The organism is Streptomyces sp. NPDC039480, from assembly GCF_055597165.1.
This window is the reverse complement of sequence record NZ_JBVITX010000002.1, coordinates 1-55,940: the sequence shown is the minus strand read 5'-3', so window position 1 is coordinate 55,940 and position 55,940 is coordinate 1. Positions and strand designations below refer to the sequence as shown.

54 protein-coding genes and 1 rRNA gene (1 of these 55 running past the window's edge) are annotated in these 55,940 nt (G+C 70.8%); 22 read left to right on the top strand and 33 right to left on the bottom strand.

Features of this window, described 5'->3' with window-relative positions; translation table 11 throughout:
- The 8 genes from ACZ56E_RS06160 to hemL form a co-directional block, all read right to left on the bottom strand.
- Positions 1–587, bottom strand: partial view of an RNA polymerase sigma factor gene (locus tag ACZ56E_RS06160; protein ID WP_471211701.1) — the 5' portion only. Its footprint begins 7 nt before the window's first position; 587 of the gene's 594 nt are visible here — the first part of the coding sequence; it begins with the start codon at positions 585–587; its stop codon lies off the left edge, out of view.
- 84 nt (positions 588–671) lie between these two features.
- Positions 672–1,766 carry a c-type cytochrome biogenesis protein CcsB gene (gene ccsB / locus ACZ56E_RS06155; RefSeq protein ID WP_471211697.1) on the bottom strand — a complete coding sequence of 365 codons (1,095 nt, stop codon included), beginning with the start codon at positions 1,764–1,766 and terminating at the stop codon, positions 672–674.
- Positions 1,763–3,493 (bottom strand): cytochrome c biogenesis protein ResB, encoded by a 1,731-nt coding sequence (gene resB / locus ACZ56E_RS06150; protein ID WP_471211694.1) that lies wholly within the window; start codon positions 3,491–3,493, stop codon positions 1,763–1,765. The genes ccsB and resB overlap by 4 nt, the downstream gene beginning before the upstream one ends.
- Positions 3,494–3,496: 3 nt before the next feature.
- Positions 3,497–4,261, bottom strand: coding sequence for a cytochrome c biogenesis CcdA family protein (locus ACZ56E_RS06145; protein WP_468604242.1), 765 nt, complete (start codon positions 4,259–4,261; stop codon positions 3,497–3,499).
- Entirely contained in the window at positions 4,261–4,896 is a 636-nt protein-coding gene (locus tag ACZ56E_RS06140) for a TlpA family protein disulfide reductase (RefSeq protein WP_468604240.1), read from the bottom strand. The genes ACZ56E_RS06145 and ACZ56E_RS06140 overlap by 1 nt, the downstream gene beginning before the upstream one ends.
- 85 nt (positions 4,897–4,981) lie before the next feature.
- Complete coding sequence (locus tag ACZ56E_RS06135) at positions 4,982–6,202, bottom strand: polysaccharide deacetylase family protein (protein WP_471211689.1); 1,221 nt, start codon at positions 6,200–6,202, stop codon at positions 4,982–4,984.
- A 183-nt stretch (positions 6,203–6,385) separates the two neighbouring features.
- Positions 6,386–7,090: a histidine phosphatase family protein gene (locus ACZ56E_RS06130; protein WP_468604236.1), complete on the bottom strand. Its 705-nt coding sequence runs from the start codon at positions 7,088–7,090 to the stop codon at positions 6,386–6,388.
- Positions 7,087–8,412, bottom strand: a complete 1,326-nt coding sequence (hemL, locus tag ACZ56E_RS06125; protein ID WP_468604234.1) for a glutamate-1-semialdehyde 2,1-aminomutase — start codon at positions 8,410–8,412, stop codon at positions 7,087–7,089. Before hemL ends, ACZ56E_RS06130 begins: the two co-directional genes overlap by 4 nt.
- 335 nt (positions 8,413–8,747) lie before the next feature.
- Between hemL and ACZ56E_RS06120 the strand changes: the two genes are divergently transcribed.
- On the top strand, positions 8,748–9,185 hold the full coding sequence (locus ACZ56E_RS06120) for a hypothetical protein (RefSeq protein ID WP_030565229.1): 438 nt from the start codon (positions 8,748–8,750) through the stop codon (positions 9,183–9,185).
- Positions 9,186–9,200: 15 nt separating this feature from the next.
- Here the strand turns inward: ACZ56E_RS06120 and ACZ56E_RS06115 are convergent, their stop codons facing one another.
- Positions 9,201–9,902 (bottom strand): CE1759 family FMN reductase, encoded by a 702-nt coding sequence (locus tag ACZ56E_RS06115; protein ID WP_471211687.1) that lies wholly within the window; start codon positions 9,900–9,902, stop codon positions 9,201–9,203.
- Positions 9,899–10,999 (bottom strand): LLM class flavin-dependent oxidoreductase, encoded by a 1,101-nt coding sequence (locus ACZ56E_RS06110; protein WP_471211684.1) that lies wholly within the window; start codon positions 10,997–10,999, stop codon positions 9,899–9,901. The genes ACZ56E_RS06115 and ACZ56E_RS06110 overlap by 4 nt, the downstream gene beginning before the upstream one ends.
- A 153-nt stretch (positions 11,000–11,152) precedes the next feature.
- Here ACZ56E_RS06110 and ACZ56E_RS06105 point away from each other — a divergent pair, with 153 nt between their 5' ends.
- Entirely contained in the window at positions 11,153–11,683 is a 531-nt protein-coding gene (locus ACZ56E_RS06105) for a GNAT family N-acetyltransferase (protein WP_471211681.1), read from the top strand.
- An 83-nt stretch (positions 11,684–11,766) separates the two neighbouring features.
- Here the strand turns inward: ACZ56E_RS06105 and ACZ56E_RS06100 are convergent, their stop codons facing one another.
- Entirely contained in the window at positions 11,767–12,255 is a 489-nt protein-coding gene (locus ACZ56E_RS06100; RefSeq protein WP_471211678.1) for a hypothetical protein, read from the bottom strand.
- Between the two features lie 100 nt (positions 12,256–12,355).
- Between ACZ56E_RS06100 and ACZ56E_RS06095 the strand changes: the two genes are divergently transcribed.
- From ACZ56E_RS06095 to ACZ56E_RS06085, 3 genes are all read left to right on the top strand, one after another.
- The gene (locus ACZ56E_RS06095; RefSeq protein ID WP_471211676.1) at positions 12,356–12,691 is read left to right on the top strand and encodes a YnfA family protein; all 336 of its coding nucleotides are present in this window, start codon (positions 12,356–12,358) and stop codon (positions 12,689–12,691) included.
- A 120-nt stretch (positions 12,692–12,811) separates the two neighbouring features.
- A complete protein-coding gene (locus ACZ56E_RS06090) occupies positions 12,812–13,576 on the top strand; it encodes an SDR family NAD(P)-dependent oxidoreductase (protein ID WP_468316947.1) in 765 nt (254 codons plus the stop codon).
- A 2-nt stretch (positions 13,577–13,578) separates the two neighbouring features.
- Complete coding sequence (locus ACZ56E_RS06085; protein WP_468604222.1) at positions 13,579–13,788, top strand: hypothetical protein; 210 nt, start codon at positions 13,579–13,581, stop codon at positions 13,786–13,788.
- A gap of 31 nt (positions 13,789–13,819) precedes the next feature.
- On the opposite strand, the gene ACZ56E_RS06080 is transcribed toward ACZ56E_RS06085, so the two are convergent.
- On the bottom strand, positions 13,820–15,013 hold the full coding sequence (locus ACZ56E_RS06080) for an RtcB family protein (protein ID WP_468604220.1): 1,194 nt from the start codon (positions 15,011–15,013) through the stop codon (positions 13,820–13,822).
- Between the two features lie 200 nt (positions 15,014–15,213).
- On the opposite strand from ACZ56E_RS06080, the gene ACZ56E_RS06075 reads away from it, so the two are divergent.
- The 10 genes from ACZ56E_RS06075 (at position 15,214) to ACZ56E_RS06030 (ending at position 26,969) form a co-directional block, all read left to right on the top strand.
- Complete coding sequence (locus ACZ56E_RS06075) at positions 15,214–16,110, top strand: DUF3558 domain-containing protein (protein ID WP_471211670.1); 897 nt, start codon at positions 15,214–15,216, stop codon at positions 16,108–16,110.
- 144 nt (positions 16,111–16,254) lie between these two features.
- Entirely contained in the window at positions 16,255–17,145 is an 891-nt protein-coding gene (locus ACZ56E_RS06070) for a DUF3558 family protein (protein WP_471211667.1), read from the top strand.
- A 194-nt stretch (positions 17,146–17,339) separates the two neighbouring features.
- Positions 17,340–18,635: a DUF2637 domain-containing protein gene (locus tag ACZ56E_RS06065; protein ID WP_471211664.1), complete on the top strand. Its 1,296-nt coding sequence runs from the start codon at positions 17,340–17,342 to the stop codon at positions 18,633–18,635.
- Between the two features lie 54 nt (positions 18,636–18,689).
- Positions 18,690–19,415 (top strand): TetR/AcrR family transcriptional regulator, encoded by a 726-nt coding sequence (locus tag ACZ56E_RS06060; protein WP_468604212.1) that lies wholly within the window; start codon positions 18,690–18,692, stop codon positions 19,413–19,415.
- 150 nt (positions 19,416–19,565) lie between these two features.
- The gene (locus ACZ56E_RS06055; RefSeq protein WP_471211661.1) at positions 19,566–20,258 is read left to right on the top strand and encodes a thermostable hemolysin; all 693 of its coding nucleotides are present in this window, start codon (positions 19,566–19,568) and stop codon (positions 20,256–20,258) included.
- Complete coding sequence (locus tag ACZ56E_RS06050; RefSeq protein WP_471211659.1) at positions 20,255–21,802, top strand: AMP-binding protein; 1,548 nt, start codon at positions 20,255–20,257, stop codon at positions 21,800–21,802. The genes ACZ56E_RS06055 and ACZ56E_RS06050 overlap by 4 nt, the downstream gene beginning before the upstream one ends.
- Positions 21,803–23,349: 1,547 nt before the next feature.
- Positions 23,350–24,264, top strand: coding sequence for a TauD/TfdA family dioxygenase (locus tag ACZ56E_RS06045; protein ID WP_471211658.1), 915 nt, complete (start codon positions 23,350–23,352; stop codon positions 24,262–24,264).
- A gap of 2 nt (positions 24,265–24,266) precedes the next feature.
- Entirely contained in the window at positions 24,267–24,596 is a 330-nt protein-coding gene (locus ACZ56E_RS06040; RefSeq protein WP_468604204.1) for a darcynin family protein, read from the top strand.
- The gene (locus tag ACZ56E_RS06035) at positions 24,583–25,575 is read left to right on the top strand and encodes a P-loop NTPase family protein (protein ID WP_471211654.1); all 993 of its coding nucleotides are present in this window, start codon (positions 24,583–24,585) and stop codon (positions 25,573–25,575) included. Before ACZ56E_RS06040 ends, ACZ56E_RS06035 begins: the two co-directional genes overlap by 14 nt.
- Positions 25,572–26,969: an MFS transporter gene (locus ACZ56E_RS06030; RefSeq protein ID WP_471211651.1), complete on the top strand. Its 1,398-nt coding sequence runs from the start codon at positions 25,572–25,574 to the stop codon at positions 26,967–26,969. Before ACZ56E_RS06035 ends, ACZ56E_RS06030 begins: the two co-directional genes overlap by 4 nt.
- Positions 26,970–26,988: 19 nt before the next feature.
- Here the strand turns inward: ACZ56E_RS06030 and ACZ56E_RS06025 are convergent, their stop codons facing one another.
- Positions 26,989–27,198 carry a hypothetical protein gene (locus ACZ56E_RS06025; RefSeq protein ID WP_471211649.1) on the bottom strand — a complete coding sequence of 70 codons (210 nt, stop codon included), beginning with the start codon at positions 27,196–27,198 and terminating at the stop codon, positions 26,989–26,991.
- A 133-nt stretch (positions 27,199–27,331) separates the two neighbouring features.
- Positions 27,332–29,113, bottom strand: a complete 1,782-nt coding sequence (gene lysS, locus ACZ56E_RS06020; protein ID WP_471211646.1) for a lysine--tRNA ligase — start codon at positions 29,111–29,113, stop codon at positions 27,332–27,334.
- Between the two features lie 146 nt (positions 29,114–29,259).
- Between lysS and argS the strand changes: the two genes are divergently transcribed.
- Positions 29,260–31,017, top strand: coding sequence for an arginine--tRNA ligase (gene argS / locus ACZ56E_RS06015; RefSeq protein WP_471211643.1), 1,758 nt, complete (start codon positions 29,260–29,262; stop codon positions 31,015–31,017).
- 27 nt (positions 31,018–31,044) lie between these two features.
- Here argS and ACZ56E_RS06010 read toward each other — a convergent pair whose 3' ends face one another.
- The 3 genes from ACZ56E_RS06010 to ACZ56E_RS06000 all read right to left on the bottom strand — a co-directional run bounded on the left by ACZ56E_RS06010 (position 31,045) and on the right by ACZ56E_RS06000 (position 34,722).
- Complete coding sequence (locus ACZ56E_RS06010) at positions 31,045–31,974, bottom strand: hypothetical protein (protein WP_471211642.1); 930 nt, start codon at positions 31,972–31,974, stop codon at positions 31,045–31,047.
- A 116-nt stretch (positions 31,975–32,090) separates the two neighbouring features.
- The gene (locus tag ACZ56E_RS06005) at positions 32,091–33,323 is read right to left on the bottom strand and encodes an aminotransferase-like domain-containing protein (RefSeq protein WP_471211640.1); all 1,233 of its coding nucleotides are present in this window, start codon (positions 33,321–33,323) and stop codon (positions 32,091–32,093) included.
- Between the two features lie 106 nt (positions 33,324–33,429).
- Positions 33,430–34,722 (bottom strand): helix-turn-helix domain-containing protein, encoded by a 1,293-nt coding sequence (locus ACZ56E_RS06000; RefSeq protein WP_471211637.1) that lies wholly within the window; start codon positions 34,720–34,722, stop codon positions 33,430–33,432.
- 181 nt (positions 34,723–34,903) lie between these two features.
- Here ACZ56E_RS06000 and ACZ56E_RS05995 point away from each other — a divergent pair, with 181 nt between their 5' ends.
- The 3 genes from ACZ56E_RS05995 (at position 34,904) to ACZ56E_RS05985 (ending at position 37,182) form a co-directional block, all read left to right on the top strand.
- Positions 34,904–35,551 carry a DUF4232 domain-containing protein gene (locus tag ACZ56E_RS05995; RefSeq protein ID WP_471211635.1) on the top strand — a complete coding sequence of 216 codons (648 nt, stop codon included), beginning with the start codon at positions 34,904–34,906 and terminating at the stop codon, positions 35,549–35,551.
- A gap of 120 nt (positions 35,552–35,671) precedes the next feature.
- Positions 35,672–36,145 carry a carboxymuconolactone decarboxylase family protein gene (locus tag ACZ56E_RS05990; protein WP_471211633.1) on the top strand — a complete coding sequence of 158 codons (474 nt, stop codon included), beginning with the start codon at positions 35,672–35,674 and terminating at the stop codon, positions 36,143–36,145.
- 140 nt (positions 36,146–36,285) lie between these two features.
- Positions 36,286–37,182 (top strand): NAD(P)-dependent oxidoreductase, encoded by an 897-nt coding sequence (locus ACZ56E_RS05985; protein WP_471211630.1) that lies wholly within the window; start codon positions 36,286–36,288, stop codon positions 37,180–37,182.
- A gap of 24 nt (positions 37,183–37,206) precedes the next feature.
- Here the strand turns inward: ACZ56E_RS05985 and ACZ56E_RS05980 are convergent, their stop codons facing one another.
- The 7 genes from ACZ56E_RS05980 to ACZ56E_RS05950 all read right to left on the bottom strand — a co-directional run bounded on the left by ACZ56E_RS05980 (position 37,207) and on the right by ACZ56E_RS05950 (position 45,111).
- Positions 37,207–38,187: a zinc-binding dehydrogenase gene (locus ACZ56E_RS05980; RefSeq protein ID WP_471211627.1), complete on the bottom strand. Its 981-nt coding sequence runs from the start codon at positions 38,185–38,187 to the stop codon at positions 37,207–37,209.
- A 91-nt stretch (positions 38,188–38,278) separates the two neighbouring features.
- Positions 38,279–39,268, bottom strand: coding sequence for a porphobilinogen synthase (gene hemB / locus ACZ56E_RS05975; RefSeq protein WP_471211625.1), 990 nt, complete (start codon positions 39,266–39,268; stop codon positions 38,279–38,281).
- Positions 39,269–39,421: 153 nt separating this feature from the next.
- Positions 39,422–41,077: a bifunctional uroporphyrinogen-III C-methyltransferase/uroporphyrinogen-III synthase gene (locus tag ACZ56E_RS05970; protein ID WP_471211623.1), complete on the bottom strand. Its 1,656-nt coding sequence runs from the start codon at positions 41,075–41,077 to the stop codon at positions 39,422–39,424.
- On the bottom strand, positions 41,074–42,033 hold the full coding sequence (hemC, locus tag ACZ56E_RS05965) for a hydroxymethylbilane synthase (RefSeq protein WP_471211620.1): 960 nt from the start codon (positions 42,031–42,033) through the stop codon (positions 41,074–41,076). The genes ACZ56E_RS05970 and hemC overlap by 4 nt, the downstream gene beginning before the upstream one ends.
- Complete coding sequence (locus ACZ56E_RS05960; RefSeq protein WP_471211618.1) at positions 42,030–43,739, bottom strand: glutamyl-tRNA reductase; 1,710 nt, start codon at positions 43,737–43,739, stop codon at positions 42,030–42,032. The genes hemC and ACZ56E_RS05960 overlap by 4 nt, the downstream gene beginning before the upstream one ends.
- A complete protein-coding gene (locus ACZ56E_RS05955) occupies positions 43,736–44,491 on the bottom strand; it encodes a redox-sensing transcriptional repressor Rex (protein WP_398312742.1) in 756 nt (251 codons plus the stop codon). Before ACZ56E_RS05955 ends, ACZ56E_RS05960 begins: the two co-directional genes overlap by 4 nt.
- 314 nt (positions 44,492–44,805) lie before the next feature.
- The gene (locus ACZ56E_RS05950) at positions 44,806–45,111 is read right to left on the bottom strand and encodes a glutaredoxin family protein (protein ID WP_468604171.1); all 306 of its coding nucleotides are present in this window, start codon (positions 45,109–45,111) and stop codon (positions 44,806–44,808) included.
- A 137-nt stretch (positions 45,112–45,248) separates the two neighbouring features.
- Here ACZ56E_RS05950 and ACZ56E_RS05945 point away from each other — a divergent pair, with 137 nt between their 5' ends.
- The 3 genes from ACZ56E_RS05945 (at position 45,249) to ACZ56E_RS05935 (ending at position 48,809) form a co-directional block, all read left to right on the top strand.
- Positions 45,249–46,202 carry an HAD family hydrolase gene (locus ACZ56E_RS05945; RefSeq protein ID WP_471211615.1) on the top strand — a complete coding sequence of 318 codons (954 nt, stop codon included), beginning with the start codon at positions 45,249–45,251 and terminating at the stop codon, positions 46,200–46,202.
- Between the two features lie 300 nt (positions 46,203–46,502).
- Positions 46,503–47,294, top strand: coding sequence for an ECF subfamily RNA polymerase sigma factor, BldN family (locus tag ACZ56E_RS05940; RefSeq protein WP_468333548.1), 792 nt, complete (start codon positions 46,503–46,505; stop codon positions 47,292–47,294).
- A 249-nt stretch (positions 47,295–47,543) separates the two neighbouring features.
- On the top strand, positions 47,544–48,809 hold the full coding sequence (locus ACZ56E_RS05935; protein ID WP_471211614.1) for a DUF5667 domain-containing protein: 1,266 nt from the start codon (positions 47,544–47,546) through the stop codon (positions 48,807–48,809).
- A 62-nt stretch (positions 48,810–48,871) separates the two neighbouring features.
- Here ACZ56E_RS05935 and ACZ56E_RS05930 read toward each other — a convergent pair whose 3' ends face one another.
- The 9 genes from ACZ56E_RS05930 to rrf all read right to left on the bottom strand — a co-directional run.
- Entirely contained in the window at positions 48,872–49,939 is a 1,068-nt protein-coding gene (locus ACZ56E_RS05930) for a lysophospholipid acyltransferase family protein (protein ID WP_471211612.1), read from the bottom strand.
- 14 nt (positions 49,940–49,953) lie between these two features.
- Positions 49,954–51,015 (bottom strand): NAD-dependent epimerase/dehydratase family protein, encoded by a 1,062-nt coding sequence (locus tag ACZ56E_RS05925; RefSeq protein WP_471211609.1) that lies wholly within the window; start codon positions 51,013–51,015, stop codon positions 49,954–49,956.
- A gap of 185 nt (positions 51,016–51,200) precedes the next feature.
- Positions 51,201–51,299, bottom strand: a complete 99-nt coding sequence (locus ACZ56E_RS05920) for a 30S ribosomal protein bS22 (RefSeq protein WP_003948845.1) — start codon at positions 51,297–51,299, stop codon at positions 51,201–51,203.
- 146 nt (positions 51,300–51,445) lie between these two features.
- On the bottom strand, positions 51,446–51,655 hold the full coding sequence (locus tag ACZ56E_RS05915) for a helix-turn-helix domain-containing protein (protein WP_362996452.1): 210 nt from the start codon (positions 51,653–51,655) through the stop codon (positions 51,446–51,448).
- 132 nt (positions 51,656–51,787) lie between these two features.
- Positions 51,788–52,603 (bottom strand): phosphatase, encoded by an 816-nt coding sequence (locus tag ACZ56E_RS05910; protein ID WP_468604162.1) that lies wholly within the window; start codon positions 52,601–52,603, stop codon positions 51,788–51,790.
- Positions 52,604–52,731: 128 nt separating this feature from the next.
- Positions 52,732–53,907 (bottom strand): acetoin utilization protein AcuC, encoded by a 1,176-nt coding sequence (locus tag ACZ56E_RS05905; protein ID WP_471211606.1) that lies wholly within the window; start codon positions 53,905–53,907, stop codon positions 52,732–52,734.
- Complete coding sequence (locus tag ACZ56E_RS05900; RefSeq protein ID WP_471211603.1) at positions 53,858–55,069, bottom strand: MFS transporter; 1,212 nt, start codon at positions 55,067–55,069, stop codon at positions 53,858–53,860. Before ACZ56E_RS05900 ends, ACZ56E_RS05905 begins: the two co-directional genes overlap by 50 nt.
- A 68-nt stretch (positions 55,070–55,137) precedes the next feature.
- Positions 55,138–55,782: an HAD family hydrolase gene (locus ACZ56E_RS05895; RefSeq protein WP_471211601.1), complete on the bottom strand. Its 645-nt coding sequence runs from the start codon at positions 55,780–55,782 to the stop codon at positions 55,138–55,140.
- Positions 55,783–55,846: 64 nt separating this feature from the next.
- A 5S ribosomal RNA gene (gene rrf, locus ACZ56E_RS05890) occupies positions 55,847–55,940 on the bottom strand; the annotation flags it as partial.

The following is a 55,940-nucleotide window of genomic DNA, read 5'->3' as shown; positions in this document are numbered from 1 at the left end:
TTTCCCTCCCTGGAGGCTTTCGCGAGTTTCGTACGGGCCCGGGAGAGCCGGGAGCGCACGGTGCCGACCGGAATGCCGAGGGTCCGTGCGGCGGCGGTGTACTCGAGGCCCGACCAGACGCAGAGCGCGAGCACCTCACGCTCGGCGCGGCGCAGCTTCGCCAGCGCCGTACGGACCAGGGCGAGCTGGTTCTCGTCGTCGATGCGCCCGGCGAGCTCGTCCGCGAAGTCGGGGGCCGTCCCGCCCCTCGGCAGCCGGGCGACGGCGGCCGCGTGCCTGCGGGCCGCCCGGCGCACGTTGCGGGTGACGTTGGTGGCGACGCCGAGCAGCCAGGGCCGCAGGGAGCCGCCGTCCTCGTCGATCCTGCCGCGCAGCCGCCAGGCGTCCAGGAAGGTCAGGGACACGATGTCCTCGGCCTGGGCCCAGTCGCCTGTGAGGCGGTAGGCGTGGTTGTAGACGGAGCGCGCGTACGCGTCGAAGAGTTCGCCGAACGCGTCGGCGTCGCCGTCCCTGATCCGGACGCGCAGCGCCCGCCGGCGCTCCCGGTGTGCCCGCTGTTCCGCTGGTTCCCCCTGCGTCGTCTCCACGCCCTTTGACTGTCCGTACGACAGAGGCCGGTTCCTGTGACCTGGGTCACGGGAACCGGCCTCACAAGGCGGCGGTACGTCGGGTCAGACCCCGGCGTACGAGTGCTTGCCGGTGACGAAGATGTTCACTCCGTAGTAGTTGAACAGCCAGCAGCCGAAGGCGATCAGGGCCAGGTAGGCGGCCTTGCGGCCCTTCCAGCCCGCGGTGGCGCGGGCGTGCAGGTAGCCGGCGTAGGCGACCCAGGTGATGAAGGACCAGACCTCCTTGGGGTCCCAGCCCCAGTAGCGGCCCCAGGCGTCGCCCGCCCAGATCGCGCCCGCGATGATCGTGAACGTCCACAGCGGGAAGATCGCGGCGTTCAGGCGGTACGAGAACTTGTCGAGGGAGGCCGCCGAGGGGAGGCGTTCCAGGACGGAGGTGGCGAACTTGCCGGGCTGCCCGCCGTTCTGGAGCTTCGACTCGTAGCTGTCCCGGAAGAGGTAGAGCAGGGTGCCGACGCCGCCGACGTAGAAGACCGCGCCGCAGAAGATCGCCGTGGAGACGTGGATCCACAGCCAGTACGAGTGCAGGGCGGGGACCAGCTGGTCGCTGTCGGTGTACAGGACGGTGACGGCGAGGCCGAGGTCGAGCAGGACCGTGGTGACCAGCGGGAGGCCGAGCCAGGCGATGTTCTTCTTCAGCGCGAGCAGCACCAGGTACACGCCGACGGCGACGGTGGAGAAGGTGATGCTGAACTCGTACATGTTGCCCCACGGCGCGCGCTCCACCGACAGGGCGCGGGTGAGGACGCCGCCGAACTCCAGGAGGAAGGCGAGCACGGTGAGGGAGACCGCGATGCGGCCGTAGAGGTCGCCCTTCTCGTCCCCGGCGGACGCGCCGGGCCCGTCCGGCACGTCACGCGTGCCGGCCACGGACCGGGTGACGACCTTCGGCCGCTCCAGGGTGGCGGTGCCGCCCTTGGCCTGGACGGTGACCGCGGGCGCCGCGGCCGTGGCGCCCTTGCTCGGGGTGAGTGCCGCGGCGGTGCGGGCGACCTTGCTGCGGCTGCCGAAGAGCCACTCCGCCATGTGCGCGAAGAAGGCCAGGAGGTAGACGGCCATCGCGGAGTAGATCAGCACGTTGCTGATGTGGGCGAGGTTTTCGTTGGGCTCGGCGGCCAGGGTGGTGGCGAGATTCACTTCTCGGCCCCTTCGGCAGGTACGACATCGGCGTTGGGCTCGGGCGCCGTCGGCGCCTGGTCGTGCAGGTGGGCGGCGAGCTGGGAGAGCTCCTCGGGGACCTTCGCGGACTCGCTGCGGCCGAGGCCCGCCATCTCCACGACGGTGACGCCGTCGGCGCCCCGGACCGCCCGCACCCACACGCGGCGGCGCTGGATGAACAGCGACCCCGCGAGACCGGCGACGGCGGCGATCGCGCCGCCCAGCGCCCATCCGGTGCCGGGCTGCTGCGAGATCTGGAAGGTCGCCCACTCCTTGAGGTTCTTCTCGAAGGTGATCGACCCGGCGCCGTCCGGGAGCTTCATGGTCTCGCCGGGGCGCAGCCGCTGCTTGAACAGCTGCCCGTCGGCGTCCTTGAACTTCTTCATCTTGCGGGTGTCCAGCTGGTACACGTTCTGCGGGACACCGGCGTCGACGCCCAGGCTGCCGTGGTACGCGGACAGCGCGAGCACCGGGTACTCCGCGGCGGGGAACTGCGAGAACATCTGGCCCTTGCCGACGCCCGCGAAGGTCGGCACGAAGAAGGCGTTGAACCCGAGCTGGTCCGGCCTGCCGTTCTTGTCGCGGTAGTTGTCCATGACCTTGATGGCGCCGGTCGCGGTGCCGTTCTGGTCGATGGGCAGGAGCGGCACGGACGCCTGGTAGACGACCTTGCCCTTGCCGTCGCGGACGGTGACCGCGGGGGCGAAGCCGTGGCCGATGAGGTAGACCTTCGAGCCGTCGACCTCCAACGGCTTGTTGACCTCGATGGACTTCTTCTTCTCGGGGCCGTCGGCGCCCTCGGTGTAGGTGACGTCCGCACGGTAGGTGCGGGCCGTGCCGCGGTTGGGGCCCGACTTCTCGTACGTACCGACGAACTTGTCGAGCTTGAAGCTGAACGGCTCCAGGTTCCCGGAGTCGAAGAGGCTGCCGGACTTGAAGTCGTCGTACTGGCTGAGGGTGTTGGCGAAGCCGTCACCCTCCATGATCAGCTTGCCGCCCTCGGACTTGAAGAGCTGCCCGGCGGCGAACGCGATCAGCATCACGATCAGCGCGATGTGGAACATCAGGTTGCCGGCCTCGCGCAGATAGCCCTTCTCCGCGGCGACCGAGGCGCCCGCGCCGGAGCCCGCGGTGTGCGCGCGGAAGCGGCGCTGCCTGAGCATCGTCAGCGCGGCCTCGTGCACCTGCTCGGGGTCGGCCTCGGTGCGCCACGTCGTGTACGCGGGCAGCCGCGTCAGCTTCTTCGGCGCGCCCGGCGGGCGGCCGCGGAGCTGGCCGACGAACTGCCAGGTGCGGGGCACGATGCAGCCGATGAGGGAGACGAAGAGCAGGATGTAGATCGCGGAGAACCACACCGAGCTGTAGACGTCGAAGAGCTGCAGCTTGTCGTAGATCGGGGCGAGCGTGGTGTGCCGCTCCGTGAAGTCCTGGACCTTGAGCTCGTCCACGTTGTTCTGCGGGATCAGCGACCCCGGGATCGCGCCGAGGGAGAGCAGCAGGAGCAGGATCAGCGCGACCCGCATCGACGTCAGCTGCCGCCAGAACCAGCGCAGCCAGCCGGTGACACCGAGCCTGGGGAGGTTGGGCGCCGACTCGTCCCGCTCCCGGTCCCGCGGGGCGGTGGACATGCTTGCGCCCGCGGCACCGAATTCACCCTGCTCGTCAGGGGTTCCGGTCCTGCCCTCGGGCGCTTCTGTCTTACTCATGGATCAGATCCCCACCGAGTAGCTGCTGGTCCAGACCTGCATGTCCTGCACGATGCTGTCCCACACACCGGTGACGAGGAGCAGGCCGGTCGCGATCATCATGATGCCGCCGACGCGCATCACCCACGTGTAATGCCGCTTCACCCAGCCGAAGGCGCCGAGCGCCTTGCGGAAGGCGACGGCCGCGAGGATGAACGGGATGCCGAGCCCCAGGGAGTACGCGACACCGAGGATCGCCCCACGCTGCGGATTGCCGCCATCGGCAGAGAGGAACATGACCGAGGCGAGGGTCGGGCCGATGCACGGCGTCCAGCCCACGGCGAAGAGAGCGCCCACCACCGGCGCGCCGGCCAGCCCGACGGCGGGCCGCTTGTGGAAGCGGAACTCGCGCTGGGTCAGCCAGGGCATGAGCCCCATGAAGAAGAGGCCGAGCACGATCATCACCACGCCGAGCGTCGTGTTGATGGTGCTCTGGTGCTCCTTGAGCGTGCGGCCGAGAGCGCCGAAGAAGACCGTGGCGGAGACGAAGACGACGGTGAACCCGGCCACGAAGAGACCGGCCCCGGCGGCCATCCGGCCCCGGCGCGCCTCGCCGAGGTCCTGGCCGCCCACCCCGGTGACGTACGACAGATAACCGGGCACCAGCGGCAGGACGCACGGCGAGAAGAAGGAGATGAGCCCGCCGAGCAGCGCGACCGGGATCGCGAGGAGCAGGGCCCCGCTCATGACGGTCTGGTTCGTACCGGTGACGGCCGCGAGCGTCGACATCACTTCTCCGCGAGCACGGGGTCGATCATCTTCCGCAGCTTCTCCTCGCTCAGCGGCTGCTGCGCGCGGGCCGCGATCTTCCCGTCCCGGTCGACGACGAGCGTGGAGGGAATGGCGTTCGGGTTGAGCGAACCCTGGGGGAAGCGCAGCATCAGCTTCCCCATCGGGTCGTACAGGCTCGGATAGGGAACCTTGTGCTGCTTCTCGAACGAGATCGCCGGGCTGCGCTCGGGGTCACGCGTGTTGATCCCGACGAACTCGACGCCCTTGGACTTGGTCTCCTTGGCGAGCTTCACGAAGTTCGGCGCCTCGGCCCGGCACGGCGCGCACCAGGAACCCCAGACGTTTATGACGACGACCTTGCCCTTGTAGGCCTTGGTGATGTCGAGCTTCTTGCCGTCGAGGGTCTCGCCGTCGAGCGACGGGTTCGGCTTGCGGTCGCCCTTCTTGACGGTGGCGATGCCATCGGACCCGGCGACGAAGTTGGTGTTTCCGGAACCGCCCGACACACCGCCTGAGCTGCAAGCGGTCAGAGCCAGCGCCGCGACCGCGGCGCCTGCGGTGAGCAGGGCGGCACGGCTGCGGCGGTGACTGCTGCTATCGACGCGGTGTGGGGCACGGCAGGCAACACTCATGTGAAAAGTTTCGCATGTCCATTTCGGGGATCTTCCGCACCCCCTCCACCGAACGAATCGCCCACTTCAGGCGCCTTGCGGGCGCCTAGCGGAAGCTCTTCCAGCCCCCGGCGGGCTGCTGGCCGACCTCCAGGCCCTGGAGCTTGGCCAGCACCTTCGGGTCCTGCACGTCGAGCCAGTCCACGAACTGGCGGAACGACACGAGCCGCACGTCCTTCTTGCCCGCGATGTGCTTCAGCGCCTCCTCCACGGCATCCATGTAGATGCCGCCGTTCCACTCCTCGAAGTGGTTGCCGATGAAGAACGGCGCGCGGTTGGACTCATAGGCCCGCTTGAAGCCGGCTATGTAGGACTCCGTGGCCTGCTTGCGCCAGCCCGGGTAGTTGTGCGCGGGCGCCTTCGTCGAGTTCTTCGACTGGTTGGCGAGGATGTTGTAGTCCATCGACAGGACCTCGAAGGAGTGCCCGGGGAAGGGCATGGCCTGCAGCGGCAGGTCCCAGACGCCCATCTTCTTCTGCGGCCACTTCTGGCGGCCGCCGGGCGAGGACGCGTCGTAGCGCCAGCCGAGCTTCTTCGCCGTCGGCAGCAGATTGTCCTGACCGAGCAGACAGGGCGTGCGGCCGCCGACGAGTTCCTTCTCGTAGTCGAAGGGCAGCGACGGCAGATCGGTCCAGCCGGTGTTCGTACGCCACTTCTTCACAAAGGACTTGGCCTGGTCGATCTCGTCCTGCCATTGCGCGGACGTCCAGTTGGCGACGGAACCCGTGCCCGCGCAGAAGTGCCCATTGAAGTGCGTGCCGATTTCATGGCCCTCGAGCCAGGCCTGCCTGACGTACTTCAGGGTGTCCTTGATGTGACCGTCGGTGAGATAACCGATGTCGGAGGCGCCGAGCGCGTTGTTCGGCGGCCGGTACATGCGCTTCTTCGATTCCGGAAGCAGATAAAGCCCGGAGAGGAAGAACGTCATGTGCGCGTCGTGGTCCTCGGCGAGCTTGAGAAAGCGCGGGAACAGACCGTTCCCCACTTCGCCCGCGCCGTCCCACGAGAAGATCACGAACTGCGGGGGCGTCTCGCCCGGCTCCAGCGGTACGGGCTTGCCCGGCTGGCGGGGCTGCTTACCGGTGTAGGCGGTCGACCCGTCACCGATCGGCTTGGCCGGGTGCTTCTCGGCACCGGCGCCCTCTCCGGCCTTTCCCGCGGACTTCGACGAATCGCCGCCGCCCCCGGAGCCGCACGCCGCGAGCCCGAAAGCGGCGGCCGTACCCGCTCCGAGACCGAGCATTCCCCTGCGGCTGATGTCGCGCATTCCTACCCCATTCGTCGCGCCCTTGGATCCGTTCCTGCCGTATCTGCCATGCAAGAGGGACGACCCGTTAGAGGGCGCGACGAACAGTGGGGTTCCGGACAAGCCGCATTTATTTGCGGTGATTTGCCGGACGGGACATACAGTTGCCGCGCGATTACACGCGGTTGCTCAAAGGCCGGTTTATCAGGCCCCGAATGCCTTGCTGTTGCCCTTATTACTGCCCTTCACGGGCTTGGCACCGGCGCGCAGATGTGCGGGCACGAGATCCCGGGCCGGTTCGCTGTAACCCACCGAGATGATCCTGTCGCCGCGGTAGGTGAACGTCGTCAGCGACGCGAGCGTGCACTGCCGCTTGCGCGGGTCGTGCCACAGCCGCCGCTTCTCCACGAAGCTGCGCACGATCCAGATCGGCAGCTGGTGGCTGACGCACACCGCCTCGTGCCCGCGGGCCGCGTCCTTCGCCGCGTCCAGGGCGCCCATCATCCGTACGACCTGCTCGACGTACGGCTCGCCCCAGGAGGGCTTGAAGGGGTTGACGAGGTGCTTCCAGTTCTCCGGGTTCTTCAGCGCGCCGTCGCCCACCCCGAAGGTCTTGCCCTCGAAGACGTTCCCCGCCTCGATGAGACGGGCGTCGGTGGCCAGGTCCAGGCCGTGCGCCTTGGCGATCGGCGTCGCCGTCTCCTGGGCACGGTCCAGCGGCGACGCGACGACATGCGTCACGTCACGGTGGGAGAGGTGCTCGGCGACGCGGTCGGCCATCTGCCGGCCGAGCTCGGACAGGTGGTAGTCGGGCAGCCGCCCGTACAGGATCCCGTCCGGGTTGTGCACCTCGCCGTGGCGCATCACGTGGACGACGGTCAGCTCGTCGCCCGCAGAGGTGCCGGTCATGCGGTGGCCTCCGTCGCTTCCGCGGCCGCGCGCGCGGCACCCGGCAGGGCGGCGGCGATCCGCTCGACCGCCCGCTCGTCGTGGGCGGTCGACACGAACCACGACTCGAAGGCCGACGGCGGCAGATAGACGCCCTGCGACAGCATCGAGTGGAAGAACGCGGTGAAGCGGAAGGACTCCTGCGCCTTCGCGTCCTCGTAGTTCCGCACCTCACGGTCGGTGAAGAACACGGAGAACATGTTCGACGCGTTCTGCAGCCGGTGCGCGACGCCCTCCTTGGCGAGCGCCTCGGTCACCAGACCGCGCAGCTGCTCGGAGACGGCGTCCACCTTGGCGTACGCAGCGTCGTCGAGGAGCCGCAGCTGTGCGAGGCCCGCGGCCGTCGCGACCGGGTTACCGGACAGCGTGCCCGCCTGGTAGACCGGGCCCGCCGGGGCGAGGTGCGCCATGACGTCGGCGCGGCCGCCGAAGGCCGCCGCGGGGAAGCCGCCGCCCATGACCTTGCCGAAGGTCATCAGGTCGGGCTTCACCCCGTCCACGCCGAACCAGCCGGCCTTCGACGTACGGAAGCCGGTCATCACCTCGTCCGAGATGTACAGCGCGCCGTTCTTGGCGCAGGCGGCCTTGAGGCCCTCGTTGAAACCGGGGCGCGGGGGCACCACGCCCATGTTGCCGGGCGACGCCTCGGTGATGACGCACGCGATCTCACCGGGGTGCTTGTGGAACGCCTCCTGCACCGCCTCGAGGTCGTTGTACGGCACGACGATGGTGTCGCCCGCCTGGGCGCCGGTGACGCCCGGCGTGTCGGGGAGACCGAGGGTCGCCACACCCGAACCCGCCGAGGCGAGGAGCGCGTCCACATGTCCGTGGTAGCACCCGGCGAACTTGAGGACCTTGGCGCGGCCGGTGAAGCCGCGGGCGAGCCGGATGGCGGACATGGTCGCCTCGGTGCCGCTGGAGACGAGCCGCACCTGCTCGACGGGCTCGACGCGGGCCACGATCTCCTCGGCGAGCGCGACCTCGCCCTCACCGGGCGTACCGAAGGAGGTGCCGTGCGACACGGCCTCCTGGACGGCGGCGATCACCTCGGGGTGGGAGTGCCCGAGGATCATCGGACCCCACGAGCACACGAGGTCGACGTACTCGCGGCCGTCGGCGTCAGTCAGGTACGGACCGGTACCGGACACCATGAAACGGGGCGTACCACCCACAGCGCGGAACGCGCGCACGGGAGAGTTCACACCGCCGGGCGTCACGGCCGCCGCACGGTCGAAAAGAGTCTGCGAAACTGGGGCGCTATACGGGAAGCTCACACGAGCCATGGTGTCAGAGCGTCCGGACATCCTGCGGACAGGTGTTTCACTCCACGTTTTAGAGGGTGACCGCGGGGGAGGTCACTGACACGATGATCGGGTTGCGTGGCGGGGGCCGCGAGGCCTAGAAAAGACAGGGCCGTGCCGCCCTGGCAAAGCAGTCGGGTGGAGATATGCATCGCGGTGGCGGACTGGGCGAGGGGACCGACGGCCTGGGCCCCCGGCGTGCCCGGCGGGGCAAGCACCGACGCGAGGCGGAAGCGGAACCGGCGCAGGCGTCCGACCAGACGCTCGGCGCTTCCGGCGAGTCCCGGAGGGACCGGGTGACCAGCAGGAGTGGCGGGGTGGGGGTGACGTACAAGTACTTCGGAGCCCCGGACGGCGCCACCGCCGCCCGTGTGCCGATCTCGATGCGGCCCGAGGAGCTCGGCGGCGACGAGCTCGGCATGGGCGGCATGTTCACGAAGATCAAGCCGGAGACGATGGCCGCGATGGTCCTGACCGGCATCGAGGGCATACCCCTGCACAAGGTCCCCCCGCTCGAACTGGTCGTCCTCCACCCGGACTACGCCGTGGTGAAGCTCCCCATGACCGTCGTCGACCCGCTGCGCGGCGTCGGTGAGGAGTCGGTGGGCGCCGCGGCGTTCATATGGTCCACCGTCCCGGACCGCGGCGGCCCGCGCGACGCCTTCAACGTGTACCAACTCCTCCACGAGTGGCAGGATTTCAGCCACCGCCTGCACGACGCGGGCCATCAGGCGTACTGCCTGGTCTGGCCCTGAGCGCCTGACCTTCCCTCAGCTCGCCCGCAGCGCGGCGAGTTGCTGCTCGAAGGGGACGACCTCGAAGCCGCCCGCCGGGTCCACCGAGGTGATCGCACCGGTCAGCGAGCGGGGCGCGATGGCCGCGGCGGTGTCGGTGTCGGGTGCCGCACCGCTCAGGGGTGCCGCGTCACTTGCCGGGTCCGCCTGCGCCCGGCCGCCCGGCGCCATGAAGCGCGCCAGCTCCGCGCCCGCACGGGTGATCCGCGCCGCGAGGCCCGCCTCGCCCCAGTCCTCCGACGCCGCGTACACGGCGGTCGGCAGGACCAGGGCCCGCAGATAGCTGAAGAGCGGGCGCAGGGCGTGCTCGGTGACCAGCGAGTGCCGTGCGGTGCCGCCGGTCGCGCCGATCAGCACCGGCTTCCCGGTCAGCGCGTCCTTGTCGAGCACGTCGAAGAACGACTTGAACAGTCCGCTGTACGACCCCGAGAACACCGGAGTGACGGCGATCAGCCCCTGCGCGCCGGCCACCGCGTCGAGCGCGGCGGCCAGCCGGGCGGGCGGGAACCCGGTGACGAGATGCTGGGCGATCTCGGTCGCCAGGTCCCGCAGTTCGACCACCTCGACCTCGACCGCGCCGGCCTCGGCGTGGCGTGTCGTGGCGGCCGTCAGCCGGTCGGCGAGCAGCCGGGTGGACGAGGGCCGGCTCAGCCCCGCGGAGACGACGACGAGCTTCATGCAGTGACCTCCCTCTGGGCCTGCTGGGCCTGCTGGTTCTTGCGGGCGGCGTGGGTGGGGGCGTCCGGGACGTCGGCGGGCCGGTTCTTCGCGAACTCCTCGCGCAGCACCGGCACGACCTCCTCGCCGAGGATGTCGAGCTGCTCCAGGACGGTCTTCAGCGGCAGCCCGGCGTGGTCCATCAGGAACAGCTGGCGCTGGTAGTCGCCCACGGTGTCGCGGAAGGACAGCGTCCGCTCGATGACCTGCTGCGGGGAGCCCACGGTGAGCGGGGTCTGCTCGGTGAACTCCTCCAGGGACGGCCCGTGGCCGTAGACCGGCGCGTTGTCGAAGTAGGGCCGGAACTCCCGTACCGCGTCCTGGGAGTTCTTGCGCATGAACACCTGCCCGCCGAGCCCGACGATCGCCTGCTCCGGCGTGCCGTGCCCGTAGTGCGCGTACCGCGACCGGTACAGCTCGACCATCTTCGCGGTGTGTTCGGCGGGCCAGAAGATGTTGTTGTGGAAGAAGCCGTCGCCGTAGTACGCGGCCTGCTCGGCGATCTCGGGGGACCTGATGGAGCCGTGCCAGACGAAGGGCGCGACACCGTCGAGCGGCCGGGGCGTCGAGGTGAAGGACTGCAACGGCGTACGGAACTTGCCCTCCCAGGTCACCACGTCCTCGTCCCAGAGGCGGCGCAGGAGCGCGTAGTTCTCGATGGCGAGGTTGATGCCCTGGCGGATGTCCTTGCCGAACCACGGATAGACCGGGCCGGTGTTGCCGCGGCCCATCATCACGTCCACCCGCCCGTCGGCGAGGTGCTGGAGCATCGCGAAGTCCTCGGCGATCTTCACCGGGTCGTTGGTGGTGATGAGGGTGGTGGAGGTGGAGAGGACGAGCCGCTCGGTGCGGGCGGCGATGTAGCCGAGCATCGTGGTCGGGGACGAGGGCACGAAGGGCGGGTTGTGGTGCTCGCCGGTCGCGAAGACGTCGAGGCCGACCTCCTCGGCCTTGAGGGCGATGGCGACCATGGCCTTGATCCGCTCGGCCTCGGTCGGCGTGCGGCCGGTGGTCGGGTCGGTGGTCACGTCGCCGACGCTGAAGATCCCGAACTGCATGGCTGGCTCACTCTCCGCGGGTCCGCGTTTTGTTTACGATTCAACTATACCCACAGAACGGGGGTGCCGGGCCACCTATTCCCGGGCAGGCCCCTTCGCCGGACCTGGCTCGCCCGACCGCCACTTGTCAGACCCCGCGCCTACGGTGAGGCAATGGACCGATCACCTTCAGCGACAGCGGGCCGGCCGCCGGCAATCCGTCTCGAGCCCTGGTCGGACGAGGGCGGCCTCGCGCTGCTCCTGCGGCTCAACACCCCCGGGATGACGGAACACCTGGGCGGCCCCGAGACCCCCGAGAAGGTGGCGGACCGCCACCGCCGCTATCTCCGGCTCGACGACAAGGGCCGGATGTTCCGCATCACGGTGGACGGGCGGACGGCAGGCTCGATCGGGTTCTGGGAGACCACCTGGCAGGGCGAGCCGGTCTGGGAGACCGGCTGGGGTGTCCTGCCCGAGTTCCAGGGCATGGGTGTCGCCGCGAGGGCGGCGCGCCTGGTGGCCGAGGAGGCGAGGGCGGCGGGCCGCCACGCCCACCTGCACGCGTTCCCCGCGACGGACCACGGCGCGTCGAACGCGGTGTGCCGCAAGGCGGGCTTCACGCTGCGCGGCGAGTCGACGGTGGAGTACCCGAAGGGCAACTGGCACGCCTGCAACGACTGGCGGCTCGCCTTGAGCGGGGGCTGAACCGGCCTCGGCTCACCTTGAGCGGAGGCCGACCCGGCCCACCCCGGCCGGGGCAGCGGTAGTGCCCGAAAAATCCGGCCGGTTCAGAAGTAGTAGGTGTCCCCCGTGTCGAGGGCCAGCACCGCATGCTCGCTGTTCCGCGGGTTCAGGTCCACGGCGTCGCCCTCCGACTCCGTGCCGATCCGCACGCTCACCGCGGCCGGCGCCCCCTCCGTCCGGACCACGATCTCCACCGGCTCCCCCTTGGCCCCCGCGGCCAGCGCGCCCGTGCGGCACACCACCGCGCCCGTCCCCGACCGCTGACATGCCCCGGGCAGCGTTTGGACCTCCGTCACCGGCACCGACCAGCGCACGCGCACGGTGGCGTCGGCGAGGTCCGCGGGCCCGTGGTTCTGCGGCACGAACCGCACGCGCACGACACCTTCGCGCACGGACACGTCACCGTGGAAGGCGAGGTCGGCCTCGCGGTCGCCGGGCAGGGCGGCAGCCGCGCCCCCGCCGAGAACCACACCCACGGCGGCCGCCACGAGCGCCGCACCGCCGCACCACACACCCGCACGAGGAACCCGCACAGCAACCTCCGCCTCCGCCCCCGTCGGCCGAAACTTCACACTCCGTCCCGATACATGCCACTCCATCGGCCCGGGAACACCGCATGCCACCCTGTTGACCATGCTCATCGCCCGCTCCGCCGCCCTCTTCGTCCTCGCCGCGCTGTTCGAGATCGGCGGCGCGTGGCTGGTGTGGCAGGGCGTGCGGGAGCACAGGGGCTGGGCCTGGATCGGCGCGGGCGTCATCGCTCTCGGCGTCTACGGCTTCGTGGCCACGCTCCAGCCCGACGCCGAGTTCGGCCGCATCCTCGCCGCGTACGGCGGGGTCTTCGTCGCGGGCTCGATCGCCTGGGGCATGGTGGCCGACGGCTACCGGCCCGACCGGTGGGACGTGACCGGGGCGCTGATCTGCCTCTCGGGCATGGCCGTGATCATGTACGCACCGCGAGCACGCTGACGCACCCGAGAGCCCGCGGAACCGCACGCATATCCTGACGAGGACCGACCCCGCCGTACGCCATGCGCCGTATGGCGTGTGTCGTATGCCGTACGCCGAATGCCTGCCCGAGGAGCGCCCATGACCGCCGCAGCCAACCGCATCGCGATCATCACCGGCGCGAGCAGCGGTATCGGTGCCGCCACCGCCCGCGGTCTCGCCGCCGCCGGCTACCGCGTCGTCCTCACCGCGCGCCGCAAGGACCGCATCGAAGCGCTCGCCGCCGAGCTGAAGGACGCCGGGCACGACGCGATGGCGTACGCGCTCGACGTCACCGACCGCGCCGCCGTGGACGAGTTCGCCACCGCCTTCCGCAAGATCGCGGTCCTGGTGAACAACGCGGGCGGCGCGCTGGGCGCCGACCCCGTCGCGAGCAGCGACCCGGCCGACTGGCGCCGGATGTACGAGACGAACGTCATCGGCACGCTCAACGTCACCCAGGCCCTCCTCCCCGCCCTCACCGCGAGCGGCGACGGCACGGTGGTCGTCCTCTCCTCGACCGCCGGGCACGGCACGTACGAGGGAGGCGGCGGCTATGTGGCCGCGAAGCACGCCGAGCACGTCCTCGCCGAGACCCTGCGCCTGGAGATCGTCGGCACGCCGGTCCGCGTCATCGAGGTCGCGCCCGGCATGGTCAAGACGGACGAGTTCGCGCTGACCCGCTTCGGCGGCGACGCCGAGAAGGCCGCGAAGGTCTACGCGGGCGTCGCCGAGCCGCTCACCGCCGACGACGTGGCGGACACGATCACCTGGGCGGTGACCCGCCCGCCGCACGTCAACATCGACCTCCTGGTGGTCCGCCCGCGCGCCCAGGCCTCCAACACGAAGGTCCACAGGGAGTCCTGACGATGCGGCTTCCCGGCGACGACCCCGGCAGACCGGCGTACTCCGCGGACTCCCCCGACCCCCTGGAACGCCTCACCCACGAGCACGAGGCCCGCTCCCTCGCCGAGGAGGCGAAGAACGAGCGCCTGGTCTGGTGGTACCTGGCGTACTTCCTCTTCGGCATCCACATCGTCGCGTTCGTCATGATCTACGCGGTGACCCACGCGAAGTGACGGCGGGCTCAGCCCTTCCCGCGGAACGGGCTCAGCCCTTCACGCAGACGACCTGCTTCAGCTTCGCGACGACCTGGACGAGGTCCCTCTGCTGGTCGATGACCTGCTCGATCGGCTTGTACGCGCCCGGGATCTCGTCCACGACGCCCGAGTCCTTGCGGCACTCGACGCCCCGCGTCTGCTCCTCCAGGTCCTTCGTCGAGAAGCGGCGCTTCGCCGCGCCCCGGCTCATCCGCCGGCCGGCGCCGTGCGAGGCGGAGTTGAAGGACGCCTCATTGCCGAGGCCCTTCACGATGTACGAACCGGTGCCCATCGAGCCGGGGATGATTCCGTAGTCACCGCTGCCGGCGCGGATGGCGCCCTTCCTGGTGACCAGGAGGTCCATGCCGTCGTAGCGCTCTTCGCTGACGTAGTTGTGGTGGCAGGAGATCTCCCGCTCGAACGTCGGCCCGGCCTTCTTGAACTCCTTGCGGATCACGTCCTTGAAGAGCGCCATCATGATCGCGCGGTTGTGCTTCGCGTACTCCTGGGCCCAGAACAGGTCGTTGCGGTACGCAGCCATCTGCGGGGTCTCCGCGATGAAGACGGCGAGGTCGCGGTCGATCAGGCCCTGGTTGTGCGGGAGCTGCTGGGCCACGCCTATGTGGTGGTCGGCGAGCTCCTTGCCGATGTTCCGGGAGCCGGAGTGCAGCATCAGCCAGACCGACCCGGCCTCATCAATGCAAAATTCAACGAAGTGGTTTCCGGAGCCGAGCGTTCCCATCTGCTTGGCCGCCCGCTCCTCGCGGAACCTGACCGCCTCCGCGACCCCGTCGAACCGCCCCCAGAAGTCCTCCCAGCCGGCCGTCGCCATGCCGTGGAAGCGCCCGGGACCGACGGGGTCGTCGTGCATGCCGCGCCCCACCGGAATCGCCTGCTCGATCTTCGAGCGCAGCCGGGACAGGTCGCCCGGCAGGTCGTTGGCGGTGAGCGACGTCTTGACGGCGCTCATCCCGCAGCCGATGTCGACGCCGACCGCCGCCGGGCAGACCGCGCCCTGCATGGCGATCACCGAGCCGACCGTCGCGCCCTTGCCGAAGTGGACGTCCGGCATGACGGCCAGGCCCTTGATCCACGGCAGCGTCGCCACGTTCTGGAGCTGGCGCATCGCCGCGTCCTCGACCGTGGCCGGGTCCGCCCACATCCGGATCGGCACCTTCTCGCCCGGAACCTCTACATGCGACATATCGCCCTCATCCCCCGTAACTATCCTCAATCAACCGTAATCAACTACAAGCCCAGAAGCGCAAATACCGGCGCCAAGGTCAATGAAAGGGGTGACGGACCGGCGTCCACGGCAGCGCGTGCGATACACATTGTGTCCACCGGCCGCCCACCAGCGGCAACCGAATAACCAGGCAGAGCCAGGCGAGAGGAGCCATCACGGTGCAGCGGAAGGCCAAGGCCCGGGTACCCGGCGTCGCCGCACTCATCGCGGTGCTGCTGACCGGCTGCACCGGTGGGTCCGGCGACGCCGGGAGCGACGACTCCAAACCGGGCGACAGCGGCAGCTCGACCGCCGTCGCCCAGCCCGGCAAGTACCGCACGCTCCCCGAGCCCTGCGGCGAGGTGGACACCGACACCCTCGACGCGATGCTGCCCGGCATCGCGGAGATGGAGGACGCCGAGCAGCGCGAGAAGGCGTACGAGGGCACGCCGACGGGGACGTACGACACCGACCGGCGCGTGGGCTGCCGCTGGAAGGTCGAGTCGTCCGGCGCCTCCCACCATCTGCTGATCGACTTCGAGCGCGTCGTCTCGTACGACGGCACGGTCAGCGACGACGCCCGCGCCGCCGAGGTCTACGCGACGAAACTGCGCGAGGCGGGCCTCACCCGGCCGACCGGCTCGACCTCGGACGCCACGGCTCCCACCGCCGAGGACTCCGACGCGGGCGACAAGCCCCAGGGCGGGCAGAACGGCCGCCGCGACGACGACAAGGGCAAGAAAGACGAGAAGGGCAAGAAGGACGACAACGACGAGGAGTCGGAGAGTCCTGACGCCGGGGCCGAGTCGTCCGGGGCCGCCACCCCGCCCCCCGGCCTGGAGCCCCGCACCCTCACCGACCTCGGCGACGAGGCGTTCCTCGACGACGCCCTCACCACCTCCGCCTCCGCCTCCCGTCACCGCACCGTGACTGTGGTGTTCCGCACGTCGAACGTCGTCGTGACCATCGAGTACGACGAGCAGCCCGGCCGGCGCACGGACGTCCCCGACAGCAAGGAAATGCAGGACAAGGCGCAGGAACTGGCCGACACGCTGGCCGGGGAGTTCGACGAGTAGGGAACGGGCGTGGCGGGTGCGGACGGGGCCCCGGCCGCCGTGAAGCGGAGTCGTCCGTCGCCCCATGCGCGTACCGTGGCCCCTCGGACCCGACGACGTCACGAGACGAACTGGACGTCACGAGACGAACAGAGTGAAGGAACCATGCACCGACCTGCACAGCGAAAGCGACAGCTCCGCAGCCGCCTCCTCGTCTGCGCGGCCGCCGTACCGGCGATCCTCGTCGCCGGTTGCTCCTCCGACTCCGGCTCCGACTCCGGATCCGACGGGGCCAAGAAGGACGCGGGCGCGAAGGCCTCGGCCTCGGCCAAGGCCGGCGACAAGGCTCCGACCGTGGAGAAGGCGGCGTACGCCAAGCTGCCCGAGCCCTGCGAGGTCCTGTCGAAGAAGACGCTCGAGGACCTGGTGCCGAAGGCGAAGGACAAGTCAGGCAAGGCGGGCACGTCCAGCGACACGGCGCTGCGCGGCAGCTGCTCCTGGGACAGCCTCGACAACAACGGCGTGGACGGCTCGCAGTTCCGCTGGCTGCGCGTCTCGCTGATGCGTTTCGAGTCGGACCCCTCGCTCGGCAGCGGTGCGAAGCGCGCCCAGGAGAGCTACGCCAAGCAGGTCGCGGACGCCCAGGCGACGAAGGACGCGAAGGGCGTCAAGGCGGAGCCGGTGCAGGGCGTCGGCCAGCAGGCGACCCTCGTGCGGTACGACCTGAAGAAGGACAAGGACACCTTCAAGCAGCAGACGTTCGTGACGCGCGTGGAGAACGCGGTCATCACCGTCGACTTCAACGGCGCGGGCCTCGCGGGCGACAAGTCCCCGGACGCCGGCAAGCTGGGGAAGGACGCGCAGAAGGCGGCCAAGGAGGCCGCCGCGGCGGTCGTCGCCGCCAACGAGGGCGACGGCGGCAAGGGCGGCGGCAAGGCCTCGTCCAGCCCGAGCGAGAAGCCGAAGTCCGACGACAGCAAGTCCGACGACAGCAAGTCGGACGACGCGAAGGCCGACGACGCCACGGCCAAGAAGAAGAGCAGCAGCAAGGCCTGACGAGAGCGCCGGTGAACTCGCTTCGCGAGCAGGCACGTTGAAGGAGCCCGGCCCCGTGGGGCCGGGCTTCTGGCGTACCGGCACACGACCTTCCGCACACGTGTGCCAGGCTGTCGCTCGCAAACAAGCGCAAACAAGCCGACACAGGCCTTGAAACAGGGACTTGAACAGGGAGGGGTTCGCGGGTGGCCGCGATGCAGCTGACACGCACGCACCGGATACTCATCGGGGTGGTCGTCGCCGGAGCGGTCGTCATCGCCGGGATCGGCTTCGCCGGGTCGTACGCGGCGGTGCGCGAGCTCGCCGAGAAGAAGGGCTTCGGCGACTTCTCCGCGGTGTTCCCCATCGGCATCGACGCGGGCATCTGCGTTCTGCTCGCCCTCGACCTCCTGCTGACCTGGCTGCGCATCCCCTTCCCGCTGCTGCGGCAGACGGCGTGGCTGCTCACGGCGGGCACGATCCTCTTCAACGCCGCCTCCAGCTGGGGCGATCCGCTCGGTGTCGCCATGCACGCGGTCATCCCGGTGCTGTTCGTGGTCGCCGTCGAGGCGGCGCGGCACGCGGTGGGCCGGATCGCGGACATCACCGCCGACAAGCACATGGAGGGCGTGCGCCTGACCCGCTGGCTGCTCTCGCCCGTGCCCACCTTCAAGCTGTGGCGCCGGATGAAGCTGTGGGAGCTGCGCTCCTACGAGCAGGTCATCAAGCTGGAACAGGAGCGTCTCGTCTACCAGGCGCGGCTGCAGGCCCGGTTCGGCCGCTCCTGGCGCCGCAAGGCGCCGGTCGAGTCGCTGATGCCGCTGCGTCTCGCGCGCTACGGCGTTCCTCTCGCGGAGACCGCCCCTGCGGGGCTCGCGGCGGCGGGCATCGAGCCGGTGCTGCTGCCGCCCGCCCCCGCGGTCTCGACGGTGAAGGCCGTCGGCGAGTCGCAGCAGCCGCAGCTGGCCGCCGGGCCCGAGCCCAAGTCCGAGCCCGAGCCCGAGCCCGAGCCCGCCCAGGGGCCGGAGCAGGAACCGGAGCCGGAGCCGCAGCACCCGGAGGAGACGCTCCCGGTGGCCAACCACGCGAGCCCCTGGTTCGCGGCGCACAACGCGTCGTACGCGCCCGTGGCTCCGTACGACGAGTGGTACGCCGAGCAGGAGCGGCAGCACGGACAGCAGGACGGCGGTGCCGACGGGGAGCACGGTCCGGAGTTCCCCGTGCCGAACGGGGCGGGCGGCACGCGTCCGCTCGGCGACGGCATCCCGCAGCCGGACCCCGGCACCGCCCCCGCCCCGGGTCCCACTCCCGCTCCCGCCCCTTCCGACGAGGACCTGTACCAGGTGTTCCGTCAGTCGATAGAGGGTGAGGGCATGCCGACTCCCGGCGCGTTCGCGGCGAACGCGGAGGCGGCGTTCGGCCTGCGCCTCCAGTCGCGCGAGCTGAACAACTACATGGACCGCTTCTCGGCCCGCCTGGAGAACGAGTTCGTGGAAGACCACATCGCCTAGGCAAACTTTTGACTAAGGGTCGATTCCCGACCATCGGTCACCCATAATTTCCTCATGCGGACATCCCAGAGGAAGACACGAGAAGTGGCGGAGCGCGACCAGGCGCTCGTGCGCCTGGCGCTGGACATGATCAGCAGGGACGGCTTCCACAACCTGACGCTGGGGAAGCTCGCCCAGGAGGCGGGTTACTCGAAGGGCACGGTCTACAACCACTTCGCGTGCCGCGAGGACCTGCTCATCGAGCTGTCCGCCGAGAGCGCGCGCCGCCAGCTGCGCTATTTCCAGGCCATCGCGGACCTGCCGTGGAGCGGCGTACGGGCGCTGTACGGCATGGCCTTCGCGTATCTGCACCACGCGGTGGTGGCCCCCGTGCTGTTCGAGTGCAGCATCACCGCACGCACGGACGCGGTCTGCCGGACGGCCTCCGAGGACCGGATGACCCGGCGCGACCTGGTCGAATCCCAGATGGCGCAGGTGGTCGGCTTCGCCGTGCAGCGGACGGTGACGGACGGGGCGTACAGCAATCCCGACGTACCGACCGACGTGGCGGTGGACGCCCTGCGCGCCTACATCCTCGGGTACGCGGCGATGCATCTGCTCTCCCGCCGCTTCCTGTGGGCCGAGGCGGAGCAGCTGGACGGCCGGCTCGCCGTCATGGCGTCGATGATGGGCGGCCTCGGCTGGCCGAAGCTGGACAAGGCGGAGCTGGCGGAGATCCACAAGGTCGTCGTCGACATCGTCGGCGACGTCACCCGCGACTACGAGACGGGCGGCCGGTAGCGCCCCCACCCCCTCCCCTCCCCTCCACTCACCAAGCTCTGACCATCTCTTTGCCGACTCATTAAATGAACTGGGCGTCAAAAAACGACCAGTAGTCAATAATTGAGTCGTGCTCAGCCGCCGGGCTGGGCAGATGCGAATGGAGGGGCTATGCGCATCAACATCGCCCGCCGCGGCAGTGAGCTGTGGCAGGCGTGCACCGATCTCGCGAAGGATCGTTACGCGCGCGACTACCAGGCGCGGATCGAGCCGTCGCCGGACTGCTACATCGCTCTGTGCGCGGACACGGAGGGAGCCGCGGACACGGGGAGTACCGCGGACATGGGGAGCGCCGGGGGGCCGGTTCCGCTGGCGTGTGCGGGTCTGACCTACGGGGGCACCAAGGACCTGCTGATCGAGAGTTACCTCGGCGGCCCGGTGACGGACCTGCTCGCCGAGCGGTCGGGAGAGAAGTGCCGGCCCGCCGACCTGATCGAGGTGGGTCCGCTCGCCTCGCGCGAGGCGGGGGCCGGCCGTGAGCTGATCCGGATGGTGCCGGCGCTGGTCTGGTGCAACGGCGCCTCGTACCTGCTGTGCACCGTCACCGCCCCGCTCGCGCGGATGCTGGCCCGTATCGGCATTCAGTTCACCGGTGTGGCCGAGGCCCGCGAGGACTCGCTCCCGCCGGAGCAGCGGGGGAACTGGGGGACGTACTACGACACCGCTCCGGTCGCCGGCTATGTGGACCTGCGCGCCTTCGACGCGGGCCTCGGCCGGCAGGCGGGCGCGGGCTACCACCTCGCCGTCACCTGGGGGCAGGAGAGCGCGCTGGCCGGGGCCGGGCAGGGGGTGGACGCCCGATGAAGGCCGTGCGGGACAGTCTGCTGGCCGCCGAGCACCGCGACCGGGTCCTGGTCGAGCGGCTCGCCGCGGACGGCACGACCGCGGAGACGTACACGTACGACCGGATCGCCCGGTGGGCGGCGGCACTTCACCGCTCCCTGTCCGAGCCGGGCAGCCCGTACGCCACGCCGTCCGGTGCCCGGATCGGGCTCGTCGCGGGCAACGGACCCGAGTGGGTCGCCGCCGACCTGGCGCTCCTGCTGGGCGGTCTGGTGGAGGTGCCGGTGCCGCTGGCGTTCTCCGCCGGGCAGGCCGCGTCGCTGCTGCGTGAGGTCCGCCTGTGTCTGGCCGACGAGGCCGGGGCCCGCAAGCTCCACGAGTGGGGCCTCGCCGAAGCGCTCACGATCATCCCGATCGGCGAACACGCGGGTGGGGCCCACATCGATCCCCGGCTGCTGCCCGCGCCCTCCGACGAGCGCATCATCAAGATCATTCATACGTCGGGGACCACCGGGACGCCCAAGGGCGTGCAGATCAGGGCCAGGGCCCTCGGTGCGCTGCTGGAGTCGCTGCACTCCGTTTCCCCACCCGGCGTGTACGCGCGCTATCTGTCACTCGTACCGTTCAGCCTGCTCATCGAGCAGGTCACCGCGGTGTACCTGCCGCTGCTCAGCGGCGGCCGGATGATCCTGCTGCCGGACACGGCCGCGCTCCTCGGCACCGCCGGGTCCCGCGCCGACGACGTCGTGGGGTGGATGCGGGCGGCGCGCCCGACCGCCGCCGTGCTGCCGCCCGCCGCGGTGAGCGCGCTCGACAAGGCCGTCCGGGAGCCGGGTGCGGACGCCGACACGCTGCTCGGGACGGGGCAGCGGCCGTTCCTGATGGCCGGGGGCGCACCCGTCGACGTAGAGGCGCAACTGCGGCTCGACGCGGCCGGGTTGCGGGTGCACGAGGGGTACGGCCTCTCGGAGAACAGCTCGGTGGTGTCCTGGAACACGCCCGAGCACTGGCGGCCCGGCACGGTGGGCAGACCGCTGCCGCACTGCCGGGTGAAGCTCTCGGCGGAGGGGGAGCTTCTGGTCACGTCGACGTCGCTGTTCGCGGGGTACACCGTGGAGGACCCGACCAGCCGTCCCGTGGACGCGGAGGGGTGGCTGCACACGGGGGACCGGGCGGAGATCGACGAGGACGGGTACATCCGGATCCTCGGCCGGCTGAAGAACGTCATCATCACCAGTCATGGCAGAAACGTTTCTCCGGAGTGGGTCGAGGGGAATCTGCGCAGCTGTTCCGCCGTCGTCGACGCCGTCGTGTTCGGCGAGGGCATGGAACACCTGGTCGCGGTCCTCGTCACACCGGACGACGTGGCGGCGGAGACGGCACGGGAGCAGGCCCGGGCGTACGCGGAGGCACACCTCGCCGAGACCGACCGCCCCGAGACGTTCGTCGTCGTCCAGGACGACCGCGCCTTCCGCACCCAATACTTCACCGTCACCGGCCGCCCCCGGCGACAGCTCCTCTACGAGGACTTCGTGGCGACCGCCTTGCCCTCGCCTGGCGGCTGACGGCGGCACGCGGTTGTCGACGGCGCGCGGCTGATGGCAGCCCGCGCCAGACGGCAGCCTGCGGCTGACCGCACCTCGCGGCTGACGGCAGCGCGCGGTTGTCGACGGCACGCGGCTGAGGGCAGCGCGCGGTTGTCGACAGCACGCGGCTGATGGCAGCCCGCAGTTGTCGACAGCACGCGGCTGGCCGCACCTCGTGGCTGACCGCAGCCCGCAGTGCACCGCAGCGCGCGGCAGTCGGCAGCGTGCGGCAGCCGGCAGACGGCGGCGCGCGGCAGTCGGCAGACGGCGGCGTGCGGCAGTTGGCGGCGTGCAGCTGACCGCAGCCTGCGGCAGACGGCAGCGCGCTGCTAACGGCGACGCTCGGCTGACGGCAGCGCACGCTGATGGCGGCGCGCGGCAGACCGCACCTCGCTGCTAACGGCAGCGCGGTTGACGACGGCCCGTGGCTGACGGCAACGCGCAGCTGACGGCGACACGCGGCTGACCGCACCTCGCTGCTAACGGCAACGTGGTTGGCGACGGCCCGCGGCTGACCACAGCCCGCGGCTGACGGCAACGCGCAGCTGACGGCAACGCGGTTGTCGACGGCACGCGGCTGACCTCAGCCCGTGGCTGACGGCAGCCCGCGGCAGTCGGCGGCGTGCGGCAGTGGCGGCGTGCGGCAGCCCGCGGTAGACGGCAGCGGGCGCTGCTCCGGCAGCGCGCTGCTGACGGCGACGCGCGGCTAACCGCAGCCCGCGGCAGACGGCGGCGCGCGGCTGACCGCACCTCGCGGCACACGGCAGCGCGGTTGACGACGGCACGCGGCTGACCACAGCCCGCGGCGGACGGCAACGCGCAGCTGACGGCAGCGCGGTTGTCGACGGCACGCGGCTGGCCACACCTCACGGCTGGCCGCAGCCCGTGGCTGTCAGCAGCGCGCGGCTGGCCGCACCTCGCGGCAGCCCACAGCTACCGACGGCGCGCGGCTGTCGACGGCACGCGGCTGGCCACACCTCGCGGCTGACCGCAGCCCGTGGCTGCCAGCAGCGCGCGGCAGCCCACAGCTGCCGGCGGCGTGCGGCTGACGGCAGCGCGCAGCTGACGGCAACGGCTGACGGCAACGCGGTTGTCGACGGCCCACGGCTGACCACAGCCCGCGGCAGCCCACAGCTGCCAACGGCCCGCGGCTGTCGACAGCCCACGGCTGACGGCAACGCGCGGCTGACGGCAACGGCTGACGGCAGCGCGCGGCTGACGGCGACGCGCGACAGGCGGCAGCCCACGGCTGGCGGCGACGCGCGGTTGTCGACGGTGCCCGCCTCGACGCAACCCGCCTCTCACCACAGCGCCGGGCACGCCCCAGCGCGCCCGGCTCAACGCAGCGCCCGGCGCAACCCAGCGTCGGTGCAGCACAGCGCCAGCTCAACACAGCGCCAGCTCAACGCAGCGTCGGCGCAGCACAGCGCCAGCTCAACGCAGCGCCGGCGCACCACAGCGCCAGCTCAGCGCAGCGTCGGCGTACCCGAGTACACAGCAACCGATCAACAGGGGGATCGCTTTCCATGGCAACACTCACCCGCAACACCCTTCGTCTGACGTCCATCGGTGACGGGGACGGGATGATGATCAATCCGGTCGACGGGACGGCCGGTTTCGGGGAGCTGTACGAGGCCGGCCTCGACCAGCTTCTCGCCGACGCGGGTCACCTCCTCATCCGCGGTTTCGCCCCGGGTGTCGAGGAGTTCAACGCACTCGTGCGGCGCTACAGCTCCCGTACGACGCTCGACCCGGCCCGCACCTTCCACGGCGACGCCGCGCAGAAGGTCGACTCCGGGCACGACCCGATCGGCCTGCACCTGGAGAACGGGGCGACGCCGTTCGCCCCCGACCTGCTGTGGTTCCACTGCGTCAAGGCGGCCAGGTCCGGCTCGGAGACGACCGTCTGTGACGGGTTCCGGGTCTGGGACGCCCTCTCCGAGCGGTCGCGCGAGCTGTTCGCCGCCCAGCCGGTGAAGTACACGCGCAACGTCCCGAAGGAGATGTGGCAGCGGCTCGCCGCGCACCTCGCGGGCGGCGGTATGCAACCCGGCCAGATGGAGGTGTCCAGCCTGTACGCGCTGGCGAATGACGGCGCGGACGCGACCTTCACCGAGGAAGCGGACGGCAGCCTGACCTACACGTACACCGTGTACGTCGCCCACCCCACCCGCTGGTCGTCCCGCACCGCGTGGGCCAACAGCCTGCTGGGCCCCTCCTTCAACTACGAGGCCCCCGAGATCCGCTTCGCCGACGGCTCCCCGATCCCCGACGCCGTGATCGCTGAGTACGCCGAGGTCACCGAGGCCGTCACCGAGGAGATCGCCTGGGAGGACGGCGACATCGTCCTCATCGACAACTCCCGTGTCATGCACGGCCGCAGGGCCATCACCGACCCCGACCGCACCATCCTCAACGCACAGAGCTACGCCAGGAGCTGACCATGAAGTACGGCATCGTCATCCGCTACGAATTCGACGCGTCGTGGCTGCGGCTGAGCAGGGACGAGCGCAACGCCAACGAGCAGGTCTTCCAGCAGGAGATCGTCGGGCCCTTCGCCGACAAGCTGTCCGTGCGCCACTTCGACGCCGAGGCCTTCTCCACCGACTACTCGGACTTCCTGTTCGTGGAGACCGACGACCTCACCTCCTACTACTACTTCATCGAGAAGCTCCGCGACAGCGACTTCATCGCCCATGGCTGGGTGCGCCTGCGCGACATCTCCATCGGCATCCAGGACGGCTACAAGGAGTACGAGAATGACAACGCCTGACCAGTTCGACGCCATCGCGGACGCCGTCCGTACCGAGCTGGCCTCGGTGACCCGGCTCGCCCACATCAACACGTTCCACCCGGGCGCCTTCGACTGGGCGGAGGCACGCACCCCCGAGGAGCTGGCGTACGTCTCCACCGTCGCGTACGGCGAACCGGGCCACGAGGAGCAGGCCGTCGCCTACCTCACCAAGGAACTCGCCCAGCTCGCCGAGATCGAACGGCACGTGAGCACGGTCATGGCCATGGTCATGGGCGAGCTGCACGACCTGCGGGACGCGGTCAACGTCGGCCACGAGCTGCACCACGCCCTGTCATGCTTCGCGGCCGAGGAGATCCAGCACGCGAACACCTTCTACCGGTACGTGCGCGCGCTGTCCGGCAGCGAACCGCGCGTCGACAAGGCCCTGTTCGACGAGCGCCTCGACGTCTTCCGCACCGACGACCACCCGTACGTGAAGCTGGTCGCCCTGTGCTGCTCGGCGTACGTCGGCGAATCCGTCATCACCGTCTTCGAGCACCGCGCCGACGCCCTCGACCCGGGCCGCGAGCGGTTCTTCACCCGGCTCCTGCACACCCACGGCCTCGACGAGGCCCGGCACGTGAAGATCGACCACGTCGCCATGAAGCTGATCTACCCGGCGCTCACCGCGCCGCAGCAGGCCCGGGTACGCGAACTCCTTGACCAGATCGAGGGGTTGAACCGCAAGCTCGCCGACTCCTTCCAGGCGGCCACCGAGCGTATCCTCGGCGTCGACTTCGTGACGGGCAACCCGGCCGCCGCCGTCCAGTTGGAGATGACCAAGGCGTTCGGCGGCAAGGTCTTCGCCGCCGACGGGACGCTGCACACCGTCGACGAGATCCTCGACGACGAACTCAGCGACATGATCACCGCGTTCTCCGGCACCGCGCGCGTGCACGCGGCGGGCATTCCGCCGCTCGCCGCCCCGGTACCGCCGCTCGTCGGGGCTCCCCAGTGACCTCGTCGACGGTGGGCGCGGACGCGGCCCCGCAGGCCCCGGTGGCGGACCGCGCCGCCGCCACGGGCCGGATCGCGGTGGCGGCGGCCGTGCTCGCCCTGCTCCTCGCGGCCATGGACGCCACCGTGATGGGCACGGTGCTGCCCAGCGTCCTCGCGGACGTCGGCGGCGGCTCCGGCGGCGGATACGCCTGGCTGGTGTCCGGGTTCATGCTCGCCCAGGTCGCGGGCACCCCGCTCGCGGGCTGGGTCTCCGACCGGCTCGACGACCGGGTGCTCGCCATCGGCGCGACCGTCGTCTTCCTCGCCGCGTCCGTCGTCGCCGGGCTCGCCGACTCCTTCGGGGTGCTGGTCGCGGCGCGCGTCCTGCACGGGCTGACCGCCGGGGCGATCGTCGTGTCCAGCTACGTCATCGTCGGCCGGGTCTTCGGGCCCGAGCGGCGTGCCAAGGCGCAGTCGATGCTGAGCATGGTCTGGGGCGTGGCGGCGGTGCTCGGCCCCGTCGTCGGCGCGAGCCTCACCGAGGCGTGGGGCTGGCGCTGGGTGTTCCTCGTCAACGTGCCGCTGTGTGTGCTGGTCGTCGTCGCGATCGCGGTCGCGCTGCCCCGGCGCGCCGGCAGCGAGGACGACTCGGCCGCGCGCAAGGGCTTCCCGGTCGGGGAGTACGCCCTCGTCACCGGCGGCTCCGCGCTGTTCCTCTGCGGTCTGCAGGGGAGCTCGCTCGGCATCGGGAACGTCGGCGGGGCGGCCGCGGTGGCCGTGGGGCTGCTCGCCCTGGCGCTGGTGCGCCGCTTCGGCGGCAGCCTCGTACCGCGGCAGATGTTCGCCCGTACGCCGTCGGCGGGGGCGGCGCTCGCCACCGTCGGCGCGTGCGTCGTCATGTACGCCACGGTGACCGTGCTGCCCGTCCGGCTCGCCGAACGGGGCATGTCCACCGCGGGGGTCGCCGTGGTCGTCGGCCTCTCGGCGCTCGGCTGGGTGGCGGGCAGCGCGGTGACGGGCGGCCTGATCGCCAAGCACGGCTACCGTCCCTCGATGGTCGCGGGCGCGCTCGCGCTCCTCGGCAGCGCCGCCCTCAGCGCCACCGGTGAACTCCCGTGGCTGTCCGGGCTGTTGGCGGGCATCGGCACGGGCGCGGTCACGGCGGCGACGCTCGCCCTGATCCAGGACCAGTCGCCGCCCGCGCAGCTCGGGGTGGCGACCTCGGCGGCCACGATGCTGCGCAACATCGGCTCGGCGGCGGGCGTCAACGGCATCGCAGCCCTGTCCGCGGCGGTCGCCACCTCGTCGTCGCACGACGGCGACCGGGCGTTCTGGGTCCTCGCCGCCGTGGCCGCGGTCACCGTCCTGCTGCCGGCCCTGTCCGCGCCCCGGCGGCGCGCGACCGTGGCCTGATCCTGCCGAAGACGGGCTCTCAGGCGCGGGCCCTGCGCCGGTGCTTCGTCGTCTCGCCGTAGAGGGCGAGCCCCGCGCCCACCACGAAGAGCGCGGCGTACAGCGGCGTGGGCACGTCCCACCACTTGTGCAGCATGCCCCAGGGGCCGTCGCCGAACATCCGTCCGGCGACGCCCAGGCCGCCCTGAATTCCCACGACCCAGCCGACGATGGCGATGATTTCTCTCATACGCCCATGATCGGCCGCGGTTCCGGGGCGCACGTCCTGCCTCCGGCCGAATCCGCGGTAGTCCGAAGGATGCACCGCGCACGGCAAAGGCCCCGTTCCAACCGGAACGGGGCCTTGCTGTCTCACCGGGGCGCTAGGCCGCCAGCAGCTTGCGCACGCGGTCCGCGCCGACCGCGAGGAGCAGCGTGGGCAGCCGCGGGCCGGTCTCCCGGGTGACGAGGAGGCGGTACAGGAGCGCGAAGAACGAGCGCTGCGCCACCTTGATCTCCGGCGGGAGCTCCTTCGCCGTCGCGTCCGCCGAGAAGCCCGCCTGCACCTTCGGCACGCCGTAGACGAGGTGGGTGAGGCCGTCCAGGGACCAGTGCGAGTCCAGGCCCTCCAGGAGGAGGCGGAGCGATTCACGGCCCGCGTCGTCCAGCGAGCCGAGCAGCTCGGTGTCCGGCTCGGAGCGGACGATGGTGCGGGCCTCGGCCGGGACCTGGGTGGTGATCCAGTTCTCGGCGCGGTCCAGGCGCGGCCTGGCCTCGTCGAGGGACGTGATCGGGTCGGACGGGTCGAGGTCGCGCAGGATGCGCAGCGTCTGGTCCTCGGCGCCCGCGGTGATGTCGGCGACGGAGGCCAGCGTGCGGTACGGCAGCGGGCGCGGGGTCCGCGGCAGCTCACCGGCGGCGGTCCGCACCGCGCGGGAGTGCGCGGCGGCGTCGGCGGGCAGCGCCGAGCCGTCGGCGACCTTCGCCTCCAGCTTGTCCCACTCGTCGTAGAGCCGCTGGATCTCCTGGTCGAAGGCGATCTTGAAGGACTGGTTGGGCCTGCGGCGCGCGTACAGCCAGCGAAGCAGCGGCGCCTCCATGATCTTCAGGGCGTCGGCCGGGGTCGGCACGCCGCCCTTGGAGGACGACATCTTCGCCATGCCGGAGATGCCCACGAAGGCGTACATGGGGCCGATGGGCTGCACGCCGTCGAAGATCTGCCGCACGATCTGGCCGCCGACGACGAAGGACGAGCCGGGCGAGGAGTGGTCCACGCCGGACGGCTCGAAGATCACGCCCTCGTACGCCCAGCGCATGGGCCAGTCGACCTTCCAGACCAGCTTGCCGCGGTTGAACTCGCTGAGCAGGACGGTCTCGCCGAAGCCGCACGCCGTGCAGGTGTAGACGAGCTCGGTGCTCTCCTCGTCGTACGAGACGACCGTGGTCAGGTCCTTCTCGCACTGTCCGCAGTAGGGCTTGTACGGGTAGTACCCGCCGGAGCCGCCGGAGCCGTCGTCCTCGCCGGCCGCGCCGGAGCCCTCGGCGGCCTCCAGCTCGGCCTCGTCGACGGGCTTCTGCTGCTGCTTGCCCTTGCCGGCCTTGGCGGGGTCCTTCTTGGTGCGGTACTGGTCGAGGATCGCGTCGATGTCGCCGCGGTGCTTCATCGCGTGCAGGATCTGCTCGCGGTAGGCACCCGAGGTGTACTGCTCGGTCTGGCTGATCGGGTCGTACTCGACGCCGAGCTCGGTGAGCGCCTCGGCCATCGCGGCCTTGAAGTGCTCGGCCCAGTTCGGGTACGCGGATCCTGCCGGGGCCGGGACGGACGTCAGCGGCTTGCCGATGTGCTCGGCCCAGGACTCGTCGACGCCGGGGACGCCGGCCGGGACCTTGCGGTACCGGTCGTAGTCGTCCCAGGAGATCAGGTGGCGGACCTGGTACCCGCGGCGGCGGATCTCGTCGGCGACCAGGTGCGGGGTCATGACCTCGCGGAGGTTGCCGAGGTGGATCGGGCCGGACGGGGAGAGACCGGAGGCGACGACCACCACCGGAGCCTCGGCACCGGCTTGTTTCGCGCCCGGGGCACGACGCTCCGACTCGGCGATGACCTCATCCGCATAGCGGGAGACCCAGTCGGTGGTATCGGTGCTCTGAGCCACGATCGGCACGCCTTTCCTCTTCTATGTGAGTACCGCTTGTCGGAGCCATTCTCCCAGGTCGCCCCGTAACCGCGAAAACCGCTTTTCACCGCGTGGGATACTCGGTTTTCGTAGCTTCAGCACACCCAGGCACCCGAGCAGAACGGCACCCATTCATGGCCTCGGTCACGTCCCTCACCGCCTCCGTCCACCAGCGCCTCGCGGACGCCCTCTCGGCTGCCCTGCCGGAGGCCGGTTCCGCGGATCCGCTGCTGCGACGTAGCGACCGGGCCGACTTCCAGGCCAACGGCATCCTGGCGCTCGCGAAGAAGGCCAAGGCCAACCCGCGCGAGCTGGCCACCCAGGTCGTCGAGAAGATCACCGCCGGCGACCTGCTCGCCGACGTCGAGGTGTCGGGCCCCGGCTTCCTGAACGTGACGGTCACCGACAAGGCGATCGTCGAGACGCTCGCCGCCCGCGCCGCCGACGGCGACCGGCTCGGCGTGCCCCTGAACCCGCACGCGGGCACGACGGTCATCGACTACGCCCAGCCGAACGTGGCGAAGGAGATGCACGTCGGCCACCTGCGTTCGGCCGTCATCGGCGACGCCCTGCGCCACATGCTGGACTTCACGGGCGAGAAGACGATCGGCCGCCACCACATCGGCGACTGGGGCACCCAGTTCGGCATGCTCATCCAGTACCTCATCGAGAACCCGGGCGAGCTGGCCCCGGCCGACGAGGTCGACGGCGAGCAGGCCATGTCGAACCTGAACCGGATCTACAAGGCGTCGCGCGCGGTCTTCGACGCGGACGAGGCGTTCAAGGAGCGGGCCCGCAAGCGGGTCGTCGCGCTCCAGTCCGGCGACAAGGAGACGCTCGACCTGTGGCAGCGGTTCGTCGACGAGTCGAAGGTCTACTTCTACTCGGTCTTCGAGAAGCTGGACATGGAGGTCCGCGACGAGGAGATCGTCGGCGAGTCCGCGTACAACGACATGATGGCCGAGACGGCGCGGCTCCTGGAGGAGTCGGGCGTCGCGGTCCGCTCCGAGGGCGCGCTCGTCGTGTTCTTCGACGACATCAAGGGCAAGGACGACCAGCCGGTCCCGCTGATCGTCCAGAAGGCGGACGGCGGCTTCGGATACGCGGCCTCCGACCTCTCGGCGATCCGCGACAGGGTCGTCGGCCTGCACGCCACGACGCTGCTGTACGTGGTGGACGTGCGCCAGTCGCTGCACTTCAAGATGGTCTTCGAGGCGGCCCGCCGGATGGGCTGGCTGAACGACGACGTCACCGCGCACAACATGGGCTACGGCACGGTGCTCGGCGCGGACGGCAAGCCGTTCAAGACCCGTGAGGGCGAGACGGTGCGGCTGGAGGACCTGCTGGACGAGGCGGTGCAGCGCGCCGCCGAGGTCGTGCGGGAGAAGGCGCGGGACCTCACCGAGGACGAGATCCAGGAGCGGGCGTTCCAGGTCGGCATCGGCGCCGTGAAGTACGCGGACCTGTCGACGTCGGCGAACCGCGACTACAAGTTCGACCTCGACCAGATGGTGTCCCTGAACGGCGACACGTCCGTCTACCTCCAGTACGCGTACGCGCGCATCCAGTCGATCCTGCGCAAGGCCGGCGAGATCCGCCCCGCCGCCCGTCCGGAGCTGGCGCTCGACGCGGCGGAGCGGGCGCTCGGCCTCCACCTGGACGCGTTCGGCGACACGGTCGCGGACGCCGCCGCGGAGTACGCGCCGCACAAGCTGGCCGCGTACCTCTACCAGCTGGCCTCCCTGTACACGTCGTTCTACGACAAGTGCCCGGTCCTGAAGGCGGACTCCCCGGCACAGGTCGAGAACCGCCTGTTCCTGTGCGACATCACGGCACGGACGCTGCACCAGGGCATGGCCCTGCTGGGCATCAGGACGCCCGAGCGCCTCTGACGCTCGGGCGGCCTGGCGGGGGCGGGGTCAGGCGTAGTAGTGGATGGTGCCGTGCATGCCGGCTTCCCCGCCTCCGCAGTAGTGGCTGTAGCGGGCGGCGAGCGCCTTGATGGTGCCGTCGTCCGCCGTGGCGAGGCGGGTGACGGTCAGGCTGCCGCTCGCCTCACCGCACCCACGGCCGTTGCCGTGCATCGACAGGCCGCCCTTCTCGGTCGTGACGGTGTAGGTGCGGCCCGCTTCGAGCCTGTCGCCCTCCGGCACGTAGAAGCGGACGGTCCAGTCCTCGCGCCTGCCCTCGACGGCGTACCGGAAGCCGGTGCGGACGTTCCCGTCGAGCAGGAAGGTGCTGCGGGCCCCGGTGTGCGTCCCGGCCGTGCCCTGCCCGATCCAGTCGTCCGCGTCGCTCTTGTAGCTGTACGAGAGCGGGAACGCGTCGTACTTGACGGTGCCCTTGAGCGCGGGCGCCGTGGCGCTCTCGCAGTGCTGCGTGAACGTGGCATCGAGCCGGGTGACGTCGCCCGACGCGTCGGTCTCGATCTGGTGGACGGAGAACTGGCCCCAGACCCGGTTGCAGCCACGGTGCTCGCCGGTCACTTCGAGGCCGGGGGCGCGGCCGGTGCGGAAGTCCGCGCGCTCGGCGTCGCGGTAGACGCCGGGGTGCAGCTTCTCGCCCTTGGGCGCCGCGAGCTGGACCTCCCAGTTCGCGTCGGGCAGCTCCACCGTCACGTCCTCCGCGGTGCCGCTGATCCGCAGGGCGGTGTCCGGTGCCTTGTACGAGGCGGACTTGCCGTCGCCTATGTAGTCGCCCGCGGCGCTCGTGTACGCGTACGAACTGACGGCGACCGGGTCCCCGGGGGCGGCCTGCGCGGGGGCGGCGACGGCGAGCAGGCCGCCGGCCACCGCGACGCCCACCAGGGCGCGCCGGAGTCTCCCGGCGGGCAGAGCCGAAGTACGCATGGATGATCCCCTCTGTGAAGCATCCGCACTCCCCAGGCGGATGAACTGTCAACAGTGGTCACCCTAGGCTCGCCGACTGCCAACTGCCCCCGCCGTCACACGAGTTCGCTCACTTTTCACCGAGCCTCCGACCGAGCCCACCGGCCGATTCCCCGGCCGAGCCGCCGCAGCCCCTCCGCGATCTCCTCCTCGGTCTGCGTCACGAAACACAGGCGCAGGGTCGACCGGTCCGGCGCCCCGGCGAAGAACGGCTCCCCCGGCACGTACGCCACGTCGTGCGTGACGACCGTCCGCAGCAGTTCCGCCGTGTCGTAGCCGTCGGGCAGCTTCGCCCACACGAACATGCCGCCCTCCGGACGGATCCACCGGGAGCCCGCCGGGAGCGCGTCGGCGAGGCCGGTGAGCAGCGCGTCCCGGCGGTCGCGGTAGACCGCCGCGACGCGGGCGACGTGCGCGTCCAGGTCCCGGTCGGCCAGATAGCGCGCCGCTGCGAGCTGGTTGACGGTGGGCGTGTGCAGGTCGGCGGCCTGCTTGGCGACGGCGCAGGCGCGCAGCAGCGCGGCGGGCGCGCGCAGCCAGCCGAGCCGCAGGCCGGGCGCCATGATCTTGGAGAAGCTGCCGAGGAGGACGGTCCGGTCACCGGCCCCCGCGTACGTGGCGATCCACGGCACGCGCTCGCCCTCGAAGCGCAGCTCGCCGTACGGGTCGTCCTCGACGATCCAGAGCCCGCGCCGCCCGGCGACCTCGGCGACCGCCGCGCGGCGGTCGGCGGGCAGGGTGCGGCCGGTCGGGTTCTGGAAGGTGGGGACGGTGTAGAGCAGCTTGGGGCGGTGCAGGGCGACGAGTTCGTCGAGCGCGGCCGGGTCGATGCCGGACTCGTCGCAGGGCACGGGCACCACGCGCGCGCCCGCGAAGGCGAAGGCCTGAAGTGCCGCCAGATAGCAGGGGTTCTCGACGAGGACGGTGTCGCCGGGCTCGATCAGCGCGGTCGCGAGGAGCGAGAGCGCCTGCTGGGATCCGGTGGTGACGAGCACGTCGTCGGCGTCGGTCGGCAGACCGCGGCCGGCCACCCGCGCGGCGACGGCGGTACGCAGCGCGGGCTCGCCCTCGGTCGTCGAGTACTGCAACGCCCGCTCGGGGGTCTCTTCGAGGACCGCGCGGAAGGCGGCCGCGATGCCGTCGGCGTCGAAGAGGGCGGGGGCGGGCAACCCGCCCGCGAAGTTGATGACTTCGGGCCGCGCGGTGACCGCGAGGATGTCCCGTACGGGCGAGCCCCCGACCGCTGCGGCGCGCGCGGCGAGCGGCGGCGTGGGGGCGGCTGCGGTACGGGCGGGCTCGGTGACGGTCACGGCGGCGGCTCCTTCGGCTCTGGCGAATGTGCCCGCACCCTAAACACGCAGGTACGGGCCGCACACTCCATTCCGGGATGCGGACGCCGACGCCGAGGTGGGCGGCTCAGCCGTCCTGCAGCTGCCTCTCCCACTTGGAGCCGCCGGGCGGCCAGCCATAGGTGGGACGCCCCTTCTTGCCGCTGGTGCGGAACGGCTTGCCCTGGTCGTCGATGCGCAGCGAGTCGTGCCGCTTGCCGCTCGACCACTCCAGCTCCAGATACCACCGCACGTCGTGCAGATCGGTGTCGGCCATGATGAAGAAGACCTCGGGGTCGTTCTCACTGACCTTGTACGGGAAGTCACGCTGACCCGACTGGGGTTTGAGGCGCGGCGAGCCGTCGTCGAGGTCGATGGAGAAGGACTTGGGGTCCACGTTGCCGCCGCAGCCGGTCGCCATCTGGAAGTTGTTCCAGTCCAGCGGCGCACTGGTGCTCTGCACACGGACGTTCATGTCCTGGAGGACGACGGTGTCCTTGCCCATGCCCTGCACGGTGACCTCGATGAGCTGCCGGCCCGCGGGGACGGCGCCGAGGTCACCGACCCAGCCGGCCGCGTCCTGCACGGCGGGCTGCTGCGGCACCTCGTCGGCCTTGCGGTTCACCAGGAAGCTCTGGAGGCAGGGGTCGTCGAAGGCGTACGGCCTGGTGCGAGCCGTCACCGGCACACCGGGGTCGCTCTGCGCGCCGCCGGACGTGGGCCCCTTGCGGCCGGGGTGGGAGGCGTTGGGGGGCGGGCTCCCCTTTCCGGACGGCGAGGCGGAGGGGGTGGCGCCCTTCTTGTGCTCGCCGTCGTCCTTCTTGCTCTTGCCGTCGTCCTTGCCCTTGGCCTTGCCGGGTGCGGTGTCCACGGGGTCGCCGGGTTCCGGCGAGGAAGCGGCCCGCGCCTTGTGCCGGTTCCCGTCGCCGTCTCCCCCGCCGTTCATGGCGAGGGCGACGGAGCCGAGTCCGACGACAGCGGCGACGGCGGCCGCGAGCACGAGCGTCCGCCGCTTACGCGACGGGGGCCGCTTGGCGAGAACCACGACCTGGTCCGGGTCGGACTCCGCTTCTTTCTGCGGAGCCTGCGCGGGCTCCGGGGCGCTGGGGGCGGCGGGGGCAGCGGGAGCGGCGGGCTCCGCCTTCCTGCCCCGCGTCGCGTCCGCGAGGATCCACCGCCGGTGGACCTCGACGAGCTCTTCGGGGGTCGCTTTACAGAGCCGGGCGAGCCGCTCCAGAGGGGCGAACTCCGTTGGCACGGCATCCCCGTTGCAGTACCGGTGCAACGTCGACGTACTCATGTGAAGCCGTCGCGCCAGCACTCCATAGCTGAGCCCCGACCGCTCCTTGAGCTCCCGCAGCAACTCCGCGAGAGACGCCATCTCCGCCCTCCACCATTCCATTCAGACGTTCCAGGGGGAGGTCATTCCCCCTGGCCAGAGCCGGTACGAACGTTCCAGCGTCCCCAACTCCCCGGCCTCCATGGCGCCTTGGCCAAACCACGGCACAAGCTGTGGCCCATACAAGCACGCCGCTCCCGGCACTCCACACAGAGGATCAGCCATGTTCCGCACCGGCCCCCGCACCCGTTCCCGTACCACCCTCGCCGTCCGTACCCTGGCGGCCACCGGGATCGCCCTGGGCGGGCTGTCCCTGACGGCCTGTTCGGACGGCACCGGCACCCGGGACGAAGGTGCGGCGACGCTCGTGGCACAGACGACGACCCAGCACAGCACGGTTCCCGGGCCCACCACCAACCGGCGCACCGGGGACCGGGCGCGGCAGCCGGCCGTCTGCACCGGCGCCAACACCGAGGTGAAGGTCACCGAGGTGGCTCGGCCCGCGAACCACCTCCTGATCACCGCCACGAACATCGGCCGCGTGCCCTGCCACGCCTACAACGCCCCCTTCCTCCGCTTCGACGACGCCCAGTCCACGACCGCCGTCGACCACGACTCCACGCCGCAGGCGGTCGTCACCCTGCGGCCGAGCCAGTCGGCGTACGCGGGCGTCGCCCCCTCGGCGGCGGACGGCGGCGGCACGGACGGCCGCACCGCCCACCGCCTCGGCGTCCACTTCGCGAACCGGGCGATGGACGGCAGCATCGGCCCCGAGGCGGTCCTGAAGCTCCCCGCGGCGGGCGTGTACGTGGACGGCTCCGCCACGGTCACCTACTGGCAGCCGACGCGGCAGGACGCCCTGGACCGGTGACCCCGGGCGACCGTCCGACGGGAAGAGACCCAGCTCACACCCGCTCCTGTCACATCTCGCCCGCGCCCGTCCGTCGTAGAGGTGTAGGACCTGGCACCGACAAAGCCACAGGAGCACATCATGGAACCCCGTTTGAACGTCTTCGCCAGCCCGTCCGCCGGAAAGGCCCTCAAGCACCTGACCGCGGTCAACAAGGTCGTCTCGGAGACGGGGCTGCCGGCCGCGACGCAGGAGCTGGTGAAGATCCGCGCGAGCCAGATCAACGGCTGCGGGTTCTGCCTCGACATGCACACCAAGGAAGCGGCCGCCGCCGGTGAGACGTCGACGCGTCTCCACCTGGTCTCGGCGTGGCGCGAGGCCAAGGTGTTCACCGAGGCCGAGCGGGCCGCGCTGGAGCTGACGGAGGAGGGCACCCGCATCGCCGACGCGGCGGGCGGCGTCCCGGACGAGGTGTGGGCCAACGCCGCGAAGCACTACGACGAGGAGCAGCTCACCGGACTGGTGACGCTGATCGCGCTCATCAACACCTTCAACCGCCTGAACGTCATCGTCCAGCAGCCCGCGGGCGACTACCAGCCCGGCCAGTTCGGCTGACGATCACCGGCACGGGGAGCTCCGACCTGCTCACACACCTTTTGGTAAGTACCGCACAGAAAAGTCGGTACTTGTCCAACTGTCAGCGCCGAACGAGGATCGATCGCGTACCCGACGCACCGTCCTCGAAGGAGCTCCCCGTGCCCAGCAACGCCGAGAAGAACACCAGCAGTTCCGCCGTCACCGTGCTCGGTCTCGGCCTGATGGGCACCGCCCTCGCCACCGCCCTGGTCGAGGCCGGGCACCCGACGACCGTGTGGAACCGCACGAAGTCCAAGACCGGCCCCCTCGCGGCCCAGGGCGCCACCCCCGCCGACACCGCGCGGGACGCCATCACCGCCGCCGACCTCGTCATCGTCTGCCTCACGACCAACGACAACGTACGCACCCTGCTGGCGCCGGAGGCCGACGCACTCGCCGGCCGCACCGTCGTGAACCTCACCAACGGAACCCCGGGCCAGGCGCGGGAGTTGGCGGGCTGGGCGGCGGCGCACGGCATCACGTACATCGACGGCGGCATCATGGCCGTCCCGCAGATGATCGCCACCCCCGGCGCGTACATCTTCTACAGCGGCACCGACGAGGCGGCCTTCGAGACGCACCGCCAGACGCTGGCCGCCCTGGCCGACACGAAGTGGGTCGGCAAGGACCCCGGCCTCGCCGCCCTCTACGACCTGTCGCTGCTCACCGGCATGTACGGCATGGCGATGGGCGTCGCCCAGGCCTTCGCGATGATCCGCAGCGAGGGCATCCCGGCCCGTGAGCTGGCGCCGCTCCTGACCGACTGGATCGTCGCGATGACGCAGGGCCTGGTGCCCGACGGCGCCGAGGCGCTCGACACCGACCAGCATGTGACGGACGTCTCGAACCTCGCCATGAACCGCGAGGCGTTCCCGAACTTCACCACCGCGTTCGCCGAACAGGGCCTGCGCACCGACCTGTTCGAGCCGTTCCAGGACCTCCTGGACCGCGCCGTCGAGCAGGGTTACGGAGCCGACGGGTTCTCGCGCATGCCGCTCCTGCTCAAGAAGGACTGACGTGCGGGGCACCGGGCCACGGGGTCACGGGACGAGCAGCACCTTCCCCGTGGTCTCCCGGCGCTCGATGGCGGCGTGCGCCTCGGCCGCCCGCTCCAGCGGGAACGTCTGGACCGCGGGCACCAACTGCCCCTTGGCGGCGGCCTCCAGAGCCTCCCGCTCGTACGCGGGACCGTCCTCGGGGCTCCCGAGCAGCTGGAGGAGCGCGTTGGTGAAGGTGATCCGCCGCTCCGCGAGCAGCTCGGGCCCCGGCTCGAAGTCCTCCTGCGACGACCAGCCGATGACGACGTACCGCCCACCGTCGGCGATCAACTCGAAGGCCGCCGCGCCCTTTTCCCCGCTCACCCCGTCGAGTACGGCGGTCACGCGCCGCCCGCCGCCGAGCCGCTCGGCGACCTCGCGCTGCCAGCCGGGCTCGTTGTAGTCGACGGCGATGTCGGCGCCGAGCGCGCGCACGGCCTCGACCTTGGCGGGGCCCCCTGCCGCGCCGATCACCGTCGCCCCGAGTGCGTGCGCGTACTGGACCACGAGCCGCCCCACGCCACCGGCGGCGGACGTCACCAACACCACGTCGTCCGCGCGGAGTCGCGCCGCCCGCAGAAGTCCCATGGTGGTGGCCCCGGTCACCACCATGGCCACCGCGGCCTCGAAGCCGAGCCCGTCCGGGACGACGTGCAGCTTCGCCACGTCGGCGACCGCCAGCTCGGCGTACCCGCCGGGCGCCGAGCGCGAGACCACCACGGGCCGCCCGAGCCACGCACCGTCGACATCGGGGCCCACGGCCTCCACGGTCCCCGCGACCTCACCGCCGAAGACGGCGGGCAGCTCGGGCAGCGGCGGCGCCATCCCGGACGCCTCGCCCCGGCGCATGACGGTCTCGACGAAGTGGACTCCCGCCGCCCGTACGGCGATCCGGACCTGCCCGGGCCCCGCGACGGGGTCGGGCAGGGTCTCGTACCGCAGGTTCTCGGCGGGACCGAACTCGTGCAGGACGACAGCGCGCATGGTGTGCTCCTCGGAACGTGGAAACGAACGTCGATGCACACCACCCTCCGACTTCAACCAAGGTTGAGGTCAAGGGCCGCCGTCCGGCGGATCAGAGCTGCCGCGCGACCTCGGTCGCCCAGTACGTCAGGATCATGTTCGCGCCGGCGCGCTTGATCCCCGTAAGGGACTCCATGATCGCCCGGTCCCGGTCGATCCAGCCCCGCTCGGCGGCGGCCTCGATCATCGCGTACTCACCGCTGATCTGGTACGCGGCCACCGGCACGTCCACCGCGTCGGAGATCCGGGCGAGGATGTCGAGGTAGGGGCCCGCGGGCTTCACCATCACCATGTCGGCGCCCTCCTCCAGGTCGAGCGCCAGCTCCCGCAGGGACTCCCGGGCGTTGGCCGGGTCCTGCTGGTAGGTCTTGCGGTCGCCCTTGAGCGACGAGCCGACGGCCTCGCGGAAGGGACCGTAGAAGGCCGAGGAGTACTTCGCGGTGTACGCGAGGATGGCGACGTCCTCGTGACCGACCTGGTCCAACGCGTCACGCACGACGCCGACCTGACCGTCCATCATCCCGCTCGGGCCCACCACATGGGCGCCCGCGTCGGCCTGCACCTGCGCCATCTCCGCGTACCGCTCCAGGGTCGCGTCGTTGTCGACACGGCCCTCGGCGTCCAGGACACCGCAGTGCCCGTGGTCGGTGGTCTCGTCGAGGCACAGGTCCGACATGACGATCAGGTCGTCGCCGACCTCGGCGCGCACGTCGCGGAGCGCCACCTGAAGGATGCCGTCCGGGTCCGTGCCGGGCGTGCCCAGGCCGTCCTTCTTCGACTCCTCCGGCACACCGAACAGCATGATCCCCGAGACCCCGGCCTCCAGCGCCTCGACGGCGGCCTTCTTCAGGGTGTCGCGGGTGTGCTGCACGACGCCGGGCATGGCGCCGATCTCCACCGGCTCACTGATCCCCTCGCGCACGAACGCGGGCAGGATCAGATCGGCCGGATGCAACCGCGTCTCCGCGACCATGCGCCGCATGGCAGCAGTAGTCCGCAACCGCCGCGGCCGCGCCCCGGGAAACGATCCGTACTCAGTCACTGCAACCCTCACCTCTTGACGACCGCTACTACTGACGGTCCCGCAGGGTGCGCTCAGCCGTTCCCGTTGTGGGCAGGCGTCCCGCACGGCGGGACGGGTGGGCACAACCCCCGGTGCAGAGAACCGGTGAGGGAGGCGCCCACCCAGAAGAACCTACGGCGCCGTGCGTCGCCGACGCGAACCAGGCCGACGCTCACTCGGCCGGGTAACAGGATCCCCCGCTTCAAGAGCCGCCACCCGCCGCCGCGTACCGAACTCCGCCAACGCCTCGGCCAGCTTGTGCACGGACGGCTCCGGAGCCATCACATCCACCCGCAGCCCATGCTCCTCCGCGGTCTTCGCGGTGGCGGGCCCGATACACGCGATGACCGTCACGTTGTGCGGCTTCCCCGCGATCCCGACGAGATTGCGCACCGTGGACGACGAGGTGAAGAGCACCGCGTCGAAGCCACCGCCCTTGATCGCCTCACGGGTCTCCGCCGGCGGCGGCGACGCCCGCACCGTCCGGTAGGCGGTGACGTCGTCGACCTCCCACCCGAGGTCGATGAGCCCGGCGACCAGCGTCTCCGTGGCGATGTCGGCCCGCGGCAGGAACACCCGGTCGATCGGATCGAAGACCGGGTCGTACGGCGGCCAGTCCTCCAGGAGACCGGCGGCCGACTGCTCACCGCTCGGCACCAGGTCCGGCTTCACGCCGAAGGCGATCAGCGCGGCGGCCGTCTGCTCGCCGACGGCCGCGACCTTGATCCCGGCGAAGGCACGCGCGTCGAGCCCGTACTCCTCGAACTTCTCCCGCACCGCCTTGACGGCGTTGACGGACGTGAAGGCGATCCACTCGTACCGGCCGGTGACCAGGCCCTTGACCGCGCGCTCCATCTGCTGGGGCGTGCGCGGCGGCTCGACCGCGATGGTCGGGACCTCGTGCGGCACGGCGCCGTACGACCGCAGCTGGTCGGAGAGCGAGGCCGCCTGCTCCTTCGTACGCGGCACGAGCACGCGCCACCCGAAGAGCGGCTTCGACTCGAACCACGACAGCTGATCACGCTGGGCGGTGGCACAGGCCTCGCCGACCACGGCTATGACGGTCCGGCCGCCGTCCGGCGAGGGCAGCACCTTCGCCTGCTTGAGGACCTGCGCGACGGTGCCGAGCGTCGCGGTCCAGGTGCGCTGGCGCGTCGTCGTACCGGCGACGGTGACGGTCATCGGGGTGTCCGGCTTGCGCCCCGCGGCCACCAGCTCACCGGCCGCCGCGGCCACGGAGTCGAGCGCCACCGAGACCACGACGGTCCCGTCGGACGCGCCGACCTCGCTCCAGCAGCGGTCGGACGCGGTACGGGCGTCGACGAAGCGGACGTCCGTGCCCTGCGCGTCCCGCAGCGGCACACCCGCGTACGCGGGCACACCGACCGCGGCCGCGATGCCCGGCACCACCTCGAAGGGGATGCCCTCGGCGGCGCAGGCGAGCATCTCGCCCGCCGCGTACGTGTCGAGGCCCGGGTCGCCGCTCACCGCACGCACGACCCGCCTGCCGCCCCGCGCCGCCTCCATGACAAGATTGGCGGCAGCTCGGAACGGCGTCGCGTCGGCGGTCATTGACGTGTCGTCAGCTGCCGGCTGGGGTGTGTCCACACCTCCCCTGGCATGCACGCGGACGACGTCGAGCACATCAGGCTCGGCGATCAGCACATCCGCTCGGGCCAGCGCCTCGACGGCGCGCAGGGTCAGCAGTCCCGGATCTCCGGGTCCGGCACCGAGGAAGGTGACGTGCCCGTGTGCGGGAAGGCCTGGAAGGTTCGAGGTGGGGCTCAAAGTGCTCGCTCCCCCATCAGACCGGCCGCGCCCTTGGCGAGCATCTCGGTTGCGAGTTCGCGGCCCAGCGCCATGGCCTGGGTCTCCGTCTCGGGCACGGGACCGGTGGTGGACAGCTGCACCAGCGTCGAGCCGTCGGTCGTACCGACGACGCCGCGCAGGCGCATTTCCTTGACAATCTGCCCGTCGGCCAAGAGGTCGGCCAACGCACCTACGGGTGCGCTGCAGCCGGCTTCCAGGGCGGCGAGCAGGGACCGCTCGGCGGTCACGGCGGCCCGGGTGTACGGGTCGTCGAGCTCGGCGAGCGCGGCGGCGAGTGACGCGTTGTGCGCGGCACACTCGATCGCCAGTGCCCCCTGGCCGGGGGCGGGCAGAACAGTGTCGACCGACAGGAGTTCGGTCACCTCGTCGGACCTGCCGACGCGGTTGAGTCCGGCGGCGGCGAGCACGACGGCGTCGAGCTCCCCCTTGTGGACGTATCCGATGCGGGTGTCGACGTTCCCCCGGATCGGCACGGTCTCGATGGTCATGCCGTGGCTGCGCGCGTAGGCGTTCAGCTGCGCCATGCGGCGCGGCGAGCCGGTGCCCACGCGGGCACCGTCGGGGAGCTCCGCGAAGGTCAGCCCGTCGCGCGCCACCAGTGCGTCGCGCGGGTCCTCACGGACCGGCACGGCGGCGAGGGTGAGCTCGGCGGGCTGCGCGGTCGGCAGATCCTTGAGCGAGTGCACGGCGAAGTCGACCTCGTCGCGGGCCAGCGCCTCGCGCAGCGCGGCGACGAACACACCGGTGCCACCGATCTGCGCGAGGTGCTCGCGCGAGGTGTCGCCGTACGTCGTGATCTCCACCAGCTCGACGGGGCGCCCCGTCAGCTCCTTGACTGCCTCGGCCACTTGGCCGGACTGGGCCATGGCCAGCCTGCTGCGCCTGGTCCCGAGTCTGAGGGCCCTCTCGGTCATGCCCGGCCTCTATTCGGGTCGTCGTTCTCGTTGTTCAGGTGGTCAGCTCTGCTGACCGCCGCGACCGTCTGCGGGTCGAGGTCGAAGAGCGTGCGCAGCGCGTCCGCGTATCCGGCGCCGCCGGGCTCGCTCGCCAGCTGCTTGACCCGCACCGTCGGCGCGTGCAGCAGCTTGTCGACGACGCGGCGCACGGTCTGGGTGATCTCCGCGCGCTGCTTGTCCTCGAGACCGGGCAGGCGTCCTTCGAGCCGGGCCATCTCGCCCGCCACCACGTCGGCGGCCATGGTGCGCAGGGCGACCACGGTCGGCGTGATGTGCGCGGCCCGCTGGGCGGCGCCGAAGGCGGCGACCTCGTCGGAGACGATGCCGCGGACCTGCTCCACGTCGTTGGCCATCGGCGCGTCGGCGGAGGCCTCGGCCAGCGACTCGATGTCCACGAGCCGCACACCGGGGATGCGGTGCACCGCGGCGTCGATGTCACGGGGCATGGCGAGGTCGAGGAGCGCGAGCACGGCAGGGCGGGCCGCACCGGCCGACGACGCGCGCAGGCGCCGCTCCGGGAGGCGGCCCGTGACGCGTGCGGCGGCCACAAGGGCGGCGATCGCGTCGGCCTCGGCCCGCGGGTCGGCGGCCTGCTCCTCGCGCCGCTCGGCCGGGGCGTTGTCCACCCAGGCCGCGTGCTGTTCCAGGGACGCCGCGTCCATCCCGGCGACGGCCTCCTCGCCGGCGACGGAGAAACCGCGCGGCGCGGACAGGTCGACCGGGCAGCCCTCGTCGGCGACGGTGGCCGTCCGGGCACCCTGGCCCGGCGAACCGTTTCCGGACGGCGCGGGCGCCTCGTCGAGCGGGCCGTCGGCCGGGGGAACGCGCCCCTCGACGGCGGCGGTGACGGCTTCCGCGGTCAGTACGAGGCCGGTCGCTCCCGTGCAGGAGACGGCCACGTCGGCACGTGTCAGTTCGTCCGCCACGGCGTCCATGGGTACGGCGCGGGCGCGCACCTCGTGGTCACCGGACTCCCCGAGGATCTCCGCGAGCCGCTCCGCGCGCTCCAGCGTGCGGTTGGCTACCACGATCTCCGCCACACCGGCGCGCGCGAGCGTCGCCGCGGCCAGCGAGGACATGGAGCCCGCGCCGATGACCACGGCACGCTTGCCCGCCGCCCAGGCGTCGACCGGCTCGCGCAGCGCGAGCTGTTCGAGGCCGAAGGTCACGAGGGACTGCCCGGCCCGGTCGATGCCGGTCTCGGAGTGCGCGCGCTTGCCGACCCGCAAGGCCTGCTGGAAGAGATCGTTGAGGAGCTTGCCCGCGGTGTGCAGCTCCTGCGAGCGCGCCAGGGCGTCCTTGATCTGCCCGAGGATCTGCCCCTCGCCGACGACCATCGAGTCGAGCCCGCACGCCACCGAGAAGAGGTGGTGGACGGCGCGGTCCTCGTAGTGGACGTACAGATAGGGGGTGAGCTCCTCCAAGCCGACGCCGCTGTGCTGGGCGAGCAGCGTGGACAGCTCGGCGACGCCCGCGTGGAACTTGTCCACGTCGGCGTAGAGCTCGATGCGGTTGCAGGTGGCGAGCACGGCCGCCTCGGCGGCGGGCTCGGCGGCCAGGGTGTCCTGCAGAAGCTTGGCCTGCGCGTCCGCGGACAGCGCGGCACGCTCCAGGACGCTCACGGGGGCGCTGCGGTGACTCAGTCCCACGACCAGGAGACTCATGCCGGCATCACGGCGGGGACGTCCCCGTCGGGTCCCTTCCGCTGCTGCTTGGCCGAGACGGGCGGGACGGGGCCCTCGGGCGCCGCGTCCTCCCCGGCCTTGCGCTGCTCGTGGAAGGCGAGGATCTGCAGCTCGATGGAGAGATCGACCTTGCGTACGTCGACACCGTCCGGCACGGAAAGGACGGTCGGCGCGAAGTTCAGGATGGAGGTCACACCGGCGGCGACGAGCCGCTCGCAGACCTGCTGGGCGGCGCCGGCCGGGGTCGAGATGACGCCGATCGAGACGCCGTTCTCCTCGATGATCTTCTCGAGTTCGTCGGTGTGCTGCACCGGCATGCCCGCGACCGGCGTACCGGCCATGGCCGGGTCCGCGTCGATCAGGGCCGCCACACGGAAACCGCGGGAGGCGAACCCGCCGTAGTTGGCGAGGGCGGCGCCGAGGTTACCGATGCCGACGATGACAACCGGCCAGTCCTGGGTCAGCCCGAGTTCACGGGAGATCTGGTAGACGAGATACTCGACGTCGTAGCCGACGCCGCGCGTCCCGTAGGAACCGAGGTACGAGAAGTCCTTGCGCAGCTTCGCGGAGTTGACCCCCGCGGCGGCCGCGAGCTCCTCGGAGGAGACCGTGGGCACCGAGCGCTCCGACAGTGCGGTGAGGGCTCGGAGGTACAGCGGAAGCCTGGCGACGGTGGCCTCGGGAATCCCTCGGCTGCGGGTCGCCGGTCGGTGAGTTCGGCCAGTTGCCACGGTGCTCCTGCGGGTAGAGCGGGGCTGCAGGCGGTCACTCGTCCCCAGACCGCCCCGTCGAATGCAGGCTATGTCTTTGTGAACGCGTGCACAAAGATGGTGTCCGATTTGCCCGGCCAACGTGACCGGGGTCACGCGCCCCCGGCGCGCGATCGTGGAACCGGCGCGCACGGAGCGTCGTTGCTCATTTGATGGGGGCAAAACCGCACACTCTCCTCACGATCATCGCCCCCGAGACCAAAACCGCCCCAAAGCGTAATCGACTTCGCGGGAACTTTGGACTGGTCGGTCAGTAGGTGAGGGACCTTTCCGGCCTACCCGGCGAGCTCCCGCCGCAGCCGCCCCTCGTCCACCCGCCAGAAGGTGTGCTGCTCCCCGTCCACGAGCACCACCGGAATCTGCTCCCAATAGGCCCGGTGCAGCTCCTCGTCCCGCGTGATGTCCTTCTTCTCCCAGGGCGTGCCGAGCTCCCCGCAGACCTTCTCGATCACCGCCTGCGCGTCGTCGCACAGATGGCACCCCGGCTTCCCGATCAGGGTGACCAACCGCTCCCGCGGCTGCTTCCGCTCCGCGCGACTCTTCTCCGTACGACCGCCGCCACGACGAAAAATAGGGCTCATGGCCCCATTCTCGCCCCGCCGGACCCGGCCGGAGGGCACCCTCGGCGCGGCCCGATTAACGGCCCGGTCGCGGAGAGTTCACAGGCCCGAATCCTCCCGACTCCGGGACCACCGAACAGACTGGCTATGCTCACGACATGGCCGCTCTCGGATGGCTCACCCCCCGTAGGCGCTCCGCCACGGCGCGGAGCGTGTTGGCAGGCGAGGCCTCGGCCGAGGCAGCGCGCAAGTCCTCGCAGGAGCTGGAGGAACTCGACGCCCTCGCCGCGCGGACCGCGCCCGACGAAGCCTCGCAGGAGCCGGTGTTCCCCGTCGTCGGCGACGACAAGGCCGCCGCCTTCTTCGACCTCGACAACACCGTGATGCAGGGCGCCGCGATCTTCCACTTCGGCCGCGGCCTCTACAAGCGGAAGTTCTTCGAACGCCAGGAACTGTTCCGGTTCGCCTGGCAGCAGGCGTGGTTCAGACTCGCCGGCGTCGAGGACCCCGAGCACATGCAGGACGCCCGCGACAGCGCCCTCTCCATCGTCAAGGGCCACCGGGTCGCCGAGCTGATGTCCATCGGCGAGGAGATCTACGACGAGTACATGGCCGAGCGGATCTGGCCGGGCACCCGCGCCCTCGCCCAGGCCCACCTCGACGCGGGCCAGAAGGTCTGGCTGGTCACCGCCGCCCCGGTGGAGATCGCCACGGTCATCGCCCGCCGCCTCGGCCTGACCGGCGCGCTCGGCACCGTCGCCGAGTCCATCGACGGCGTCTACACCGGCAAGCTCGTCGGCGAACCCCTGCACGGCCCCGCGAAGGCCGAGGCGGTCCGCGCCCTGGCCGCCGCCGAAGGCCTCGACCTGGGCCGCTGCGCCGCGTACAGCGACTCGCACAACGACATCCCGATGCTCTCGCTCGTCGGGCATCCGTACGCGATCAATCCCGACGCCAAACTGCGCAAGCACGCCCGCGCCAGGGACTGGCGGCTGCGGGACTACCGCACCGGCCGCAAGGCCGCGAAGGTCGGCATCCCGGCCGCCGCGGGTGTCGGCGCGCTCGCGGGCGGCGCGGCCGCGGCCGTGGCCCTGCACCGCCGCCGCCACTGAGCATCCGTCGGTCCTACCCCAGGGTGTCTCCCGCCAGTCGCGCCGGTAGCACTCGGCCACAACACGCCTCAGGCCGACACGGAATGTGAACTCATTCGATCAACAAGTGCTCACTCTCCGGCACTTGAACGGGCGTCAATCGGTTACAGAAGCGACGTAATCGATGATTTGAGCAACTGGGTGTAGTGCTGCCTGTACGAAGCGTTATTCTCCTCAGACGCATAAGGGACCCCACACGTCGCTACGACGGGTGAACGGTCCCGCACTGCACGTGATGGAAGCTCTGCCTCTGGGAGTCCCGTGTACCCACACGTCGGGGTTGACACCTCGGGCCTGGCTACGCTGCGCGCAACGGTCATCGACCGCTTGCGCGGCTTCGTCCCCACCGCGTACGCCGTCCCCGCCGTCCCCGCCCTCGCCGTCCCCGCACCCGCCGGGCCGTGCTATGCCCTGGCGAACGGCGGTGCGGCAGTCAGCAGACGGGGCCGCTCCGCCGCTGCCGCCACCTCGGCCCCCACCCCCCGCCGTCCCGCCGCGGACAGCGACAGCGCCCGCATGATGGAGCTCGTCGAGCGCGCCCAAGCCGGCGAGTCCGACGCCTTCGGCCGCCTCTACGACCAGTACAGCGACACGGTCTACCGCTACATCTACTACCGCGTGGGCGGCAAGGCGACCGCCGAGGACCTCACAAGTGAGACCTTTCTGCGCGCCCTCCGCCGCATCGGCACCTTCACCTGGCAGGGCCGTGACTTCGGCGCCTGGCTGGTCACGATCGCCCGCAATCTCGTCGCCGACCACTTCAAATCGAGCCGTTTCCGCCTCGAAGTGACCACCGGCGAAATGCTCGACGCCAACGAAGTCGAGCGCAGCCCCGAGGACTCCGTCCTGGAGTCCCTGTCGAACGCCGCCCTCCTCGAAGCCGTCCGCCGCCTCAACCCCCAGCAGCAGGAATGCGTGACCCTGCGCTTCCTCCAGGGCCTCTCCGTCGCCGAGACCGCGCGGGTCATGGGCAAGAACGAAGGCGCGATCAAAACCCTTCAGTACCGCGCGGTGCGCACCCTCGCCCGCCTGCTGCCCGACGACGCCCGCTAGCCGCCCGCCGGCGGGCCACCATGCTCAACTCCCCTTCTGTGGCGGCCAGATGGTCGCCACAGAATTGTCGCGGTCCGATCATCCGCCGTCCGTAACCCAAGTGCCGCGACGCTCGTTGTGCGGGATGCAGGCTCCCTGTGGTCGCTACCTGGCTGGCTCCGCTCACTCGATCGTGTGGAAATGGTCAGGACATGCAACCCTCAGGACCCCCTGGGGAGTCGACCGTCATGACGAGAGGAGGTGCCGCCAGTGATCGCGAACGTATCGGCCCACCGGCGGGCGAACGCCTTCGCCCAGGCCCTGGAGGAGCGTTCCGACCAGGGCCCGGCAGCCGAGCAGTCCGAGGACTCCGCGCTCACGTCCGCGCCCGCGGCCGCACCCGTGGAGTCCACCGAAACCACCGCGGCCCGCGCCGAGCCGACCGAGCAGGGCCGTCTACTGGCCCTGGCGGACGGTCTCGACGCGCTGCCCAAACCCGCCCTCGACCCCGAGGTCAAGGTCGTCCAGCGCGCCCAGCTCGTGGCCGCGATGGAAGCCATGCTCCTGGAGGGCGGCGCGCCGTCGGTGCCACAGCAGCGGTCCCGCAAGGGTGCCCACCGAGCGGGCGCCCTGCAGAAACTGCGTCCGCGCTCCCGCCTGTCCAAGGGCATCGCCGCCGGCGGCCTCACCGTCGGTGTCGCCGCGGGCGCGTTCGGCGGTGTCGCCGCCGCCAGCTCCGACGCCCTCCCCGGCGACTCGCTGTACGGCCTCAAGCGCGGCATGGAGGACTTCAAGCGAGGGCTGGCCGACGACGACAGCGACCGCGGCCGGATCTATCTCGACCAGGCCTCCACCCGGCTGAGCGAGGCCCGCAGGCTCATGGAGCGGGGCCGCTCCGGCGCCCTCGACCACGAGTCGCTCGGCGAGGTCAGGCGAGCCCTCTCCGGCATGCGGCACGACGCCACGGAAGGCCACCGCCTCCTCCTCGAGGCGTACGAGCGCGACGGCTCACTCGGCCCCATCCAAGCGCTCTCCGCGTTCTCCCGTTCGCACCGCGAGGCGTGGAGCGACCTTCAGGGCCGCCTCCCCGTCCAGCTGGGCGACGTGGGCGAGCAGGTGAACTCCGTCTTCGACGCCATAGACGAAGAGGTCGAGCCGCTGCGGTCCCTGCTGCCCCGCCCCCCGGAAAAGGGCGGCAGCACCGGCCGGACGTCCCAGAGCCCGAGCGGCTCGGACAGCTCCGACGGGCGCCCGACGCGCCCCTCGGGCAGCGGCAGCTCGCACGGCGGCGGGGCGGGCAGCGACAGCAAGCCCAGGCCCTCCACGTCGGACCGCGAGGACGACGGCATTCTCGGCGGCACCACCGGCGGTCTCCTCGACCCGCCGGACGAGAAGAAGACGAGCCCGGCCCCCTCGGACGGCAAGAGCAAGCCAGGCCAGCACACCACCCCGCCCAAACCGGACGTGACGCTGCCACCCCTCCTGCCGGGCCTCCAGCTCCCGGAGCTCGGCATCAAGGGCGAGGACACGAAGTAGCACCCACCAGTACGCAGTCGGGGGCGCCCTCCACACAGGAGGCGCCCCCGACTGCGTACGGCCTAGAAAAACACCGACCGCCGCTGCACCAGCAACTTGTACAGCGAATGCTGGATCTGCTCGCGCACCTGGTCCGTCAGGTTGAACATCAGCATCGGATCCTCCGCCGCCTCCGGCGGATACCCGTCCGTCGGAATCGGCTCCCCGAACTGAATCGTCCACTTCGTCGGCAACGGCACCGCCCCCAACGGCCCCAACCACGGAAACGTCGGCGTGAGCGGGAAGTAAGGGATGCCCAGGACTCGCGCCAGCGTCTTCGCGTTGCCGATCATCGGGTAGATCTCCTCCGCCCCGACGATCGAGCACGGCACGATCGGCGAGCCCGTCCGCAGCGCCGTCGACACGAAGCCGCCACGGCCGAACCGCTGCAGCTTGTACCGCTCGCTGAACGGCTTTCCGATGCCCTTGAAGCCCTCCGGCATCACGCCGACCAGTTCGCCCCGCTCAAGGAGCCGCTCCGCGTCCTCCGCGCAGGCCAGCGTGTGTCCGGCCTTGCGGGCCAGTTCGTTGATCACCGGCAGCATGAAGACGAGGTCGGCGGCGAGGAGCCGCAGATGGCGGCCCTGCGGGTGGTTGTCGTGCACCGCGACCTGCATCATCAGGCCGTCCAGCGGCAGCGTCCCGGAGTGGTTGGCGACGATCAGCGCCCCGCCGTCGGCGGGGATGTTCTCGATGCCCTTCACCTCCACCCGGAAGTACTTCTCGTAGAACGGGCGGAGCAGCGACATCAGGACCTGGTCGGTGAGCTCCTCGTCGTAACCGAAGTCGTCGACCTCGTACTCCCCCGTCAGCCGCCGCCGCAGGAAGGCCAGGCCGCCGGCGACGCGCCGGTCCCACCCGCCACCGCTCCGCGGCTCGGGCCCCTGAGCCCGTCCTGCGGGCTCCTGGGACGCCACCTGCGGGTCCCCGCCCTGCTCGCCCTGCCGGGGCCCGTCCTGCTGTCCGGGCAGCGCCTTGACCCCGGCCACGGGATCACCCTTGCGCCGGGGCGCGGACCTCCGGCGCGAGGTGCGCTGCGCACTCCCGCGCGACCGGTCGTCGTCGAACGGAATGACCTTGGCGTCCGCCATGGTTGACGCTCTCCTCAGTTGGCGCTCTGGTCGCCGCCCGCGAGGGGCAGCGCGGCGATCCGGTCGACTGCTCCCGCGAGGGCTCCTGGTGGCAGCAGCCCGGGTCCCCGGCTGCGCACGAAGTCCGCGAAGGCCTCCGCGGTCGTGTACTTCGGCTCGAACCCCAGTGTCTCGCGCATCTGCCGGGTGGCCACGACCCTGCCGTGGGTGAGCAGTCTGATCTGCTCGGGCGAGAAGTCCGTCATGCCGACCGTGCGCAGCGCCGAACCGACCCAGGTGACGGCCGGCAGGAAGAGGGGCACGGTGGGGCGGCCGAGCCGCCGCGAGCACTGGGACAGGAGCAGCTGGCCGTCGCCGGCGATGTTGAAGGTGCCGCTGTTGAGCGTGCCGCGCCGCGGCTCGTGCGAGGCGAGCCGCAGCACCTCGACCGCGTCGTCCTCGTGGACGAACTGCAGGCGCGGGTCGTAGCCGAACACGGTCGGCAGGACCGGCAGCGAGAAGTACTCGGCGAGCGGGGAGTCCGCGGCGGGCCCCAGGATGTTCGCGAAGCGCAGCACGCACACGGCGACGTCGGGGCGGCGCCGCGCGAACCCGCGCACATAGCCCTCGACCTCGACGATGTCCTTGGCGAAGCCTCCGCTGGGCAGCGACTTGGGCGGCGTGGTCTCCGTGAAGACCGCGGGGTCCCTGGGCGCGGACCCGTACACGCTGGTGCTCGACTTCACCACGAGCCGCTTCACCGTCGGCGACTTCTGGCAGGCGCCGAGCAGCTGCATCGTGCCGATGACGTTGGCTTCCTTGACCGAGCCGCGGCCACCCCTGCCGTCGCGGCCGCCGAGCGCGGTGGCGCTGACGTCCATGTGGACGACCGTGTCCACACTGTGCTCCGCGAGCACCCTGGCGATCGTGGGCTGCCGGATGTCGGCCTGGACGAAGTCCGCGCCGCCGAGATGGTGCTCGGGCGGGACGACATCGACGGCGATCACCCGGTCGACCTCGGGATCGCGCTGGACCCGCCGGACGAACCGTCCGCCCAGCTGCCGGGCCACTCCGGTCACGAGCACGACCTTGCCCAAGATCAGCGCCTGCCTTTCCCCGACCCTCGCCCCACCACCGTCGCCGCACCACTGTCGGCTGTTGCGGACCACGCTAGCGGGTGGACGTCGCGCTGTGACGACCGCGCACCCAGAGACGGCCGAAAACACCGAAGCCCTCCCGTCGGATGACGGGAGGGCTTCGGTACACGCTGTGCAGCTGTCGCTTACTTCTTGTTGCGACGCTGAACGCGAGTGCGCTTCAGCAGCTTGCGGTGCTTCTTCTTGGCCATCCGCTTACGCCGCTTCTTGATAACAGAGCCCACGACTACCCTCGCTCACTTCTCTTCACTCGGTGCGGGGCAGCAGACTGGGCCCACACGACCTACGTCGGCCTAGCCTACCTGTCCCCGCGTGAGGGACGTAATCGAGGAGCCATGACCCCTGCGCCACGGGCCCGAGGACCCGTGACTCAACCAGCCTCAACCCCCACATAGGACTCGCGGAGGTACTCGTGAACCGCCTGCTCCGGGACCCGGAAGGACCTCCCGACCCGGATGGCGGGCAGATGACCGCTGTGCACCAAGCGGTACACGGTCATCTTGGACACTCGCATCACCGCGGCGACTTCCGCCACGGTAAGGAACGCGACCTCGTTCAGCGGCCTCTGCTCTGCAGCCATGACACCCCACCTGAACCTTCCGCACATGACGGGCACCGGCTTCCCCTTCCGGTGACTCTTCGTCTCTGCGCGCTCACTCCCCAGACTAGGGGCGGATGATGCGAGTGGGGAAGAGGAGCCGCGATCGGCCGCCTACTGTGACAGACACGCTCGATTGAGTACATAGCGAGTAAGCGGTCGGTAGTAATCAGACCGCACAGCGTCATCAAGCGGAACGACGACGGACACCTGCCCCTCGGCCTCTCCGACGAACAGCGCGGGATCGTCCGTATCCGCCAGACCGATCGCCTCAAACCCCAGCTGACCTGCTCCGCAGACCCATCCGTGGTCCCCGATGACCAACCCGGGAAGCGGTCCGCCGGCCTCCGCGGCGCCATCCAGAGCGGCCCGAATCGGGAGGGGTGAGTGGGTGTGTGCGCCGGTCTCACTCCCGGTGGGACGCGCGCCGGGTTCGCGCACCAGCGCGACTCCTTGTACGTAGTCAAGGTTGTACGTGCGTAGACCGAACCGGGTCGTTATGTCGACACTGCTGCCCTGCGCCGGGGTGAGGACGGGACATCCCGCCGCCGACAAAGCGTCCGCCAACGCGGCGTAGAACCCGAGCAGTCGGTGCGGGTGACCGGTCCCGAGAAGCACCGGGAGCCGCCGTCGCGCCGCCGCCGCGAGCCGTTCCGCGAAGGCGTCGAGCGCCGTCAGCGTCCGTTCCGGATCGATGACGTCGGCGCCCGTGGTGCACCCCGGGTCGGCGGACACCCCGCACTTGTCGGACATCAGGCGCAGCAGGTCGCCGGAGCCCCAGCTCCATTCGGGGTCGAGCCCCAGCAGTATCCGTGGGTCCCGGGCCGCGAACAGCCGATAACTCCGCAGGCTCTGCTCCCTCGAGGTGGCCACGGGCCCGGCCAACCGAGCCGCCAACAGATGCGCACGCAGCGCGCCGGTGCTCAACACGGTCCGATGCTGGCGCACCGGCGCCCATGGTGCCTCAAAACCCTGGAAAGCCCCCACAGTTGGGCTAACGCGGGCATAATCCGGCGCCTTCGCCGCATGCCCCCTGGCCGACAGCCCCCGCACACCCTCTAAGCCAGCAGTCCCCGCAACGGGAACACTGCCTTCCGCGCGGCGAGCACGGCCTGGTCGAGCCGGTCGGCCGGGTCGTACCCCGCCTCCCAGCCCTGCCAGTCCACCGGCCACCGGCCGTCCGTCATCCGGCCCGGCGCCAACTGCCGGGTCCGTGCGTACACTTCGTGCCGCCACGCCTCGGGGGTCTCCGCCGTGGGCTCGACGGGCCGTCCCGCCGCGATGGCCACGAGATGGGTCCAGGAGCGCGGCACCACATCCACCACGGCGTATCCCCCGCCGCCGAGGGCGACCCACCGCCCGTCGGCGTGCTCGTGGGCCAGCTCGTGGCAGGCGACCTGCACGGCCCGCTGGGCGTCCAGCGACACCGCGAGGTGCGCCAGGGGGTCCTCGAAGTGCGTGTCGGCCCCGTGCTGCGTCACGAGGACCTGTGGCCGGAACTCGGCGAGCAGCTCGGGCACCACGGCGTGGAAGGCCCGCACCCACCCGGCGTCACCGGTCCCGGCCGGCAGCGCGACATTCGCCGCGGTGCCCTCCGCCGGGCCGTCCGCGCCGGTCTCCTCGGGCCATCCGGTCTGCGGGAACAGCGTCCGCGGATGCTCGTGCAGCGAGATCGTCAGAACCCGCGGGTCCTCCCAGAAGGCGGCCTGGACGCCGTCGCCGTGATGCACGTCCACGTCCACGTACGCCACGCGCTCGGCGCCCAGTTCGAGCAGCCGGGCGATGGCCAGCGCCGCGTCGTTGTAGATGCAGAAGCCGGAGGCGGCGCCTGGCATCGCGTGGTGCAGCCCGCCCGCGAAGTTCACCGCGTGCAGCGCTTCCCCGCGCCACACCGCTTCGGCCGCGCCCACGGACTGCCCGGCGATCAGCGCCGACACGTCGTGCATCCCCACGAAGGCCGGGTCGTCCTCCGTGCCGAGACCGTACTCCCCGCGGGCGGACGCGGGATCGGCGGAGGCGGCCTTGACCGCGTCCACGTAGTCCCCGCGGTGCACGAGCCGCAGCGTCGAGTCACCGGCCCGCTTGGCCGCGACGACCTCCAGCTCCCGGTCGAGCCCGAAGGCGCCGACCAGACTTCGGGTCAGCCCGAGCCTGACCGGGTCCATCGGGTGACCCGGGCCGAAGTCATAGCCCGTTACTGCCTCGTCCCACATCAGCTGCGCGCGGCCACTCATGCCCGTCACCGTACCGGTCCGGTCCTGGGGCGAAGGAACGGGCGTACAGCAAGGTCAGGAGCACCAACACCAGAGGAACGACCATGGCCCCCCGGTAGTTCCAGACATCCCCGAGCCCGCCCACCAGCGGCGAACCGATCAAAAACCCCACATAGTTGAAGACATTCAGTCGCGCCACGGCCGCATCCGAAGCCCCCGGGAACAATCTCCCCGCCGCGGCGAACGTCTGCGGAACGATCACGCACAGCCCCAGCCCGAGCACGGTGAACCCGGCGATCCCCACCCACGCCCCGGGCGCCGCCGCCACCACCGCGAACCCCAGCGCGGCCACCACCGACCCACCGCGCACCACCGCCACGGCCCCGAACCGCCGCACACCCAGATCCCCGAGCCCGCGCCCCACCAGCGTCATGACCATGTAGACGTTGTAGGGAACCGTCGAGACCTCCTCCGAGCTCCCCAGCACGTCCTGGAGGTACTTGGCGCTCCAGTTGGAGACCGTCGAGTCACCGATGTACGCGAACGTCATCACCGCGCAGAGCGGCAGCAGCAATTTGAAGCCGACGCCCGCCCCCTCCGTCGGTACGGCCGCCCCCTGGGCCGGCGCCGCGTCGACGTACCACCGGCTCCCGACGAGCGCGGCCGGCAGCAGCACCGCCACGGCCGGCAGATACGACACGAGGAGCGAGAAGTCCCAGTGCGCCCCGGCCCAGGCGAGCGACGCCCCCACGATCCCGCCCAGGCTGTACGCGGCATGGAACCCGAGCATGATGCTGCGCCCGTACGCCCGTTGGAGGCTCACCCCGAGCATGTTCATGGCCGCGTCGAGCGCCCCCACCGCAAGCCCGAACGCCCCGAGCGCCACGGCCACGTGCCACATCGCGTCGCCCGCGCCCACCCCGAGCAGCGCCAGCAGCACGGCGGGCTGCGACCATCTCAGCACCGCGCTGGGCGGCACCTTCTTCACCAGGCGCTCGGTGCCGAGGCTGCCGATTCCGGCCAGGATCGGCACCGCCGCGAGGAAGACGGGCAGCAGCCCGTCCGATATCCCGTAGCGATCCTGGATCGCCGGAATCCGCGTCACGAGCAGGGCGAACGTGACTCCTTGCACCAGGAAGGCGAACGCCAGCGAGGCCCTGCCGCGCCGCAGCACTTCGGTCATGGCTGCAGAGCGTAGGACCCTGTTCTACCGGTGGGTAGATGGATCACCTGCCCAATCCCGGTTCGTCGTCATGCGAGCAGGTCCGGCAACTCCCGCATGTCTCCGAAGAGTTCGGTGGCGCCCGCCAGCCGCTCGGCCGGCGTCATGGCGGTGAACCCGAAGACATCCATCCCGGCGGCGACGGCGGCCTGTACTCCGAGCCGGCTGTCTTCCACGACGACACACTTTTCGGGCGCCACGCCCATGCGTTCTGCGGCATACAGAAAAAGATCAGGCGCCGGCTTTCCCCGCCCCACGTCCTGCGAGCTGAAGACCCGGCTCTCGTCGAACCACTTGTCGAGCCCGGCCTTCCGGTGCCCGACTCGAATCCGCTCATGGCTCCCGGACGAGGCGAGACAGTAGGCCACCCCGTCACCGGTCAGCTTCTCCAGCACGTCCACGGCCCCCTCCACCGGCTGAAGCTCCCGCTCGAAAGCGGCGAAGACCCGCCCGTGGAACACATCGTCGAAGTCCTCGGGCAGCCGCTGCCCACTCCGCTCGAGAATCAGATCGTGTACGCGGTGGACGGCGGCGCCCATGTAGTCGCGCAGGGAGTCCTCGTAGGAGGTGGGGTGCCCGAGCTCAGTCAGATAGCCGGCGAGGATCGTGTTGGAGAGCGGTTCACTGTCGACGAGGACACCGTCGTTGTCGAAGATGACCAGTTCGTATCGCATAACCCGACCCTAAACGCAGAAAACCCCCGCACCATAAGGTGCGGGGGTTTCCCATTCAAAATTAGTTCGGCGGCGTCCTACTCTCCCACAGGGTCCCCCCTGCAGTACCATCGGCGCTATGAGGCTTAGCTTCCGGGTTCGGAATGTAACCGGGCGTT

Excerpts from the sequence above, each read along its gene's own strand:
- resB (WP_471211694.1), bottom strand. The coding sequence starts at position 3,493 with ATGAGTAAGACAGAAGCGCCCGAGGGCAGGACCGGAACCCCTGACGAG.
- ACZ56E_RS06145 (WP_468604242.1), bottom strand. The coding sequence starts at position 4,261 with ATGTCGACGCTCGCGGCCGTCACCGGTACGAACCAGACCGTCATGAGC.
- ACZ56E_RS06140 (WP_468604240.1), bottom strand. The coding sequence starts at position 4,896 with ATGAGTGTTGCCTGCCGTGCCCCACACCGCGTCGATAGCAGCAGTCAC.
- ACZ56E_RS06135 (WP_471211689.1), bottom strand. The coding sequence starts at position 6,202 with ATGCGCGACATCAGCCGCAGGGGAATGCTCGGTCTCGGAGCGGGTACG.
- ACZ56E_RS06130 (WP_468604236.1), bottom strand. The coding sequence starts at position 7,090 with ATGACCGGCACCTCTGCGGGCGACGAGCTGACCGTCGTCCACGTGATG.
- hemL (WP_468604234.1), bottom strand. The coding sequence starts at position 8,412 with ATGGCTCGTGTGAGCTTCCCGTATAGCGCCCCAGTTTCGCAGACTCTT.
- ACZ56E_RS06115 (WP_471211687.1), bottom strand. The coding sequence starts at position 9,902 with ATGAAGCTCGTCGTCGTCTCCGCGGGGCTGAGCCGGCCCTCGTCCACC.
- ACZ56E_RS06110 (WP_471211684.1), bottom strand. The coding sequence starts at position 10,999 with ATGCAGTTCGGGATCTTCAGCGTCGGCGACGTGACCACCGACCCGACC.
- ACZ56E_RS06105 (WP_471211681.1), top strand. The coding sequence starts at position 11,153 with ATGGACCGATCACCTTCAGCGACAGCGGGCCGGCCGCCGGCAATCCGT.
- ACZ56E_RS06095 (WP_471211676.1), top strand. The coding sequence starts at position 12,356 with ATGCTCATCGCCCGCTCCGCCGCCCTCTTCGTCCTCGCCGCGCTGTTC.
- ACZ56E_RS06090 (WP_468316947.1), top strand. The coding sequence starts at position 12,812 with ATGACCGCCGCAGCCAACCGCATCGCGATCATCACCGGCGCGAGCAGC.
- ACZ56E_RS06085 (WP_468604222.1), top strand. The coding sequence starts at position 13,579 with ATGCGGCTTCCCGGCGACGACCCCGGCAGACCGGCGTACTCCGCGGAC.
- ACZ56E_RS06080 (WP_468604220.1), bottom strand. The coding sequence starts at position 15,013 with ATGTCGCATGTAGAGGTTCCGGGCGAGAAGGTGCCGATCCGGATGTGG.
- ACZ56E_RS06070 (WP_471211667.1), top strand. The coding sequence starts at position 16,255 with ATGCACCGACCTGCACAGCGAAAGCGACAGCTCCGCAGCCGCCTCCTC.
- ACZ56E_RS06065 (WP_471211664.1), top strand. The coding sequence starts at position 17,340 with ATGCAGCTGACACGCACGCACCGGATACTCATCGGGGTGGTCGTCGCC.
- ACZ56E_RS06060 (WP_468604212.1), top strand. The coding sequence starts at position 18,690 with ATGCGGACATCCCAGAGGAAGACACGAGAAGTGGCGGAGCGCGACCAG.
- ACZ56E_RS06055 (WP_471211661.1), top strand. The coding sequence starts at position 19,566 with ATGCGCATCAACATCGCCCGCCGCGGCAGTGAGCTGTGGCAGGCGTGC.
- ACZ56E_RS06050 (WP_471211659.1), top strand. The coding sequence starts at position 20,255 with ATGAAGGCCGTGCGGGACAGTCTGCTGGCCGCCGAGCACCGCGACCGG.
- ACZ56E_RS06045 (WP_471211658.1), top strand. The coding sequence starts at position 23,350 with ATGGCAACACTCACCCGCAACACCCTTCGTCTGACGTCCATCGGTGAC.
- ACZ56E_RS06040 (WP_468604204.1), top strand. The coding sequence starts at position 24,267 with ATGAAGTACGGCATCGTCATCCGCTACGAATTCGACGCGTCGTGGCTG.
- ACZ56E_RS06035 (WP_471211654.1), top strand. The coding sequence starts at position 24,583 with ATGACAACGCCTGACCAGTTCGACGCCATCGCGGACGCCGTCCGTACC.
- ACZ56E_RS06025 (WP_471211649.1), bottom strand. The coding sequence starts at position 27,198 with ATGAGAGAAATCATCGCCATCGTCGGCTGGGTCGTGGGAATTCAGGGC.
- argS (WP_471211643.1), top strand. The coding sequence starts at position 29,260 with ATGGCCTCGGTCACGTCCCTCACCGCCTCCGTCCACCAGCGCCTCGCG.
- ACZ56E_RS06010 (WP_471211642.1), bottom strand. The coding sequence starts at position 31,974 with ATGCGTACTTCGGCTCTGCCCGCCGGGAGACTCCGGCGCGCCCTGGTG.
- ACZ56E_RS06000 (WP_471211637.1), bottom strand. The coding sequence starts at position 34,722 with ATGGCGTCTCTCGCGGAGTTGCTGCGGGAGCTCAAGGAGCGGTCGGGG.
- ACZ56E_RS05995 (WP_471211635.1), top strand. The coding sequence starts at position 34,904 with ATGTTCCGCACCGGCCCCCGCACCCGTTCCCGTACCACCCTCGCCGTC.
- ACZ56E_RS05990 (WP_471211633.1), top strand. The coding sequence starts at position 35,672 with ATGGAACCCCGTTTGAACGTCTTCGCCAGCCCGTCCGCCGGAAAGGCC.
- ACZ56E_RS05980 (WP_471211627.1), bottom strand. The coding sequence starts at position 38,187 with ATGCGCGCTGTCGTCCTGCACGAGTTCGGTCCCGCCGAGAACCTGCGG.
- hemC (WP_471211620.1), bottom strand. The coding sequence starts at position 42,033 with ATGACCGAGAGGGCCCTCAGACTCGGGACCAGGCGCAGCAGGCTGGCC.
- ACZ56E_RS05960 (WP_471211618.1), bottom strand. The coding sequence starts at position 43,739 with ATGAGTCTCCTGGTCGTGGGACTGAGTCACCGCAGCGCCCCCGTGAGC.
- ACZ56E_RS05950 (WP_468604171.1), bottom strand. The coding sequence starts at position 45,111 with ATGAGCCCTATTTTTCGTCGTGGCGGCGGTCGTACGGAGAAGAGTCGC.
- ACZ56E_RS05945 (WP_471211615.1), top strand. The coding sequence starts at position 45,249 with ATGGCCGCTCTCGGATGGCTCACCCCCCGTAGGCGCTCCGCCACGGCG.
- ACZ56E_RS05930 (WP_471211612.1), bottom strand. The coding sequence starts at position 49,939 with ATGGCGGACGCCAAGGTCATTCCGTTCGACGACGACCGGTCGCGCGGG.
- ACZ56E_RS05915 (WP_362996452.1), bottom strand. The coding sequence starts at position 51,655 with ATGGCTGCAGAGCAGAGGCCGCTGAACGAGGTCGCGTTCCTTACCGTG.
- ACZ56E_RS05905 (WP_471211606.1), bottom strand. The coding sequence starts at position 53,907 with ATGAGTGGCCGCGCGCAGCTGATGTGGGACGAGGCAGTAACGGGCTAT.
- ACZ56E_RS05900 (WP_471211603.1), bottom strand. The coding sequence starts at position 55,069 with ATGACCGAAGTGCTGCGGCGCGGCAGGGCCTCGCTGGCGTTCGCCTTC.
- ACZ56E_RS05895 (WP_471211601.1), bottom strand. The coding sequence starts at position 55,782 with ATGCGATACGAACTGGTCATCTTCGACAACGACGGTGTCCTCGTCGAC.